Source organism: Burkholderia sp. AU31652 (assembly GCF_002223155.1).
Lineage (GTDB): Bacteria > Pseudomonadota > Gammaproteobacteria > Burkholderiales > Burkholderiaceae > Burkholderia.
In genome coordinates, this window is record NZ_NKFG01000005.1 from 566252 (window position 1) to 623210 (window position 56959).

General features: G+C 69.0%; 50 protein-coding genes (2 of these 50 cut by a window edge). 25 read left to right on the forward strand and 25 right to left on the reverse strand.

The window, feature by feature from the left end:
* A protein-coding gene (locus CFB40_RS20110; RefSeq protein WP_039354446.1) for an antibiotic biosynthesis monooxygenase family protein crosses the window boundary here: on the forward strand, positions 1 to 204 show its 3' portion. Its footprint begins 123 nt before the window's first position; the window shows 204 of its 327 coding nt (coding positions 124-327); the start codon falls outside the window, past its left edge; it ends in the stop codon at positions 202 to 204.
* A gap of 197 nt (positions 205 to 401) precedes the next feature.
* Positions 402 to 2102: a hypothetical protein gene (locus tag CFB40_RS20115; protein WP_089432171.1), complete on the forward strand. Its 1701-nt coding sequence runs from the start codon at positions 402 to 404 to the stop codon at positions 2100 to 2102.
* 325 nt (positions 2103 to 2427) lie between these two features.
* On the opposite strand, the gene CFB40_RS20120 is transcribed toward CFB40_RS20115, so the two are convergent.
* Complete coding sequence (locus CFB40_RS20120) at positions 2428 to 3360, reverse strand: LysR family transcriptional regulator (protein ID WP_089428277.1); 933 nt, start codon at positions 3358 to 3360, stop codon at positions 2428 to 2430.
* A gap of 206 nt (positions 3361 to 3566) precedes the next feature.
* Here CFB40_RS20120 and CFB40_RS20130 point away from each other — a divergent pair, with 206 nt between their 5' ends.
* The 4 genes from CFB40_RS20130 to pdeR all read left to right on the forward strand — a co-directional run bounded on the left by CFB40_RS20130 (position 3567) and on the right by pdeR (position 12061).
* Entirely contained in the window at positions 3567 to 4340 is a 774-nt protein-coding gene (locus CFB40_RS20130) for a putative hydro-lyase (protein ID WP_089428275.1), read from the forward strand.
* Between the two features lie 83 nt (positions 4341 to 4423).
* A complete protein-coding gene (locus CFB40_RS20135; protein WP_089432173.1) occupies positions 4424 to 5722 on the forward strand; it encodes an MFS transporter in 1299 nt (432 codons plus the stop codon).
* Between the two features lie 120 nt (positions 5723 to 5842).
* Complete coding sequence (locus CFB40_RS20140; protein ID WP_089432174.1) at positions 5843 to 9493, forward strand: hydantoinase B/oxoprolinase family protein; 3651 nt, start codon at positions 5843 to 5845, stop codon at positions 9491 to 9493.
* Between the two features lie 564 nt (positions 9494 to 10057).
* Positions 10058 to 12061 (forward strand): cyclic di-GMP phosphodiesterase, encoded by a 2004-nt coding sequence (pdeR, locus tag CFB40_RS20145; protein ID WP_089428273.1) that lies wholly within the window; start codon positions 10058 to 10060, stop codon positions 12059 to 12061.
* A 48-nt stretch (positions 12062 to 12109) separates the two neighbouring features.
* Here the strand turns inward: pdeR and CFB40_RS20150 are convergent, their stop codons facing one another.
* Positions 12110 to 12973, reverse strand: a complete 864-nt coding sequence (locus CFB40_RS20150; protein ID WP_089432175.1) for a crotonase/enoyl-CoA hydratase family protein — start codon at positions 12971 to 12973, stop codon at positions 12110 to 12112.
* A gap of 476 nt (positions 12974 to 13449) precedes the next feature.
* On the opposite strand from CFB40_RS20150, the gene CFB40_RS20155 reads away from it, so the two are divergent.
* Positions 13450 to 15420: an APC family permease gene (locus tag CFB40_RS20155; RefSeq protein ID WP_089432176.1), complete on the forward strand. Its 1971-nt coding sequence runs from the start codon at positions 13450 to 13452 to the stop codon at positions 15418 to 15420.
* Positions 15421 to 15556: 136 nt separating this feature from the next.
* Here CFB40_RS20155 and CFB40_RS38730 read toward each other — a convergent pair whose 3' ends face one another.
* Both CFB40_RS38730 and CFB40_RS20160 read right to left on the reverse strand, forming a co-directional pair.
* Positions 15557 to 15715: a hypothetical protein gene (locus CFB40_RS38730; RefSeq protein ID WP_179255077.1), complete on the reverse strand. Its 159-nt coding sequence runs from the start codon at positions 15713 to 15715 to the stop codon at positions 15557 to 15559.
* Positions 15716 to 15904: 189 nt separating this feature from the next.
* A complete protein-coding gene (locus CFB40_RS20160; protein WP_069250820.1) occupies positions 15905 to 16093 on the reverse strand; it encodes a hypothetical protein in 189 nt (62 codons plus the stop codon).
* Between the two features lie 288 nt (positions 16094 to 16381).
* On the opposite strand from CFB40_RS20160, the gene CFB40_RS20165 reads away from it, so the two are divergent.
* Both CFB40_RS20165 and CFB40_RS38735 read left to right on the forward strand, forming a co-directional pair.
* Positions 16382 to 18283, forward strand: coding sequence for a DUF3857 domain-containing protein (locus CFB40_RS20165; protein WP_089433256.1), 1902 nt, complete (start codon positions 16382 to 16384; stop codon positions 18281 to 18283).
* Positions 18284 to 18339: 56 nt separating this feature from the next.
* Positions 18340 to 18507 carry a hypothetical protein gene (locus CFB40_RS38735; RefSeq protein ID WP_174976067.1) on the forward strand — a complete coding sequence of 56 codons (168 nt, stop codon included), beginning with the start codon at positions 18340 to 18342 and terminating at the stop codon, positions 18505 to 18507.
* Between the two features lie 76 nt (positions 18508 to 18583).
* Here CFB40_RS38735 and CFB40_RS20170 read toward each other — a convergent pair whose 3' ends face one another.
* Positions 18584 to 19633 carry an AraC family transcriptional regulator gene (locus CFB40_RS20170; protein ID WP_089428271.1) on the reverse strand — a complete coding sequence of 350 codons (1050 nt, stop codon included), beginning with the start codon at positions 19631 to 19633 and terminating at the stop codon, positions 18584 to 18586.
* 70 nt (positions 19634 to 19703) lie between these two features.
* Here CFB40_RS20170 and CFB40_RS20175 point away from each other — a divergent pair, with 70 nt between their 5' ends.
* A complete protein-coding gene (locus CFB40_RS20175; RefSeq protein WP_089428270.1) occupies positions 19704 to 20915 on the forward strand; it encodes an MFS transporter in 1212 nt (403 codons plus the stop codon).
* 30 nt (positions 20916 to 20945) lie between these two features.
* Here the strand turns inward: CFB40_RS20175 and CFB40_RS20180 are convergent, their stop codons facing one another.
* From CFB40_RS20180 to CFB40_RS20195, 4 genes are all read right to left on the reverse strand, one after another.
* A complete protein-coding gene (locus CFB40_RS20180) occupies positions 20946 to 21791 on the reverse strand; it encodes a helix-turn-helix domain-containing protein (protein WP_089432177.1) in 846 nt (281 codons plus the stop codon).
* A gap of 48 nt (positions 21792 to 21839) precedes the next feature.
* Entirely contained in the window at positions 21840 to 22397 is a 558-nt protein-coding gene (locus CFB40_RS20185; protein WP_089432178.1) for a carboxymuconolactone decarboxylase family protein, read from the reverse strand.
* 114 nt (positions 22398 to 22511) lie between these two features.
* The gene (locus CFB40_RS20190; RefSeq protein ID WP_089432179.1) at positions 22512 to 23273 is read right to left on the reverse strand and encodes an isocitrate lyase/PEP mutase family protein; all 762 of its coding nucleotides are present in this window, start codon (positions 23271 to 23273) and stop codon (positions 22512 to 22514) included.
* Entirely contained in the window at positions 23270 to 24322 is a 1053-nt protein-coding gene (locus tag CFB40_RS20195; protein WP_089432180.1) for a saccharopine dehydrogenase family protein, read from the reverse strand. Before CFB40_RS20195 ends, CFB40_RS20190 begins: the two co-directional genes overlap by 4 nt.
* 118 nt (positions 24323 to 24440) lie before the next feature.
* Between CFB40_RS20195 and CFB40_RS20200 the strand changes: the two genes are divergently transcribed.
* Entirely contained in the window at positions 24441 to 25034 is a 594-nt protein-coding gene (locus tag CFB40_RS20200) for a TetR/AcrR family transcriptional regulator (protein ID WP_089432181.1), read from the forward strand.
* Between the two features lie 36 nt (positions 25035 to 25070).
* Here CFB40_RS20200 and CFB40_RS20205 read toward each other — a convergent pair whose 3' ends face one another.
* Positions 25071 to 25538, reverse strand: coding sequence for a MarR family winged helix-turn-helix transcriptional regulator (locus CFB40_RS20205; protein WP_089428264.1), 468 nt, complete (start codon positions 25536 to 25538; stop codon positions 25071 to 25073).
* Between the two features lie 81 nt (positions 25539 to 25619).
* Here CFB40_RS20205 and CFB40_RS20210 point away from each other — a divergent pair, with 81 nt between their 5' ends.
* Together CFB40_RS20210 and CFB40_RS20215 are read left to right on the forward strand one after the other, a co-directional pair.
* The gene (locus CFB40_RS20210) at positions 25620 to 25988 is read left to right on the forward strand and encodes a hypothetical protein (protein WP_089428263.1); all 369 of its coding nucleotides are present in this window, start codon (positions 25620 to 25622) and stop codon (positions 25986 to 25988) included.
* 88 nt (positions 25989 to 26076) lie between these two features.
* Positions 26077 to 26694 carry a glutathione S-transferase family protein gene (locus CFB40_RS20215; protein WP_069250828.1) on the forward strand — a complete coding sequence of 206 codons (618 nt, stop codon included), beginning with the start codon at positions 26077 to 26079 and terminating at the stop codon, positions 26692 to 26694.
* 128 nt (positions 26695 to 26822) lie between these two features.
* On the opposite strand, the gene CFB40_RS20220 is transcribed toward CFB40_RS20215, so the two are convergent.
* The 5 genes from CFB40_RS20220 to CFB40_RS20240 all read right to left on the reverse strand — a co-directional run bounded on the left by CFB40_RS20220 (position 26823) and on the right by CFB40_RS20240 (position 31902).
* A complete protein-coding gene (locus CFB40_RS20220; protein WP_089432182.1) occupies positions 26823 to 27545 on the reverse strand; it encodes an HAD family hydrolase in 723 nt (240 codons plus the stop codon).
* A gap of 23 nt (positions 27546 to 27568) precedes the next feature.
* On the reverse strand, positions 27569 to 28540 hold the full coding sequence (locus CFB40_RS20225) for an ornithine cyclodeaminase family protein (RefSeq protein WP_089428261.1): 972 nt from the start codon (positions 28538 to 28540) through the stop codon (positions 27569 to 27571).
* 109 nt (positions 28541 to 28649) lie between these two features.
* On the reverse strand, positions 28650 to 29780 hold the full coding sequence (locus CFB40_RS20230) for a DSD1 family PLP-dependent enzyme (protein WP_089432183.1): 1131 nt from the start codon (positions 29778 to 29780) through the stop codon (positions 28650 to 28652).
* A 133-nt stretch (positions 29781 to 29913) separates the two neighbouring features.
* Positions 29914 to 30840 carry a LysR substrate-binding domain-containing protein gene (locus tag CFB40_RS20235; RefSeq protein WP_089428259.1) on the reverse strand — a complete coding sequence of 309 codons (927 nt, stop codon included), beginning with the start codon at positions 30838 to 30840 and terminating at the stop codon, positions 29914 to 29916.
* Positions 30841 to 30987: 147 nt separating this feature from the next.
* Positions 30988 to 31902 (reverse strand): NAD(P)/FAD-dependent oxidoreductase, encoded by a 915-nt coding sequence (locus CFB40_RS20240; RefSeq protein WP_089432184.1) that lies wholly within the window; start codon positions 31900 to 31902, stop codon positions 30988 to 30990.
* A gap of 156 nt (positions 31903 to 32058) precedes the next feature.
* On the opposite strand from CFB40_RS20240, the gene CFB40_RS20245 reads away from it, so the two are divergent.
* The 4 genes from CFB40_RS20245 to CFB40_RS20260 all read left to right on the forward strand — a co-directional run bounded on the left by CFB40_RS20245 (position 32059) and on the right by CFB40_RS20260 (position 37917).
* Positions 32059 to 32499 carry an RrF2 family transcriptional regulator gene (locus CFB40_RS20245; RefSeq protein WP_089432185.1) on the forward strand — a complete coding sequence of 147 codons (441 nt, stop codon included), beginning with the start codon at positions 32059 to 32061 and terminating at the stop codon, positions 32497 to 32499.
* A gap of 251 nt (positions 32500 to 32750) precedes the next feature.
* Entirely contained in the window at positions 32751 to 33329 is a 579-nt protein-coding gene (locus tag CFB40_RS20250; protein ID WP_089432186.1) for a DUF2760 domain-containing protein, read from the forward strand.
* Positions 33326 to 35167, forward strand: coding sequence for an Hsp70 family protein (locus CFB40_RS20255; RefSeq protein ID WP_089428255.1), 1842 nt, complete (start codon positions 33326 to 33328; stop codon positions 35165 to 35167). Before CFB40_RS20250 ends, CFB40_RS20255 begins: the two co-directional genes overlap by 4 nt.
* A 5-nt stretch (positions 35168 to 35172) precedes the next feature.
* Positions 35173 to 37917, forward strand: coding sequence for an Hsp70 family protein (locus CFB40_RS20260; protein ID WP_089432187.1), 2745 nt, complete (start codon positions 35173 to 35175; stop codon positions 37915 to 37917).
* Between the two features lie 153 nt (positions 37918 to 38070).
* On the opposite strand, the gene ctlX is transcribed toward CFB40_RS20260, so the two are convergent.
* Together ctlX and CFB40_RS20270 are read right to left on the reverse strand one after the other, a co-directional pair.
* A complete protein-coding gene (ctlX, locus tag CFB40_RS20265; RefSeq protein ID WP_089432188.1) occupies positions 38071 to 39075 on the reverse strand; it encodes a citrulline utilization hydrolase CtlX in 1005 nt (334 codons plus the stop codon).
* 59 nt (positions 39076 to 39134) lie between these two features.
* Positions 39135 to 40214, reverse strand: a complete 1080-nt coding sequence (locus CFB40_RS20270) for an ornithine cyclodeaminase (protein ID WP_089432189.1) — start codon at positions 40212 to 40214, stop codon at positions 39135 to 39137.
* 294 nt (positions 40215 to 40508) lie between these two features.
* Between CFB40_RS20270 and CFB40_RS20275 the strand changes: the two genes are divergently transcribed.
* The gene (locus tag CFB40_RS20275) at positions 40509 to 40940 is read left to right on the forward strand and encodes an Lrp/AsnC family transcriptional regulator (protein ID WP_006479718.1); all 432 of its coding nucleotides are present in this window, start codon (positions 40509 to 40511) and stop codon (positions 40938 to 40940) included.
* Positions 40941 to 40985: 45 nt separating this feature from the next.
* Here the strand turns inward: CFB40_RS20275 and CFB40_RS20280 are convergent, their stop codons facing one another.
* From CFB40_RS20280 to CFB40_RS20295, 4 genes are read right to left on the reverse strand one after another with little or no spacing between them, the layout of a single operon-like run.
* Positions 40986 to 41579: a peroxidase-related enzyme gene (locus CFB40_RS20280; protein WP_089428251.1), complete on the reverse strand. Its 594-nt coding sequence runs from the start codon at positions 41577 to 41579 to the stop codon at positions 40986 to 40988.
* Positions 41576 to 42106, reverse strand: coding sequence for a CMD domain-containing protein (locus CFB40_RS20285; RefSeq protein WP_089428250.1), 531 nt, complete (start codon positions 42104 to 42106; stop codon positions 41576 to 41578). Before CFB40_RS20285 ends, CFB40_RS20280 begins: the two co-directional genes overlap by 4 nt.
* Positions 42107 to 42151: 45 nt before the next feature.
* A complete protein-coding gene (locus CFB40_RS20290; RefSeq protein ID WP_089432190.1) occupies positions 42152 to 43582 on the reverse strand; it encodes an NAD(P)-binding domain-containing protein in 1431 nt (476 codons plus the stop codon).
* Positions 43579 to 44595 (reverse strand): LysR family transcriptional regulator, encoded by a 1017-nt coding sequence (locus CFB40_RS20295; protein ID WP_089428248.1) that lies wholly within the window; start codon positions 44593 to 44595, stop codon positions 43579 to 43581. The genes CFB40_RS20290 and CFB40_RS20295 overlap by 4 nt, the downstream gene beginning before the upstream one ends.
* Before the next feature lie 354 nt (positions 44596 to 44949).
* Between CFB40_RS20295 and CFB40_RS20305 the strand changes: the two genes are divergently transcribed.
* From CFB40_RS20305 to CFB40_RS20325, 5 genes are all read left to right on the forward strand, one after another.
* Positions 44950 to 46143, forward strand: coding sequence for an ABC transporter substrate-binding protein (locus tag CFB40_RS20305; RefSeq protein WP_089428247.1), 1194 nt, complete (start codon positions 44950 to 44952; stop codon positions 46141 to 46143).
* A gap of 40 nt (positions 46144 to 46183) precedes the next feature.
* Positions 46184 to 47995, forward strand: coding sequence for an ABC transporter permease (locus CFB40_RS20310; protein WP_089428246.1), 1812 nt, complete (start codon positions 46184 to 46186; stop codon positions 47993 to 47995).
* Between the two features lie 11 nt (positions 47996 to 48006).
* A complete protein-coding gene (locus tag CFB40_RS20315; RefSeq protein WP_089428245.1) occupies positions 48007 to 48864 on the forward strand; it encodes an ABC transporter ATP-binding protein in 858 nt (285 codons plus the stop codon).
* Positions 48861 to 49625: an ABC transporter ATP-binding protein gene (locus CFB40_RS20320; protein ID WP_089432191.1), complete on the forward strand. Its 765-nt coding sequence runs from the start codon at positions 48861 to 48863 to the stop codon at positions 49623 to 49625. Before CFB40_RS20315 ends, CFB40_RS20320 begins: the two co-directional genes overlap by 4 nt.
* A 96-nt stretch (positions 49626 to 49721) precedes the next feature.
* Entirely contained in the window at positions 49722 to 50168 is a 447-nt protein-coding gene (locus tag CFB40_RS20325; RefSeq protein ID WP_089432192.1) for a hypothetical protein, read from the forward strand.
* 43 nt (positions 50169 to 50211) lie between these two features.
* Here the strand turns inward: CFB40_RS20325 and CFB40_RS20330 are convergent, their stop codons facing one another.
* Both CFB40_RS20330 and CFB40_RS20335 read right to left on the reverse strand, forming a co-directional pair.
* The gene (locus CFB40_RS20330; RefSeq protein WP_089432193.1) at positions 50212 to 51633 is read right to left on the reverse strand and encodes a sensor histidine kinase; all 1422 of its coding nucleotides are present in this window, start codon (positions 51631 to 51633) and stop codon (positions 50212 to 50214) included.
* Complete coding sequence (locus CFB40_RS20335; protein ID WP_069250848.1) at positions 51620 to 52285, reverse strand: response regulator transcription factor; 666 nt, start codon at positions 52283 to 52285, stop codon at positions 51620 to 51622. Before CFB40_RS20335 ends, CFB40_RS20330 begins: the two co-directional genes overlap by 14 nt.
* Positions 52286 to 52556: 271 nt before the next feature.
* Here CFB40_RS20335 and CFB40_RS20340 point away from each other — a divergent pair, with 271 nt between their 5' ends.
* Together CFB40_RS20340 and CFB40_RS20345 are read left to right on the forward strand one after the other, a co-directional pair.
* Positions 52557 to 53573: an ABC transporter substrate-binding protein gene (locus tag CFB40_RS20340; protein ID WP_089428241.1), complete on the forward strand. Its 1017-nt coding sequence runs from the start codon at positions 52557 to 52559 to the stop codon at positions 53571 to 53573.
* A 100-nt stretch (positions 53574 to 53673) separates the two neighbouring features.
* Entirely contained in the window at positions 53674 to 54984 is a 1311-nt protein-coding gene (locus tag CFB40_RS20345) for an MFS transporter (protein WP_089432194.1), read from the forward strand.
* A 66-nt stretch (positions 54985 to 55050) separates the two neighbouring features.
* Here the strand turns inward: CFB40_RS20345 and CFB40_RS20350 are convergent, their stop codons facing one another.
* On the reverse strand, positions 55051 to 56853 hold the full coding sequence (locus tag CFB40_RS20350) for a sensor histidine kinase (RefSeq protein ID WP_089428239.1): 1803 nt from the start codon (positions 56851 to 56853) through the stop codon (positions 55051 to 55053).
* Positions 56850 to 56959: the 3' end of a response regulator gene (locus tag CFB40_RS20355; RefSeq protein WP_089428238.1), read on the reverse strand. 535 nt of this gene lie beyond the right edge of the window; the window shows 110 of its 645 coding nt (coding positions 536-645); its start codon lies beyond the right edge, outside the window — the gene reads right to left on this strand; the stop codon is at positions 56850 to 56852. Before CFB40_RS20355 ends, CFB40_RS20350 begins: the two co-directional genes overlap by 4 nt.

Below are 56959 nucleotides of genomic sequence, written 5' to 3' on the forward strand. Positions count from 1 at the left end.
AACGCCGAATCGGGGCTGATCCAGAACGTCTACTACTGGGAGTCGGAGGCGGCGCTGCAGCAGCTGATGCAGCACCCGGCGCATCTCGAGGCAAAGACGAAACAGGCGCGCTGGCTGGACGGCTATCGCGTCGTGATTTCGAAAGTGTTGCGCGAGTATGGCGACGGCAAGCTCACGCAACCGCATGCGGGCCAATCCGCCTGATTGGCTGTCTGATTCATTTCTTTCGCATTACGGATCAATAACAACGCGCCGCACTCGGCAGCCCGCGTTTTCTCGCGGGTTTCCGCGGGATCGCGTGCAATCAATTCTTCATCAAGCATGGCTAAGGTGGCGGGGCTTCACGTCGTCAGTCTGTCCACCCACAACGTCCTCACTCGATGTCGTACGGAGCCTTGTCCATGCCGAATCTCGCCTTGTCCGCGAAGCGCCGCCGTGCGCTACGCGATCGTGCCGTTCCCGTCTTCGCACTGACGCTGATTGCCGCGAGCATCGGCGCACACGCTGCTCCGCATGACAACGACGGCGACAGCCGTTTCGCGCCGGGTTTCGTGCCGGGCTTCCTGGTCGTCAGCCGCAGCGTGTACGACAACGTGTCGAGCAACGTCCAGCCCGGCGCGATCCTGCCGCCGAACTGCGCGAAGACCACCGGCGGTTGCGGCGCGGCATCCGGCGCGCCGAACGACGGCACCTATCCGTACGTCTGGAACAACGACCGCTACGACGGCAGCTTCGGCATCACGTCGCGCATCTTCCTCGACCAGATCACGCCGGCCGGCGGTGTCGTCAGCACGCTCGAAGTGCCGAACAGCCTGCAGAAAGGCTTCGCGCACGACCAGCTGGTGACGAGCTTCAGCTCGAAGTCGGAGCTCGGCCTGCACCTGTCGCTCGACGGCCGCTATCTGACGTTCATGGGCTACGTCGCGCCGGTCAATGCGGTCGACGTGTCGAACTCGAACACGCTGCTCGCGGTCGATACGACCAACCCGGACGGGCAGAACTTTTATCGCGCGATCGCGCGCGTCGATCGCCACGGGCATTTCCGCTTCACCGAGACGAACGCGTACAGCGGCAACAACGGCCGCGCGGCGATCCTGAACAATCGCGACGGCCGCGAGATCTACTACACGTCGGGCAACGCCGGCAACGGCGCGAACCCGCAGCCGGACAACGTGATCCTCGGCGCGGGCGCGCAGCTCATCGACGGCGCGAAGCATCACGAAGCGCAGCAGGATCCGGGCGTGCCGACGCCGCTCGCGAGCTTCTCGGTCACGGAACTCGGCGCGAAGGCCGACAAGATCGGCAAGGACGACAACTTCCGCGGCATCGCGGTGCACGACAACGTCGTGTACTACACGAAGGGCAGCGGTGGCAACGGCGTGAACACGGTGTACTTCGTCGATACGACCGGCACCGCGTGCCCGTCGGGCGTCGGCGTGCCGTCACCGAAGGCCGTGCTGCCGACGGCGCCGCTCGCGTACAACGCCGCCACGCTGCAGACGGCTGGCCTGCCGAACAACATGTGCGTGCTGGCCGGTTTCCCGAGCACGCCGAACAAGACCGCGACGACGCTCGCCTATCCGTTCGGGATCTGGTTCGCCGACGCGAACACGCTGTATGTCGCGGACGAGGGCGACGGCTACACGGGCGGCGCGGACCTGTACACGCACGCCGCTGCGCAGAAGACGGCGGGCCTGCAGAAGTGGGTTTACGACGCGGGTACGAATCAGTGGAAGCTCGCGTACACGCTGCAGAACGGGTTGAACCTCGGTCAGCCGTATGCCGTCGCCGGCTATCCGGCGGGCAACAATTCGGCCACGGGCCTGCCGTGGGCACCGGCGACGGCCGGCCTGCGCAACCTGACGGGCCGCGTCGAGCGAGACGGCACGGTGACGATCTGGGCGATTACGTCGACCGTCAGCGGCAATGGCGACGTTGGTGCGGATCCGAACCGGCTGGTTGCAGTGCGTGACGTGTTGAAGAACACGAGCGCGGCGACGGCTGCGCATGAGCAATTCGCAGTGCTGCGGACTGCGAAGTTCGCGGAAGTGCTGCGGGGGATCGAGTTCGCGCCGGGGACGGATACGGGGCGGTCGCACTGAAGTAGGAGAGCCTCGGCTGATTGATGCCGGGTGACTCGGGCACGGCCGCGCGTTGGTGTGGCCGTGCCCTTCGACTTTGTCGTGGTACGGATTCAGCTGGCGCGTTGCGTTTCGCTGTCTTTCGGCTCAGCCCGAGCCGCACGCTGCCAGATCGGAAACATCGCATTCGTGTCTGATGCCTGCGCGTCGATGACGTTGCGGTGATCGACGCCCGGCATGCACGACGCATGGGGCGCGCGCGTCGCAGGCGATTGGGGGTGATTCGCGCGGCGAAGTCGAATGCGTGCCGGATACCCGGCCCCGCCATTCACCGGCTTGCACCGCATCAAAGCGCCTCAACCAGCAACCGCTTGCTTTTCTCGCAATACTCATGACAAGCCGCCCGCGCGGCAATCGACGCGCCATGCACGAACCGCGGCGCATCGGCCCGCCGCGACATCGACACGACGATCGACGGCGGCGACGGCTGCAGCGGCAACTCGACGACTTCGCCGCTTTCGATCAACGCATCGACGAACAGCACCGGAATCGCCGCCACGCCAAACCCGTCACGCACGAGCTGCACGATCACCGAGATCGACGGCGAGCCGGTGATGCGCGTGTCCGACAGCGGCACGCCGTGCGCATGCGCGAGCGTGCGGACGATATCCTCCAGCGCGCGATGCGGCGCCGTACCGCGCCCGTAGGTGAGAATCGGCTGCCGCAGCACCTGCCTGGCGAGCCCGGTGCGCGTGTTCGGCAGCAGCCCCGCGCGCGCGATCCAGCGCACCGGGTAGTTCGCGAGCGCATCGCACACGACCGACGCCTCGTCGCTGCCTTCCACGCGGATGATCAGGTCGAGCTCGCCGGCCATCAGCCGGCGCTGCAGCACGACGCTGACGTCGACGGTCAGGTCGATCTCGAGCTGCGGATAGTCGGCCGCCAGCCGCCGCATGTAGTGCGGCAGCCAGCTGTGCACGACGGTCTCGATCACGCCGAGCCGCAGCTTGCCGCGCAGCGCGCGCTCGCCGGAGGCCGCGGCCTGCAGCTCCTGCGTCGCCTCGACCACGGCCTTCGCATAGCCGAGCAGGTATTCGCCGTTCGGCGTGAGCCGGAATTCGCGGCTGTCGCGGTCGACGAGTACCGTCTGCAGTTCGTCCTCGAGCGCTTTCAGGCGCTGCGAGATCGCGGCCGGCGTCGCGTGCAGCGCGGCGGCCGTCGTGCGGAAGTTGCGCAACTTCGCGAGCGTGACGAAGGTTTCGAGAAAACGCGTGTTCATGGCGGTCGGACGGGAGGGGGAGCGCGCACTTTGCCGGTGAGGAAAAGTGAACGGAGCGGGGGAAAACCCCAAGATCCGTTAAGAAATTCTATACACGAAGCGCAAAAAAACTCGTTGGCGACAAAATTTTTTCTTTTCTACTCTTCGCTGTATCCGATGACACGGCACCGTCATCCCGACGCCACACCGATCCGCGACAGAACCTCATGACCCCTTCCGAATTCCGCCAGTCCGTGCGCCACGGCGCGTTCCGCGGCCCGACCGCCGGCCACTGCGGCCCGTACGCGCAAGCGAACCTCGCGATCCTGCCCGACGCGTTCGCGCACGATTTCCTGCGCTTCTGCCAGGCGAACCCGAAAGCCTGCCCGCTGCTGGGCGTCGGCGAACCGGGCGCGTTCCGGGTCGACGTGCTCGGCGAGGATCTCGACATCCGCACCGACGTGCCGAGCTACAACGTCTACCGCGACGGCCGCCTGACCGAACGCGTCGAATCGCTGGAGGCACTGTGGCGCGACGATTTCGTCGTGTTCGCGATCGGCTGCTCGTTCTCGTTCGAGGACATGCTGGCGCGCGAAGGCATCGGCCTGCGCCATGTGGAGGAGGGGCGCAACGTGCCGATGTACCGCACGTCGATCCCGAATCGCCGCGCGGGGATCTTCGGCGGCCAGCTCGTCGTGTCGATGCGGCCGATGCGCGGCGCCGACGCGATTCGGGCGGTGCAGATCACCAGCCGGTTTCCGGGCGTGCACGGCGCGCCGATCCATCTCGGCGATCCGCGCGAGTTGGGCATCAGCGACCTGAACGCCCCCGAATTCGGCGACGCGGTGACGATCCGCGACGGCGAGCTGCCGGTGTTCTGGGCGTGCGGCGTGACGCCGCAAACCGCGCTGATGGACGCGAAGCTGCCGATCGCGATCGCGCATACGCCCGGCCACATGCTGATGACCGACATCACGAACGCGTCGCTGGCCGTGTTCTGAGCCCGGACGACGACAACCCGACCCGCACGGCACGCCGCACGCGCGACAATCATTCGACGGCGCATAACGACAGGAGCACCACCATGGAAAGCAAGACCCTCGCGGCGCACGCCGCGGAGCCCGCGAGCCCCGAGCGTAACGGCCTGTTCTCGTGGTACGGGGACGCGCAGCCGCGCGAGCGCCGCGCGTTCTGGAGCTGCAAGGTCGGCTACATGCTCGACGGGATGGACACGCAGATGCTGTCGTTCGTGATCCCGACGCTCGTCGCGACCTGGGGCATCTCGCTCGCCGACGCGGGCTTCATCGGCACGATTACGCTGCTCGCGTCGGCGCTCGGCGGCTGGATCGCGGGCATCCTGTCCGACCGGATCGGCCGCGTGCGCACGCTGCAGCTCACGGTGCTGTGGTTCGCCGTGTTCACCGCGCTGTGCGGGCTCGCGCAGAACTACCACCAGCTGCTCGCGGCGCGCGCGCTGATGGGCTTCGGCTTCGGCGGCGAATGGACGGCCGGCGCGGTGCTGATCGGCGAAGTGATCCGCGCGCGTGATCGCGGCCGGGCGGTCGGCCTCGTGCAGTCGGGCTGGGCGATCGGCTGGGGGCTGTGCGCGCTGCTGTATGCGCTGCTGTTCTCGGTGCTGCCGGCCGAGCAGGCGTGGCGCGCGCTGTTCCTCGTTGGCCTCGCACCGGCGCTGCTGGTCGTCGCGATCCGTCGCTACGTGAAGGAGCCGGACGTCTACGAGAAGGAGAAGGCCGCGCAGGCGAAAGTGGCCGATGCGCCGCGCCTCACCGAGATCTTCGCGCCGAAGCTGATCACGACGACGCTGCGCGCGGCGCTGCTGACCACCGGCGCGCAGGGCGGCTACTACGCGATCACGACGTGGCTGCCGACCTTCCTGAAGACCGAGCGTCACCTCACGGTGATGGGCACCGGCGGCTATCTCGCGATGATCATCTTCGGCTCGTGGGTCGGCTACCTGACGAGCGCGTACCTGACCGACCGCCTGGGCCGCAAGCCGAACTTCATCCTGTTCGCGGTCGGCTCGATGGTGATCGCGTTCGCGTACACGTCGCTGAACCTGACCAACGCGTCGATGCTGTGGCTCGGCTTTCCGCTCGGCTTCTTCGCATCGGGCATCTTCTCGGGGATGGGCGCGTTCCTCACCGAACTGTTCCCGACCCGCGTGCGCGGTTCCGGCCAGGGCTTCTGCTACAACGTGGGCCGCGCGATCGGTGCGCTGTTCCCGTTCCTGATCGGCGCGCTGTCCAAGCAATACGGGCTCGGCACGAGCATCGGCATCTTCGCGGTCGCCGCGTACGGCGTGGTGATCGTCGCCGCGCTGACGCTGCCCGAGACTCGCGGCCGCGAACTCGACGCCGCGTAAGCGGCGGGGCAGCCCGCCCTTCATTTTTCTTCCCCTTTGACCGACCCCGTGACACGGCGCGCGACGCGCGCCGTGCGGCGGCGCTCATCCCTCGATTCCACGACGCATCGACCCGACATCATGACCGACCGACACCTTTCCTCCGTTCCGTCCGACGCCGCACGCTGGCAATTCTGGATCGACCGCGGCGGCACTTTCACCGACATCGTCGCGCGCCGGCCCGACGGCACGCTCGTCACGCACAAGCTGCTGTCGGAGAATCCCGAGCAGTACCGCGACGCGGCCGTGGCCGGCATTCGCCACCTGCTCGGCCTCGCGGCCGGCGAGCCGATCACGCCCGAGCGCGTCGACATGGTGAAGATGGGCACGACGGTCGCGACCAACGCGCTGCTCGAACGCAAGGGCGAACGCACGGCGCTCGCGACGACGCGCGGCTTTCGCGACGTGCTGCGCATCGCGTACCAGAACCGGCCGCGCCTGTTCGATCTCGACATCGTGCTGCCCGACGCGCTGTACGAGGCCGTCGTCGAGATCGACGAGCGCATCGGCGCGCACGGCGACATCGTCGTGCCGTTCGATGCGCAGGGCGCCGAAGCGTCACTGCGCCGCGTGTTCGACGCGGGCGTGCGCGCGCTCGCGATCGTGCTGATCCACGGCTATCGCTACACCGCGCACGAACGCGCGCTGGCGGACCTGGCGCGCCGCATCGGCTTCACGCAGGTGTCGGTGTCGCATGAGGTGTCGCCGCTGATGAAGATGGTGTCGCGCGGCGATACGACGGTGGTCGATGCATACCTGTCGCCGATCCTGCGCCGCTATGTCGAGCAGGTCGCGCACGAGATGCCGGGCGTGAACCTGCAGTTCATGCAGAGCAGCGGCGGGCTGACGCGCGCCGACGCGTTCCAGGGCAAGGACGCGATCCTGTCGGGCCCGGCCGGCGGGATCGTCGGGATGGTGCGCGCCGCGCAGGCGGCTGGCTTCGAGCGCGTGATCGGCTTCGACATGGGCGGCACGTCGACCGACGTGTCGCACTATCACGGCGAGTTCGAGCGCGTGTTCGAGACGCAGGTGGCCGGCGTGCGGATGCGCGCGCCGATGATGAGCATCCATACGGTGGCCGCGGGCGGCGGCTCGGTGCTCGGCTTCGACGGCGCGCGGCTGCGCGTCGGGCCAGAGTCGGCCGGCGCGAACCCGGGGCCGGCGGCCTATCGGCGCGGCGGTCCGCTGACGGTGACCGACTGCAACGTGATGCTCGGCAAGATCCAGCCCGATCATTTCCCGCGCGTGTTCGGCCCGCACGCGGACGAACCGCTCGACCGCGACGGCGTGGTCGCGAAGTTCGCCGCGCTCGCCGACGAGATCCACGCGGCGACCGGGCGGCGCGAGACGCCCGAGGCGCTCGCCGAAGGCTTCCTGGAAATCGCGATCGGCAGCATGGCGAACGCGATCAAGAAGATTTCCGTGCAGCGCGGCCACGACGTGTCGCGCTACGTGCTGACGACGTTCGGCGGCGCGGGCGGCCAGCACGCGTGCGGCGTCGCCGACGCGCTCGGCATGACGCAGGTGTTCGCGCATCCGCTGGCGGGCGTGCTGTCCGCATACGGGATGGGCCTCGCCGACCAGACCGCGATGCGCGAGCGCGCGGTCGAGGCCGTGTTGTCCGACGATTCGCTGCCGGCGCTGAATGCCGCGCTCGACCGGCTGGCCGACGAGGCCGTCGGCGCGCTGCTCGAACAGGGCGTGCCGCCGGAGCGGATCGCGACCGAGCGGCGCGTGCACCTGCGCTACCAGGGCACCGATTCGGCGCTCGACGTGCCGGCCGGCAGCGTCGCCGAGATGCAGCACGCGTTCGAGGCCGCCTACCGGCAGCGCTACGCGTTCCTGATGCCCGGCACGCCGCTCGTCGCCGAGCTCGCGTCGGTCGAGGCGATCGGCCGCTCCGACGCGCCGGTGGAGATCGCACCGCTCGCGCCGCGCCACGCGGGCAACGGCGACGCTGCCGCGCCGCGCGCCCATTCCGCGGTGCGCTTCCATTCCGGCGGCCAATGGCACGACGCGGCGCTCTACGTGCGCGACACGCTGCTGGCCGGCGACGCGATCGACGGCCCGGCGATCGTCGCGGAGCAGAACGGCACGACCGTCGTCGAGCCCGGCTGGCGCGCGCAGATGACCGCGCAGGGCAACCTCGTGCTGACGCGCACGACGCCGCTGCCGACGCGCCGCTCGCTCGGCACCGATGCCGACCCGGTGCGGCTCGAGATCTTCAACAACCTGTTCATGTCGATCGCCGAGCAGATGGGGCTGCGGCTGCAGAACACCGCGTACTCGGTGAACATCAAGGAGCGGCTCGACTTCTCGTGCGCGATCTTCGACGGCGACGGCAACCTGATCGCGAACGCGCCGCACATGCCCGTGCACCTCGGCTCGATGGGCGAGAGCATCCGCACGGTGATCGAGCGCAACCGCGGCCGCATGCGCGACGGCGACGTGTTCATGCTGAACGACCCGTATCACGGCGGCACGCACCTGCCGGACGTGACGGTCATCACGCCGGTGTTCGCGGACGGCTCGGACGCGCCGCTGTTCTACGTCGGCTCGCGCGGCCACCACGCGGACATCGGCGGCACGACGCCGGGCTCGATGCCGCCCGATTCGACCCACATCGACGAGGAGGGCGTGCTGATCGACAACTGGCAGCTCGTGTCGGCCGGCACGCTGCGCGATGCGCAAACCCGCGCGCTGCTCGCATCGGGCCGCTACCCGGCGCGCAACGTCGAGCAGAACATGGCCGACCTGCGCGCGCAGGTCGCCGCGAACCAGAAGGGCGTCGACGAGTTGCGCCGGATGGTCGCGCAGTTCGGCCGCGACGTCGTGCTCGCGTTCATGGGGCACGTGCAGGACAACGCGGAAGAAGCCGTGCGGCGCGTGATCGGCGCGCTGCAGGACGGCGCGTACCGCTACCCGCTCGACAACGGCGCGGAGATTCGCGTCGCGATCCGCGTCGACCGGGCGGCGCGGCGCGCGGAAATCGATTTCACGGGCACGTCCGCGCAGCTCGACAACAACTTCAACGCGCCGAAGGCCGTGTGCATGGCCGCCGTGCTGTACGTGTTCCGCACGCTGGTCGGCGACGACATCCCGCTGAACGCCGGCTGCCTGAAGCCGCTCACGGTGATCGTGCCCGCCCGCTCGATGCTGAACCCCGAGTATCCGGCGGCGGTCGTGTCGGGCAACGTCGAGACGTCGTCGGCCATCACCAACGCGCTGTACGGCGCGCTCGGCTGCGTCGCGTCGAGCCAGGGAACGATGAACAACTTCACATTCGGCAACGATCGCTACCAGTACTACGAGACGATTGCGGGCGGCAGTGGCGCCGGCGACGGGTTCGCGGGCGTCGGCGCGGTGCAGACGCACATGACGAACTCGCGGCTCACCGATCCGGAGGTGCTCGAATGGCGCTACCCGGTGCGGCTCGACTCGCACCGGATCCGCGCCGGGTCGGGCGGCGGCGGGCGCTGGCGCGGCGGCGACGGCGCGGTGCGGCGGATTCGCTTCCTCGAGCCGATGACCGCGTCGATCCTGTCGAACAACCGGATCCACGCACCGTTCGGCGCGGCGGGCGGCGAGGCCGGCGCGCTCGGCCGCAACACGATCGAGCGCGCGGACGGCACGGTCGAGGCGCTCGACCATATCGGCCGCGCGCAGATGGCGCCGGGTGATGTATTCGTCGTCGAAACGCCGGGCGGCGGCGGATACGGCGCGGCGGGCTGAGCCGGGCAGCTGGTGCCGGCGTGCCGCGCCGGTGCTCGAACGGCATTGCAACGGACTGTGGAATAAAGCTGCGCATTGACGCACCAAAGGAATCAAATTCGACGGAAAGTCGGGTCGCCGGAGGGCGATCCGACCCTGTCGCCACGCGCGGGCCAAAGCATTGCCGCCGAATCCTGAAATCAGCCGCAAACGCCCGCCTGGCGGGGCGCTCGGCCCGACTCGCCGAACCCGTTGCGCACCGCCGCGACCGCGATTGAGCCGCCTGCCCATCATGAAAGATCCGGCTTGCCAATCGAGTCCCAATTCCTTGACACTCTGCTCTAAATGTGAGTGCCAATCCTGATCGTCATTTGATAAGATGGCTCTCATCATTCGTTAGGCAGCACCTGCGCGCATGACGCGCGAACGCCGGGTCGCATTAGCGGGAAACAAGTACGGGACGAGGCCCATCATCACGGCACTCACGGCCGCCTTGCCGGACGCGCATCACGCGCGCCCCGGCACGGCGGCCGGCCGGCTCGCCTCCGTCTACACTGTGCGTTTTTTCTGGATCGGGGCGTCTCCATGGATGACGAAAACGATAGCGCGGTGCTCGAGGCGCACGTCGGTACGCGCAGCCCCTGCTGGCGTCTCGGCAGTGACAGCAACGCACTCGAACTGGCGGCCGTCCGCGGCCTGACCAACGTCGCCGTCGCGCTGACGGTCGAACAGGCCGCGTGCATCCGCGCGCTGACCGGTGTCACGTCGCACCTGGTGCTCGACATCGCACTGTTCGGCGAACCGGTCAAGCTCCATCTCGTCGGCCGGAAGGTCGACACGACCAACTGGGCCGGCACGGCGTCCGCCTATTCGGATGCCGAGTCCGTCGCGGGCGATCTCGCGCACGGGCTCGCGTTCGCCGAGCAGGTCGTGTCCGAAGTGAATTCGCTCGTGGTGATCCTCGACCGCAACGGGATGGTGCAGCGCTTCAACCGTCTGTGCGAGGAAGTGACGGGCAAGCGCGAGGTCGACGTGATCGGCCGCAGCGCGTTCGAGCTGTTCATGACCCCCGAGCAGGGCGCGCAGTCGCGCAGCAACATCACGGGATTTTTCGCGAGCAACCATTCGTTCGCGGTCGAGCGCTACATCAACACGGTCAATGGGCCGCGCCTGTTCCAGTTCCGCAACAAGTTCGTGCAGAGCGGCAGCGGCGTCGACGAGCAGTTCCTGATCTGCTCGGGCATCGACATCACCGAGGAGCGCAGCGCGCAGCAGCGGCTCATCGAGCTCGCGAACACCGACGTGCTGACCGGCCTGCCGAATCGCCATGCGATCAGCGAGCGCATCCACGCGGCGATCGCCGCCGAGACCGCCGCGACGCGCGGGCAGGTCGGCATCCTGTTCCTCGATCTCGACAACTTCAAGCGCGTCAACGATCACTACGGGCACATCACCGGCGACCGGCTGCTGCAGGACGTGTCGGCGATCATCAGCGGCTGCCTGCCGTCCGGCGCGACGCTCGCGCGGCTCGGCGGCGACGAATTCCTCGTGCTGTTCGAGCACGGCACGCGGCCGCTGCTCGAAGCGACCGCGCAGATCATTCTCGAACGGCTGCGCACGCCGATTCATCTCGGGCTGATGGAGGTCTACACGAGCTGCTCGATCGGCATCGCGATGCATCCGCAGCACGGCGATTCGCTCGAGACGCTGATCCGCAGCGCGGATACCGCGATGTACGTCGCGAAGGAAGAGGGCAAGCATACGTATCGCGTGTTCTCGCTGGAGATGAACCAGAAGGTCGCGAAGTACATGTGGCTCGACACGAACCTGCGCAAGGCGCTCGAAGAGGAGCAGTTCGTGCTGCATTACCAGCCGGTCGTCGATATCGCGACCGGCGACGTGCACGGCGTCGAGGCGCTGATCCGCTGGCAGTCGCCCGATCGCGGGCTCGTCGCGCCGGTCGAGTTCATCCGCTTCGCGGAGGAGTCGGGCCTGATCGCGCCGCTCGGGCGCTGGGTGATGCGTACCGCGGCCGCGCAGGCCGCCGCCTGGAAGGCGAAGGGGCTCGGCATCCGGATCGCGGTGAACGTGTCCGCGCGGCAGCTGCAGGACATGAACATCGTGCACCAGCTGGCGTCGATCCTCGACGCCGCGGGGCTCAAGCCCGGCCTGCTCGACATCGAGCTGACCGAGAGCTGCTTCATCGAGGACGAGGATGCGGCCAACGGGCTGATGCGACAGTTCCGCCAGCTCGGCGCGGAGATCCATCTCGACGATTTCGGCACCGGCTATTCGTCGCTGTCGCAGTTGTCGCGCCTGCCGCTCGACGCGATCAAGCTCGACCGCAGCTTCATCACGGGCATCGACCGCAATCCGCGCTCGCAGGCGCTGGTGCGCTCGGTCGTGTCGCTCGCGAAGGCGCTGAATTTCGCGGTGGTCGCCGAAGGCGTCGAAACGCATGCGGAAGCCGAATTCCTCAAGCAGCTCGACGTCGATCATGCGCAGGGCTACTACTACGCCCGCCCGATGCCGGCCCAGGCGTTCGAGGCGTGGCTCGCGGAGACGAGGAAGCTCAGGCTGATCGCCTGAGCTTCGTTCACGAACGGGCGCCGCCGGCCAGCGGCGGCGCCCGCCGCATTACACCGTGCGCAGCTTCGACACGCGCCGGTTCTGCAGCATCACGAGGCGTTCCATGTACGCGAGGTCCTTCGGCTCGATCGTGAACGCCGCATGCACCCACGCTTCCGTGATGTCCATCAGCTCGGAGCGCGTCAGCTGGAACACCCGCTCGCGTGCGCGCAGCATCGCGCGCACGCCGTTCAGCTTCGGCTTGGTCACGTCGATGAAGGTGCGCGTCGCGAGATACGCGTCACCCGCGTCGAACGTCTGGTCGACCAGCCCGCGATCCTCGTACCACTCGGCGGCGTGCGCTTCACCGGTCGAGATCAGTTGCTCCGCAATACCCCGATCGGCCTTGCGCGCGACGAGCGAATAGCCGCCCATGCCCGGGAACAGGTTGAACGCGATCTCGGGAAACCCGAGCTTCACGCCCTTCTGCGCGAGCACGTAGTGATGCGCGAGCGCGGCCTCGAAGCCGCCGCCGAGCGCGCTGCCCTCGACCATCGCGATCGAGATCGCCCCGGTGCCGAAGCCCGTGTAGATCTCGTACACGCCATCGATGCACGAGCGCGCATAGGCCATCAGCAGGTCGCGCTTGCCGCTGCGGATCGCGTCGACGAAAAAGCTCAGGTCGCCGCCGACGTTGAACAGCTCGGGAACGAGCGAGCCCGTCACCCAGAAGTCGAACGGCAGGCCCGAATCGCGTGCGACGCGCGCGAGATGGATGATGTCGGTAACGAGTTGCTGGTTGAAGCACGGCCGCGGCTCCGATCGCAGCATCATCCACATGACATTACGTCCCTCTTCATAAAAGGCAGTCAGTTGCGTGAGTTCGCCGGCTTCATAAAACGGGCGGCACGCGGGATGGGATTGGAGTTGCATGGTATGTCCTCGTGAGATGTGGTTTTTGAAGACCGTCGCGCTCGGTGCCGAGTGGGAGGCGAGTGTCCTGCAGGGCGCCGGGCGCGAGGCATCGCCATTGTTGCGCGCGCACAAAAGTCGAATTGCGAGGAACCACGCACGACCGGGACGCGGGTGCCGGTCGCATCGGTGCGGGTGGGGAAGGGGGCGGCGCGCACGGCCGGCCGGTATCGGGCCAAGGTGGGCGGCGCGTCGGGCGGAGCCGGCAGGCATGTGAAGGCGGCCGGAACGGTAGCCGGGCAGGTTCGCCGTGTCGCGCGGATGCGTGTAAACGGCCGATCCGGCGCGTGGCCACCGGCGTTGTCCGCTTACATGCTGAAAGCGGTGCCGGGCCGCCGTGCGGCCCCTATGGAAGATGCGGACTGGCGCCGCGCCCGTGCGTCGATTAGCTTTAAAGGATCACGCCGCGCATGTCACCGGGCGTGCGGGAGGGGACCATGACCACGTTCCAGAAAGTGTGGCAGTTGCTCGTCGGAAAGCCGCTCGACCCGCTCGATCCGCGCACGCGGCATGCGATCGCCGTGACGCCGCTGCTGGCCTGGGTCGGGCTCGGCGCCGACGGCCTGTCGTCGTCGTGCTACGGCCCGGAGGAGGCGTTTCTCGCGCTCGGCCAGCACCATGCGCTCGCGCTGTTCCTCGCACTCGCGACGGCGGCGACCGTGTTCATCATCGCGCTCGGCTACAACCAGGTGATCGAGCTGTTCCCGACGGGCGGCGGCGGCTACCGCGTCGCGACGTCGCTGCTCGGCTCGAAGCCGGGGCTCGTGTCGGGCGCCGCGTTGCTGGTCGACTACGTGCTGACCGTCGCGACGTCGCTCGCGAGCGGGGTCGACGCGTTCTTCAGCCTGCTGCCGGTCAGCGCGCAGGCGTTCAAGCTCACGACCGAGATCGTGCTGATCGTGCTGATGACGGGGCTCAACTTCCGCGGGATGCGCGAATCGATCATGGTGCTGCTGCCGATCTTCATCGGCTTCGTGATCCTGCACTTCGCGCTGATCGTCTATGGGGTCGCCGTGCACGGCAGCAACCTCGCGATGATCGTGCCCGATGCCGTGCACGAGGCGCACGGCATGTCGCAGTCGCTCGGCGTATTCGTGATGCTCGCGCTGCTGATGCGCGCGTTCTCGCTCGGCGGCGGCACCTACACGGGCCTCGAGGCCGTGTCGAACAACGTGAACATGCTCGCTGACCCGCGCGTGCCGAACGGCAAGGTGACCATGTGGTACATGTCGACGTCGCTCGCGTTCACGGCCGGCGGCATCATCCTGCTGTACATGCTGTGGCACGCCCGGCCCGTCGAAGGCCAGACGCTCAACGCGGTCGTGTTCGGCAGCGTGATCGACCATCTCGGGCTCGGCTCGGCCTTCGCGCGCCACGCATTGCTCGCGGCCGTGCTCGCGTTCGAAGCCGGGCTGCTGATGGTCGGCGCGCAGACCGGCTTCCTCGACGGGCCGGCCGTGCTGTCGAACATGGCGTCGGATTCGTGGGTGCCGCGCCATTTCCGCGACCTGTCGGGGCGCCTCGTGCGGCAGAACGGCATCATCGTCGTCGGGCTGTCGAGCCTGCTGATCCTCCTGTGGACGCACGGCAGCGTCGACGTGCTCGTCGTGCTGTACAGCATCAACGTGTTCCTCACGTTCAGCCTGTCGCTGCTCGGGCTGTGCACGTACTGGTGGCATCATCGCAGCCAGCAGGGCTGGTTCAAGCATTTCTTCCTGTCGGCACTCGGGCTGAGCGTGACGGCGACCGTGCTCGTCATCACGCTGATCGAGAAGTTCACGGCGGGCGGCTGGCTCACGGTGCTCGTGACGAGCGCGGTGATCGCGCTGTGCTTCATGATCAACCGCCACTACGCCTATACGCGCGCGCAGCTCGCGAAGGAGGACGAATTGTTCTCGGGCAAGCCGCCCGAAGTCGACGAGGCCACCGCGCCGGGCAAGCCCGACCCGTCTCAGCCGACGGCCGTGCTGCTGGTCGGCAAGCATCGCGGCGCGAGCATGCACGCGCTGCTGTGGGTCAACCGGCTGTTTCCCGGGCACTTCCGCAACGTGATCTTCCTCGCGGTCGGCGAAGTCGACGCGAAGGCGTATGACGGTCACGAACACCTCGAGCGGCTGCGGCACACGATCACCGAAGCGCTCGATTACTATGTCGCGCACTGCCGCCGCAACGGCATCGCGGCCGACTACCGGATCGCGTTCGGCACGAATCCCGTCGTCGAGTTCATGAACCTGGCTTCGTCGACGCTCGACGAATACCCGAATGCCGTGTGCTTCGCGAGCAAGCTGATCTTCCGGCGCGTGAATTTCCTCACGGCCTGGCTGCACAACCAGACGCCCGTGGAGCTGCAGGCGCGCCTGCACGTCGAGGGCAAGCAGATGGTGCTGTTGCCGATGAACGTCGGGTAGCGGCGGGCGGCAGGACCGCACGCGGTTTTTTGTCGTGCCCGCTGCGGGTCGAACCTCCGCCGGCGGTCTTGCGTCGTACGCTCGAACGACGCGCGCATGACGGCCGGCCTTCCGTGCGGCGCACTGCGTCGGCGCGTTACGGATGACGATGCGTATGCGAACGCGGCCGCCGTGCGCGCTTGCGCTGCAACTGGCCGCGAATCCGATTACGGCTGCGCCCTTCCGCGAAGAACAGCGCGGCAAGCATGACGACCGCAAGCAGGACGAGGGTCGAGACGAGGTCGTGTTCCACCATGTCGCCTCCGATCGGGAGGAGGTTGCGCGCCAGGTGAGCGCCGTGGTTGGGGTCAGCCTGCGGGGATGAAGCCGCCGGCGCGCGGGCGTTCGTGTCCGACCTCACGGATCGGATGAGCGGGCTTGCGCGGCATTTGATCGGATGAATGAAGGCCGCGCCGCGCATCCCGCCGTGCGCGGCGGATCGCCGTCACGTCAGCATCGGCACGGCTTCGACCAGCAGGATACCGATGAGCGCGCCGATCGCGGCGCCGATCAGTTTCGGATGCCACCGCCCGAGATGCAGCTTCGTCAGCAGCGCGCCGAACAGGATCACGCCCAGCAGCGTGAATAGCACCACGAGGAAGCCGGTTTCGAAATCGCTGTTGATCACGGCCATGATGCCTCCTTGCCCATGTTGGGCACGCCGCGTTCGTCGAGACGGCGCTTGTCCTGGCGAGATCGCGCACGCAATGTGACCTGATTTGATTATAGGTTGCGCCAGCCGTCAATTGCGCGTGTGTGCGGCGCCTCGCGGCGCGACCGTGCCGCATCGCCGCGCGTCGCTTGACGCTCGCCGATGCGTCACCCACACTGGGCTGCAAGGCGGCGTGCGACAGGCGCGCGTGAGCGCGGCGCGGATCGTCCGTGCCGGTGTGTTGCCGCCATGTTCCGAAACGAGCGCGACGTGGTGCGTTTTCTTTCCCGACCGACCGGTTTTGCGTTTGCGTGCGTCGTCGCATTCGGCGTCGTCGCGGCCGTGCGGCCGGCTGCGGCCGATACGGTCGATGCTGGCGACACAGCGCCCGTCACGATCGTCAGCGACGTCCACGAATTCGTGATCCAGCACGACGGCTCGCTCGACGAGCACGACGATTCGACGCTGCGCGCGAACGACGCGAACGGCATCGATGCCATCGCCCAGCGCTACGTGTGGTTCGACAAGAATCTCGAGAAGGTGGACCTGCTCGCGGCCGAGACGATCGACCGCGACGGCGTCGCGCATCCGGTCGGCGCGGATAGCATCCGCGACGTGCAGGAACCGCGCTCGGCCGGCGCGCCGACGTTCCAGGACGGGCTGCTGCGCACCGTCGTGTTTCCCGGCGTCGAAGCCGGGTCGAGCACGCGCGTGGCGTTCCGCAAGACCCGCACGAAGCCGGTCAACCGCGGCTACTTCGGCTATACCGTGGAGCCGTCGCGCGAGCCGGTCGACCGCCAGCGGCTGATCTTCGACGTGCCGGCCGACATGCCGCTGTACGCGGATGCGCACGGCTACGTCGCGCTGCCGCCGGTCACCGCGAACGGCCGCACGCGCTACGAATTCGACTACCGGCACGGCCCGTACGACCGCATCGAAAGCGGCGCGGTCGGCTACGCGACCTACGGCGACCGGCTCGTCGTCTCGACGCTGCCCGACTACGCGGCGTTCGCCGCGCGCTATCGCAACGCGGCCGTCGATCCGGGCGCGGACGATCCGGCCGTCGCGCAGCTGGCGCGCACGCTCACCACGGGTGTCGCCGATCCGCACGACCAGGCGCGCATCCTGTACGACTGGGTGCAGGCGAACATCCGCTACGTCGGGCTGTTTCTCGGCGAAACGGCCGCCGCCCCGCATCGCGTCACCGACATCCTGCGCAACCGCTACGGCGACTGCAAGGATCATGTCGCGCTGTTCGGCGCGCTGCTCGCGGCGGTCGGCATCCGCAGCGAGCCGGTGCTGCTCAATCTCGGGTCCGTCTACACGCTGCCGTCGGTGCCCGGTTACGGCGGCGGGGCGATCAATCACGCGATCACGTGGCTGCCCGATCTCGCGCGCTATGCGGACACGACGACGGCCGGCATCGCATTCGGCTATCTGCCGCCGATCGTGATGGACCGTCCCACGCTGCTCGTCGACACGGGCGTGCTGTCGCGTACGCCGGCCACGCAGCCGCGCGGCCGCATCGCGCGGGTCGAGATCGACGCCGCGGGGCCGGGCGCCGCGCGTTTTCACGCGCACACCGAGGACGACGGCTGGACGGCCGAACTCGAACGCAACCTGTTTCGCCGCGCGACGCCCGATGGCGTCGCGCAGCTGGCGAACAACCGTCTGCGGCAAAGCGGGCTGCGCGGCCGCGCGCAGCTGTCGACCAGCGACCGGCGCGTGACCGACGGGCCATTCGACGTGACGATGTCGGGCACGCTCGATCATTTCGTGTGGCCCGACGGCACGACCGCGTTGCCCGCGCTGTCGAGCCTGACGGGCGGCATCGCGACGCAGGTCGAGAACTGGCTCGCCGAGCCCGTGCGCACGCAGCCGTGGGGCTGCATCGGCGGGACGTTCGACGAGACCGGCCAGATCGCGCTGCCGGCCGACGTCGCGGTGACCGACCTGCCGGCCGATACGGCCGTGCACGACCGCTTCGTCGACTTCACGTCGCATTACGTCTTCGACGCGGCCGCGCGCGTCGTGCAGGTCACGCGGCGCATGACGGCGGACTTTGGCCGTCAGGTGTGTACGGCGGACGAATTCACCGCGCTGCGTGCGTCGCTCGAGCGCATCGAACGCGACACGCAGGCGCAGATCGTCGTGCGGGCGAAAGGGCGTTGAACGGGCAGGGAAGGTGAACGCATCGATGCGCTCGGTCGATGCGCAGGAGGAACATCATGACGGAACGGGATCACGAGATCGCCGATCTCTCGAAGGAATTGCTGGGCCGGATCGTGCAAGGCACCGTGGCGAGCGGCGCGGTCGTGGACGTGGAGCAGTGCGCGGCGCTTGCCGTGCAGTGCGCGACGGCGCTGATCGACAAGCTGGAAGCGCGCAGCGACTGAACGCTGCCATTACGCGTGACGTCGATGGCGACGACGCCTGGTGGCGCGGCCGGCATCATGCGCGCCGCGTCACACACTACGCTTCGACGCGCACCTCGCCGTCCGCGCGCACGGCGCCGGGCGGCTTGCCCACCACGCGCTTGAACGCGCGGCTGAACGCGGCGAGCGAGCCGTAGCCGAGCCGGTACGCGACGGCCTCGATCGTCTCGTGGTCGCGCGTGATCCATTGCGCGGCGAGCCGCATCCGCAGCTCGGTCAGGTAGCGCACCGGCGTCATCCCGGTGGCCGCGAGAAAGCGTTCGGCGAACACCGAACGCGACACGCCCGCTTCGGTCGCGAGTTCCGCCACGCTCCAGTTGCGGCCCGGGTCGCGATGCAGCGCGACGATCGCGCGGCCGAGCTTCGGTTCGCGCAGCGCCTGCACCCAGCCCGTCGCATCACCGCATCCGCATTCGACCCAGCCGCGCACGATGAACGCCGCGACCACATCCGCGAGCCGCGCGAGGATACCCGCGAAACCCGCGCGCGCCGAGCACGCTTCGCGCTCCATGGCATCGAGCATCGGGCGGATTTCCGGGTAGCGCGCGAGCAGCGTGCCGACGTGCATGAACTCGGGCATCGTGCCGACCAGCGGCTGCATGCCGCCGAGATCGAGCTCCATGCACGCGCTGAAGATCAGCGCATCGCCGGCGCCCGGCTCGGTCGTCGCGCAACGGGCGGGCGACACGCCGGCCGATGCCACCGACGCGACCGTATCGCAGATTTTCGCGACCTCGAAGCCGTTGATCTCGCGGCACGGTGCATCGGGGTCGGACACCAGCGCGTGCATGCCGCCGTGCGGCAGCAGGATCGCGTCGCCGGCTTCGAGCCGCATCGTGGCGCCCGACGCGTCGCGCAGCAGCACGGGCCCGCGCCCGACGAAATGGAACTGCGCGCGGCCCGTCACGTGGCCGAAATTCAGCCCGAACGGCCGTGCGACCTGGATGCGGCGGTACTGGACGCCGCTCAGGCGCATCCCCAGCAGCAGCTCGCTGACGAGGTCGTGCACGTCGGGAATCGGGGGCAGAAGGGGCTCGGACATTTCGAGATTCGGACGAACGATCAACAAGAACGGATTGTATGTCATAGACCGTCCTGACGTGGTTCCTTACGATACGCCCTCATCAGTACTTTCCCTAACCGACACGGAACCACGCATGAATCCCGGAACCTCCACGGCCGCCTCGACGGCGGCCCCCCGCGAACCGGCCTGGGGCGCGGTATTCGCGATGACGCTCGGCGTGTTCGGGCTCGTCACGGCCGAATTCCTGCCGGCGAGCCTGCTGACGCCGATGGCCGACAGCCTCGGCGTGACCGAAGGCGTGGCCGGGCAGGCCGTCACGGCCACCGCGACGGTCGCGCTCGTCACGAGCCTGCTGATCTCGGCGCTGACGCGCACGATCGACCGGCGGCGCGTGCTGCTCGTGTTCTCGGTGCTGCTCGTCGCGTCGAACCTGGCGGTCGCGTTCGCGCCCAACCTGGCAATGCTGCTGGTCGGCCGCGTCGTGCTCGGCATCGCGCTCGGCGGCTTCTGGACGATGGCCACCGCCACCGCGATGCGGCTCGTGCCGACGGCGATGGTGCCGCGTGCGCTGTCGATCATCTTCAGCGGCGTGGCGGTCGCGACGATCGCGTCCGCGCCGATGGGCAGCTACTTCGGTCACCTGATCGGCTGGCGCAACGTGTTCCTGATCGCGGCTGCGCTTGGCGGCATTGCGTTCGTGTCGCAGATCCTCACGCTGCCGTCGATGCCGCCGAGCGGCACGACGCGGCTGCGCACGCTGATCGACGTGCTGCGCCGGCCGACCGTCGGCCTCGGCATGTTCGCGACGATCCTCGTGTTCACCGGGCACTTCGCGTTCTTCACGTACCTGCGGCCGTTCCTCGAACAGGTCGCGGGCGTCGGCGTGAACGGGTTGTCGGCGATCCTGCTCGGCTACGGCATCGCGAACTTCGTCGGCACGTCGCTTGCCGGCCGCGTGCTCGAACACCGGTTGCGGCCGATGCTGATCGGCATGCCCGCGCTGATGGTCGTGCTCGGCGTCGCGCTCGTTGCACTCGGCCGCGCGCCGATGATCGACGCGGTGCTCGTCGCGTTGTGGGGGATGGCGTTCGGCGGCGTGCCCGTCGCCTGGTCGACGTGGGTCACGCGCACCGTGCCCGATGAGGCCGAGAGCGCGGGCGGGCTGATCGTCGCGGCGATCCAGCTCGCGATCGCGACGGGCGCGGCGGCCGGCGGCGTCGTGTTCGACGCGAACGGCGCGGCCGGCGTGTTCGTTGCCGCGGCCGTCGTGCTGGCCGTCGCGGTCGCGACGATCGTGACCGGCGTGCCCAAGCGTGTCGGCGTGGTGTCCGCGCTGGCGGAATGAGTTGCACCGGCGGGCCGCCCGGCCCGCCGCTCAGCGCACCGGGGCGTGCGTGTCGAGCAACTGCCGGTGGCGCGCTTCGGTCGCGTCGTCGGCGGGGAACATGCATTCCATGCGCAACTCCTGCGCGGCGGCGCTTTGCGGCGTCCCGACCGTCGTGACCAGCGAGAAGTAACGCAGCACGACGCCTTCATGCACGAAGCCGATCGGGATGACCGGCAGTGATGGTGCGGCGGCCGGCGCCGGCGGCGTTTTCCAGTCGCGCGGCGCATCGGGGCTCGCGAGCAGGTCGTCGAGCAGCTGCCGCGTCTCGTCGTCGATCACGCGGCCGACCGCTTCGCGCTGCACGCGTTGCAGCAGGCTGCGCGACACCGTCTCCCAGTCGGCCAGGAACGGCCGCATGCCGTGCGGATCGAACATCAGGCGCAGCAGGTTGCGCGGGCCGTCGCGCGCGGCCATGTCGATGAAGCAGCCAAAGAAGCGCGGCGTCGCGTCGTTGGTCATCAGCACGTTCCAGCGGCGATCCATCACGATCGCCGGAAACGGATCGTGCTGGCGCACGACGCGTTCGAGCGCGCCGATCACGCCCTGCATCTCCTGTGCATCCCACGGCGCTTCCGAATACACCGGTGCATACCCGGCCGCGAGCAGCAGCGCGTTGCGCTCGCGCAGCGGCACGTCCAGCGTTTGCGCGAGCGTCAGCAGCGTGTCGCGGCCCGGCACGCTGCGCCCGCTTTCGATGAAACTGATCTGGCGCTGCGAGATGCCCGCGTCGAGCGACAGGTCGAGCTGGCTCACGCCGCGCACGTCGCGCCAGTAGCGCAGCAACTGGCCGAGTTCGTGCGGCGGCGCGTGCGGTTCGCGGCGGCTGGCGTTCATCGTGCCTCCCTGGGCGTTCCGTGAGCGACGCGATCGACTATATCGGACTCACGCGGCGTTCGCCTGCCATGCGAATGCGTCGAACGGCGCTTCGAGCGCGGGCTGCGTCACGCTGCCGACGTAGTTCGTGATCGTCGACGCAGCGACCACCGCGATCACTTCCAGCAACTGTTCGGCGCTGAAGCCGGCGTCGAGGAACGCCTGCCGGTCGGCCTCGGGCAGGCGGCCGCGGGTGTCGATCAGCTTGCGTGCGGTGGCCGACAGCGCGGCCAGGGTCGGGTCGCCGGGCAGGGCGCCGTGGCGGATCGCGTCGACGTCGGCGTGGGTCACACCCTGTTTCAGCGCCAGTGCGGTATGGAACGCGACCGGCCATTCGCTCGCGTTCGTGACCGCGTTGGTGAGCAGGAGCGTCTGGATCTGCGGCTCGGTGAGGCTGCTCGCGTGCACGCGCTCGAACAGGCCGATGAAGCCGTTGATCAGCACCGGCGACGCGGCCATGGCCGCGGCGATGTTCGGGACGATGCCGAAGGTTTGCTGGAGCTGCAGGAGGACGGGCTTTGAGGCGGCTGGTGCCGAGTCGATGGTGTGAAGCGGGTAGGCGGACATGATGTCTCCGGGGGAGGAGCGCCGCCGGAATGGCGGCGCGACACCCGAAGCGTAGGAGCGGCCGTGTCGTGCGCCAATTACATGCGATGTAATCATCCGATGCGCGCGAAGCTGTCAGCCGCCTTGCCTGACCATCTCCGCCAGCGTCTTCATCGCCTGCAGGTACGGATACGGCCCGTGGCTGATGCGGGCCACGCCGTATTCCGCGAATTCGGCGAGCGTCGGCGTCTCCGTGACGCGCATCACGTTCACCGGCAGCGGCGACGCGGGCGTCAGCGCGCGAATGAGCGCAGGCGAGCCCAGCCCCGGCACGAACAGCCCATCGGCACCGGCCGCGGCATACGCGCGAGCGCGGGCCAGCGTGGCGTCGAGCAGGCGTTCGTCGTGCGTGTCGGCCGGCGCCGTGAAGAACACGTCGGTGCGCGCGTTGATGAAATAGTCGGTGCCCGCGCGATCCGCGGCCTGCCGGGCTGCCGCGAGACGAGCCGCGGCTGCGTCGACGTCACGCAATTCGCCCGTCGCCGGGAAGCTGTCCTCGAGGTTGCAGCCGATCGCGCCGGCCTTGATGCTGAGCGCGATCGTTTCGGCGACATCTTCCGGCCGCTCGCCGTACCCGCTTTCGAGATCGACGGTGACGGGCAGGTTGGTCGCGCGCGTGATCCGCTCGAGCACGTCCATCATCAGCGCGCGCGGCATCTGCTCGCCGTCGCCGAAACCGTTGGCCGCCGCGACCGACCAGCTGCCGGTCGCCAGTGCGACGGCGCCCGCATCGGCCGCCGTGCGCGCGCTGCCGGCGTCCCACACGTTGAACAGCGCCAGCGGCTGGCCCGCACGGTGAAGCGAACGGAAATATGCGCCTTTCTCATTGCTGCTCATGCTTGCGTCTCCTGGTTGAAAACCGGATCGGTCGTCGTGCCGAACGATACTGCCACCGAATCGAGCGCCGCGAGGAAATCGCGTGCGTCGAACAGCTCGCCGAGACTGCGCACGCCGCCCGACACCCCGGTGTCGCCCGCGATCAGGCGCACGGCTGCCTCGACGATGATCGGTGCGCTGACCGCGTAGATGTCCTGCCCGGACGCCGTCGCGCGGTGCGTCGTGCCGCCCTGCACGACGATCGCGTCCATCGCGAACTGCTGCGCCGAGCGGCCCAACGCGTCGGTCGGCTCGGGCGGCGGCGTGGCGGCATCGCGCACGTCGCGTAGCGCGACGGTGGCGAGCCACGATTCGATCGTATCGATGCGCAGGTGACGCGACAGTGTCATCACTTCCGAAAACGGCAGCAGCGTCACGTCGACGCGGCCGATCGGCGGCGGAAACGGCCATGCGCGTTCGCGTGCGGTCGACGGCACCGGCGTCGGCTTCCCGTCCTTCTGCACGAGCCGCACCGCGCGATTGCGTTCGCCCGTCACGCGCGTGCCGCGCGTCGGGTGCCAGCGGTCGAGCCCGGTTGCGATATCGACGCGTTCGATCGGCTGGTGCTGCTCCACGACAGCCGTGACGAGCAGGTCGGCCAGGCCGCCGTAGAACGCCGCAGCCGGCACGAGGGTCACGCCCGCGGCGCGCGCCCGCGCATCGCAGTGTTCGGCCAGCGCCAGCACCGACGGCTGCTCGGCGGTCAGGTCGAGATAGGGGATGCCGGCCCGCAGCGCGGCATCGGCCAGCGGCAATGCGGTATCGAGGTACGGGCCCGCGCAGTTGATCACCGCAGCCGCGCCGCGCAATGCGGCGTCGAGCGCGGCCGGATCGTCGATCGTGGCGACGCGTGCGAGCGCGAGCGCCGTATCGCCGCCGTCCTCCGCGAGCCGCGCGGCGTCGCGCCCGATGCGGATCGCGCGCAGGCCGCGCCGGGCCAGTTCGGCGACGACGAACCGCCCGGTATGACCCGTGGCGCCATAGACTGCAACCGTCATTCGATCATCCATGATCAACTCCGATACAGAACGGTCTGTTTTATAGTACAGACCTGTAGCGTCGTCAAGCGTGCGGTGCTATGATCGGCTCACTGTTGCGGGAGTGGGCGGCCAGCCAGGCCGGGTCGGGATGAAAAAGGAAACAGGCACACCAGGGAGCGCGCCCGATACGCGCGAACGCATTCTGCAGACGGCGAGCGAGCTGTTCTACCGGGAGGGCACACGCGCGGTCGGCGTGGACCTGATCGTCGCGCAGGCAGGCGTGGCGAAGACGAGCCTCTATCGTTACTTCACGACGAAGGACGACCTGATCGAAGCATTCCTGCTGCGCGAGGACGCCGATTTCTGGGCGCATTGGGATGCGGTGGCCGCGCAGTACCGACGCACGCCGCGCGAGGAACTGGACGCGCAGCTGCAATGGATCGGCGAGCGCATTGCGCGCCCCGGCTATCGCGGCTGCCCGCAGATCAACATCGCCGCCGAATACGCGGACGGCAACCATCCGGCCCGCAAGGTGGCCGTCGCACACAAGCAGGAATTGCGGCGCCGGCTGGCCGAGCTGGCGGATGCGATGGGCGTCGACGAGCCGGAGACCTTCGCGCTGCGGCTTGCGACCGTGATCGACGGCGCGCTGAGCAGCGGGCAGGCGCTGCATGCGCATGGGCCCGTGGCGTTCCTGCAGGAATTCGCGCAACTGCTGTTGCCGAAGAAGGGCCGCAAGTAAGCCGCGTGGCCGCGGCGATCGGCGCGCCGGTTCGGTTCAGTCGCGCGCGGCCGGATCGACCGACAGCGCGCGCAACTGGCCGCGCAACTGATCGACTTCCCCCGGCGCGAACGGCCGCTCGATCTCGGCATGCGTCTGCTGCCACAGCGGAAACGCCGCGGCCAGCAGGTCCTGGCCGGCCGGCGTCAGTTCGAGCAGGCGGCTGCGCCGGTCGTCCGGATCCTGGATGATCGTGACCAGGCCGCGCCGCTCGAGCGGCTTGAGCGCGGCCGTGAGCGTGGTGCGGTCCATCGCGAGCAGCGACGCGACCGATTTCATCGGCGCCGGCTGGGGCCGGTTCAGCGACATCAGCAGCGAAAACTGGCCGTTGGTGAGATCCAGCGGGCGCAGCACATCGTCGAAGATCCGCGCAAGATTGCGCGCCGCGCGCTGCATGTGCAGGCACAGGCAGCAATCGCGCACCATCAGCGTCGTTTCGAAGGGGAGCTTTTCTTTTCGTGCCATGTTGCAATTGTGTTGATATCAACCTATCTTGTCAAGGTCGAGGCGCGGCAGCCCGTCGCGTCCGTCACCGGAGGGGACAGCATGAGTGCTCAACAGCAGTTGTATCTCGCGGTATTTCTCGGGACGAAGGAGAGCCCGGCGATGAAGGCGTGGATGGCGCTGCCGGACGAGGAGCGGCGCACGCGCGAGCGCGACGGCATCGCCGCATGGCATGCGTGGGTCGACCGGCATCGCGACGCGATCGTCGAGATGGGCGGCCCGCTCGGCAAGACGAAGACCATCGATGCCGCCGGTGTCAAGGACACGGCGAACGCGATGAGCGGCTTCACCGTCGTGCGGGCGGCCTCGCACGAAGCCGCGGCCGCGCTGTTCGAAGGCCATCCGCATTTCACGCTGTTCCCGGGCGTGGCGATCGACGTGATGCCGGTGCTGGCGATTCCCGGCGCGTGAACGACGCGCGAGGCCCGGCGCCGTGTATCGGCGATGCGCCGTGGCCGGCAGGTGGACGTTTTCCCGACATTCTGGATGGAGACTGGCGATGAAGCTTTACGGATTTGCCGGCACCCGCTCGCAACGCGCGCTGTGGGGGCTGAAGGAACTGGATGCCGATTTCGAGTTCATCTCGGTGAACCTGCTCCAGGGCGAACACAAGCGGCCCGAATTCCTGCGCCTCAATCCGGCCGGCAAGGTGCCCGTGCTGGTGGACGGCGACCTCGTGATTCCCGAATCGGCCGCGATCGTACTGTATCTCGCGGACAAGTACCCGGAGAAGGCACTGCTGCCGGTCGATCCGGCGCTGCGGGCCGAAGCTTACCGGTGGGTCATGTTCGCGGTGACGGAGCTCGAGCAGCCGCTGTGGCGGATCACGCGGCACTCGTTCATCTATCCACCGGAGAAGCGCTCGCCGGCCGACATCGAACTGGCGCGCGAGGATTTCAGGACGATGGCCGCGATCCTCGACAAGCATCTCGAAGGCCGCGAGTTCATCGTCGGCGACACGCTGACGGTGGCCGATTGCGTGACGGCTTACCTGATTGACTGGGCGGGCGAGTGCAACCTGATCGAACCGTTTCCGCAGTTGCGTGCGTATCTCGAACGGTTGTATGCGCGGCCGAAGGCGCCGCAGCGGATCGCGGACGCGCGCAAGGCGGCGTGAACGGGCGGCGGCCGGTCATGCGTTGCATCGGCACGGCCGACCGTTACGTTGGTGCGGTCGGCGAGCGGCAGTCTTGCCGCGTTTCATGATGATGAAGCGTGCGTCGCGAACGCGGCGCACGCAGGTGCTCACGCCACGTCGTCAGGCCCGCCGAGCATGCGGCACAGCATCGACAGGTCGCTGAGCGTGACGTGCGGCGTCGCGGCCTGCTGCTGCACACGCTCCGCTTCCGGATGCGTATCGCGCACTACCCACGCCGCCTGAAGCCCCGCGTTCAATGCGCCGACGATATCGAGGTGGTAATCGTCGCCGACATGCAGCAGTTCCGCCGGCCGCACATCGAGCGTTTCTGCCGCCGCATGAAATATCCCGGGCTCCGGCTTCGCGACGCCGAACGCTTGCGCGCTGAGCGTCGCACGAAAGAATTCGCCGCCGCCGGTCAGCCGCAGATCCGCGTTGCCGTTGGTCACCGCGATCAACGGAAACCGCGCACTCAACCACGTGAGCGCCGGCAACGCATCTTCGTAGAATTCAACCCGGTTGCGTGCGGCATAGAACGCTGCGTACGCACGGTCGGTGAGCGCGACATCTTCGTTCGCGCGCTCCAGTGCAAGCCGGATCGAGCCGATTCTCATCGCGCGGAAGTCACCGGCAAGATCGGGGCACAATCGTTCGTATTCCTCACGCAAGTCGCTGAGCGCCTGCTGCGTGGGCAGCACCCGCTCGGTACCGGGCGCGTGCTCGATCAACCACGTGCGAAGCTCCCCTTCGGCCCGTACGACGGATGGCCCGAACGGCCACAGGGTGTCGTCCAGGTCGAACGAGAGCGCGGAAACTTGGGTGAGACGCATGGAGGTTGACGGAGGGGTTTCGTTTACCAGGGCCACGGAATGGAGATTCCGGTGCCGTTTTCGAGGGCCTGCCGATACAGGAAGCGTGCGACGGTCAGGTCCTGCAGCGCGAGCCCGGTCATGTCGAAGACGGTGATCTCGTGCGGCGCGCGGTCGACCGTCGCGGTTCCCGCGAGGATGTCACCGATTTCCGTGCGTGGCAAATCGGGCGCCCACTGGCACTCGCCGATGCTGCGCGCCTGGTCGTGATCGTCCACGAAAATCCGCGCGCGGTCCAGCACGCCTGCCGGCAGTTCGCGCTTGCCGGCGGTATCGGCGCCCACGCAGGTCAGGTGGGTGCCCGGCTGCACCGCATCCGCGTCGAACAGCGCGCCGCCGCCGGGCGTTGCCGTGATCACCACGTCGCTATTGGCCACCGCGTCGTTCCGGTCGCGCGCCACGCCGATCGTGCATCGTTCCCGGAAGGCCGATTCGAACACCGGGTCGGGCTCGCCGCTGACGTTCACGTACTGCACGGTGCACCGTTGCGGCAGCAGCCCGAGTGCGTAGTCGAGCTGGACGCGCGCCTGCACGCCGGTGCCGAACACGCAGATTCGCGCGCTGTCGCGACGCGCGAGCAGTTGCAGACCGAGGCCGCCGGCGGCGCCGGTTCGCGCGGTGGTGATCGCATTGCCGTCCATGATGCACAGCGGGCGGCCCGTGGCCGGGTCGAACAGCGCGACGGTGGCCTGATGCGGTTCGCCGCCGAGCCCGCGGTTGCCGGGCCAGAATCCGGCCGCCTTGAAACCGAGCAGGTCCTGATTCGCGACATCGCCCGACTTGATGCCGAACACGCCGCCGGTGTGCAGTTTCTCACGCACCACCGGGAACACGCGTCCGGCCCGCTGACTGTGCAGCACGAAGGCTTCGCGAACGGCCGCCGTCACTTGCGCGGCCTGGAGGGCGGGCGCGACGGTATCGCGGTCGAGAAGCAGGAGTCGGTCGTCGGTCGGCATGTTCGGGCAAGCGCTTTCGGCGCCAGGCAAATCAGGGTGGTTTAAATTTTGTCCAGATTTGGACAAATAGTCAATTAATCGACGGGGCGGCGCGGGTGCGCGGTTTTGCTCACCACCCGTAGAAGCGCGGCCACGTCTGCGCGCCGCCGTCTTCGCCGATCGCCTGATATTCGGGATGTTGCGCACCGGTGGCGCACGCGTGATTCGGCAGGATGCGCAGGCGGGTGCCGATCGGAAACCGTTGCGCGATGCCGGCGTCGGGCGTGCCTGCCCGCGACACGATCCCGTGCTCCTGGTTGGCGGCGCTCATCACGTAGTCGCCGAGCACGTCGCCTTGTTCGGTGCAAACCTGCCCGTAGCCGAAGTCGTGCGCCTGGCGCTGCGTGCCGCGGTCGCGGCTCATCGCCATCCAGCCGGCGTCGACGATCGCCCAGCCTTTCTCTTCCTGGTGCCCGATGACGGTGGTCAGCACCGACAGCGCGATGTCGGACAGGTCGCACACGCCGATGTTGTGCATCACGAGGTCGAACATTACGTACACGCCGGCGCGCACTTCGGTCACGCCTTCGAGGTGTTCCGCCGCGAGGGCGGTGGGGGTCGAGCCGATGCTCACGACCGGGCAGGGCAGCCCGGCGGCCCGGAGGCGCTCCGCCGCCCGCACGGTGCGGCTGCGTTCCTGCTCGGCGATCGCCACCAGCGCGTCGGGCGTGTTGTATTCGTAGCTGGAGCCCGCGTGCGCGAGCACCCCGCCGAGCACCATCCCGCCGTCGACCAGCGCGCGGCCCACGTCGATCAGCAGGTCGGCGTCGGGCGGAATCCCCGAGCGGTGACCATCGACGTCGACCTCGATCCACACGTCGAAGCGCTCGTCGTGCGCGCGCCCGAATTCGGCGATCGCGTGCGCGGCCGGCAGGCTGTCGGCGACTAGCTTCAGGTCGCAGCCCTGCCGGCGCAGCGCGAGCGCCTGGCCGAGTTTCGCGGGCACCATGCCGACCGCGTAGACGATGTCCCGGATACCGTGCGCGAAAAACTGTTCGGCTTCCTTGAGCGTCGACACCGTGATGCCCTGCGCGCCGGCCGCGATCTGGGCATCGACGACGTGCGTGCATTTGGTGGTCTTGACGTGCGGCCGGAACCTGACGCCGAGTGCGTCCAGATGCGCCTGCATGCGGCCGATGTTGTGTTGCATGCGGCCGACGTCGATCAGGGCGGTCGGGGTGTTGAGGGTTTGAAGGTCCACGATGCGTTGCCTCGGAGGGTTGCCGATGTGGACACTGTAGGGCCGTCGATGAGTCTCGGGTTTAACGCATCGCTAATCCGGCATTAAAGGCTGTTTAATCGAATCGAAAGAATCGCATGGACCGTGGCGCGGCTCACGCGTCGCCGCGCCACGGCGGCGGGCTGAGAAACCGCGTCGCGGCTTCGAGAAACACCCGTTGCCGTGCGGAGCGGCCGGTGCGCGACGGCAGCAGCGCCGTCACGGGGGCGGGCGGCAGGTGCCAGTCGGGCAGTAACCGGACGAGCTTGCCGTTCGCCAGCAGCGGCGCGACGTCCCACTCGGAGCGCTCGACGATCCCGAGCCCGGCCAGCGCCCAATCCGTGATGACGGTGCCGTCGTTCGACGACAGCGCGCCGGTCACGCGGATCACGGCGGACCGGCGCGGTTCGCCCTTGACGTCGCCGCCTTGCGAGAAGCGCCAGCGCGGGATGTCCTCGTCGTTCTCGCGCAGGCACAGGCAGTCGTAGCGGGCCAGGTCGGACGGATGGTTCAGTTCCTTGATGCGGCGCGCATAGGCGGGGCTCGCGCACAGAAAGCGGTCATTGGGCGCGAGCGGATACCCGATCCACGACGACGACTTGAGGCTGCCGACGTGAACGACCACGTCGGCGCCCGGCGCGCTGGTCAACGGGCTCTCCGACAGGTGGAGCGCGATGTCGAGCTTCGGATGCGCGCGCTGCACGTCGCGCACGATCCGCGCGACGTACTTGCGGCCGAAGCCGAGCGGGGCGACGACGCGCAGCGTGCCGCGCACGTCGCCGTGGTCGCCCGAGATGCTGACCGGCAGCGCCTCCACGCGCTCGAGGATGTCGACGGCTTCCTGGTACAGCCGTTGCCCTTCGTCGGTCAGCGCGATCCCTTTCGGCTGCCGCACGGCGAGCCGTGCGTTCAGTCGCGCTTCCATCCGCTGCAGCCGAATCGTGATCGCGGGCGGCGTGAGATCGAGCAGCCGCGCGGCCGCGGCCAGCGAGCGCGACGTGCCGATCGCGCGGACGAGTCGAAGGTCGTCGAGGTCGAGCATTTCGTTTCTCTTAATGCTGGGTGTGCCGAGCATTAAACCGCACATCGCGACGCGAATCCATCGATGCTGCTGTGGATCGCGTCGGTCGCGCATCGAATCGGATTGCCTGGCTGCTTCGAATGACACGGCCCGCGGCGCCACGCACCGTTACCGGCCGAGCCCGACAATCAGCGACCGGTGCGCGGCGACCCCGGCCATCACCCCCGACGCCGATGCGAACGTTGCGTTGGTCATCGGCGTCGACGCGTCGCCGGCCGCGAACACGCCGGCGACGCTCGTCTGCTTCATTGCATCGACGCGCACGACCGGGCCGAGCGGCCCGTCGTCGAATGCACAGCCGAGCTGCTGCGCGAGATCGCTCGCCATCGCCGTGTGCGCGCCGACGAACAGCGCATCGATCGGCACGACCTGCCCGTCGGCGAGCCGCAACGCATCGATCCGCGGCGCATCGCCGAGGATTTCCACGACCGGCGACCGCTCGATGCGCACGCCGCGCGCATCGAGCAACGCGGCTTCTTCTTCGTTCGCTTCGGCCACGCCCTGCGTGAACCACGTCGTCGGGCCCCAGTCCGGAATCACGATCGCCTGATGCACCGACAGCGGATGCGTGGCGAGCACGCCGAGCCGCTGGCCGCTCACCTCGTATCCGTGGCAGTACGGACAATGCAGCACGCTGACACCCCAACGTTCCGCAAGCCCGGGCAGCGCGGGCAGTTCGTCGCGGATACCGGTCGCGAGGATCAACCGGTCGGCACTCGCCCGGCTGCCGTCGGCGAGCGTCAGGTGGAAGCGGCCGTCCGCATCGCGCTCGGCCGTGCGCACGTCGCCTGCGATCCGCTGCACGGTGGGGTACGCGGCGAGCTGCGCGGCGGCTTCGTCGACGATCTGCGCGGGCGGCTTGCCGTCCTGCCCGAAAAAACCGTGCGCGTGCGCGGCAAAGCGGTTGCGCGGCCGGCCGGCATCGATCACGAGCACGCGGCGGCGCGCCCGCGCAAGCTGCATCGCGGCCGACAGCCCTGCAAAGCTGCCGCCGATCACGATCACTTCATGATGGCCATGCATGCACCGACTCCTTTCCTGAACCTGCGTGAATGACGGACGTGCTCCGATGGTGGTCGTCTCAACTCAACCCAACTCAAGAAACACGAGAAGTTGCATGATAGGGCGATGGTATCATTCACGCAACTTCAAAAGTTTCGAGAGAGGGGAGCACCGCTCGTGAGAACCGATAGCCGCTTGTCGCGGATGCTGCATGCGCTGATCCACCTGGATCAGGCCGACGGCCCGATGACGTCCGACGCGATCGCGACGATGTTGTGCACGAACCCGGTCGTCGTGCGGCGCCTGCTCGGCGGCTTGCGCGACTGCGGCTACGTGCAGTCGGAGAAGGGGCATGGCGGCGGCTGGGTGCTGAGCGTTGCGCTCGACGACATTACGCTGCTCGACGTCTATCGCGCGGTGGGCGAGCCGCCGCTGTTCTCCGATCTGGTGACCGACGACGAGGCCGAATGCCTGGTCGAGCAGGCCGTCAATGCGCACCTGTCGGCCACGCTGAAGGAGGCCGAGACGACGCTGCTCGCCCGCTTCGGCGAAGTCACGCTCGGCATGCTGTCGCGCGATTTCGACGCGAAGCACGCGAATCGGCGCAAGCCGCGCTGACGCACCGCAGCATCGCCATCGGGCGTCGCCAACGCGCGCGCCGACGCGGCCGAAAACACCGCGCCGCGATGTTCTGTCCCCCAACTTCTGCCCGGTTCGCCCGCCACAGGGCAAAATACGGGTTTTCCGCACCCGCGAGGGCGCGACCGAATCACGCGCCGGGCGGCGCCAGTGCGCCATCCGCACGCTGCCGCCGGGCGCCCAGGCAAGAAACGCTCGCCCTGTCGCGAGCCCACAGGAGTCCAGACCCCATGCCCGAATCCAACCTGTCCTTCTTCGGCCGGCTGTCGCTGGCCGTCGGCACGTTCTTCTCCGTGCTCGGCAACCGCGAGTTCGCGGCCGGCGTGCTGCGCGTGCGCGATGGCGCCCCGGCCCCGGTCGCCGCACCGGCTCCGGCCCCGGCGCCTGCCGCCGCGCCCGTGAAGGCGCCGGCGCCCGAGCTGCGCGAGGCGAGCCCGCAGGCTGCATTGCAACTGCTCGGCCTGCTGCAGCGCGATGCGCGCTTCATCGACTTCGTCGAGGAAGACATCGCCGGCTACGCGGACGCCGACATCGGCGCGGCCGCACGCCTCGTGCACGACGGCTGCCGTGCCGCGCTGCGCGAACACTTCACGATCGTGCCGGTGCGCGACGAAGCCGAAGGCAGCCGCGTGACGCTACCGGCCGGTTTCGACGCGACGGCCGTGCGCGTGACGGGCAACGTGGTCGGCGCCGCGCCGTTCACGGGCACGGTCAGCCATCGCGGCTGGCGGGTGGCCGACGTGCGCCTGCCGAAGCTGACGGGCAGCCACGACGCATCGGTCGTCGCACCGGCGGAGGTGGAACTGTGAGCGATCCGCGCTATTCGATCGGTATCGATCTCGGGACGACCCATTGCGCGCTGTCGTATGTCGACAGCGCCGCGAGCGACGGCGAAACCATCACGCAGCAGGTGCTGCCGATCGCGCAGCTCACCGCGCCCGGCGCGCTGGAGTCGCGCGACCTGCTGCCGTCGTTCCTTTACCTGCCGCATGAAAGCGAACTCACGCAAGGCGACCTGACGCTGCCGTGGACGGCCTCGCGCGCTTTCGCGGTCGGCGAAATGGCGCGCACGCGCGGCGCCGGCACGCCGATCCGCCTCGTGTCGAGCGCGAAGAGCTGGCTGTGCCACCCGGGCGTCGACCGCCGCGCGGCGATCCTGCCGAGCGATGCGCCGCCGGAAGTGGCGCGCGTGTCGCCGCTGGAAAGCTCGATCCGCTACCTGACGCACCTGCGCGAAGCGTGGGACCACGCGCATCCCGACGCGCCGTTCGCCGACCAGGACGTGACGGTGACGATCCCCGCGTCGTTCGACCCGGCCGCGCGCGAACTGACGGCCGAGGCCGCCCGCGCCGCCGGCTACTCGCGGATGACGCTGCTCGAGGAGCCGCAGGCCGCGCTGTACAGCTGGATCCAGAAGAGCCAGGGCGGCTGGCGCAAGCAGGTGCAGGTCGGCGACCTGATCCTGTGCGTCGACGTCGGCGGCGGCACGACCGACCTGTCGCTGATCGCGGTGGTCGAGCGCGACGGCAATCTCGAACTGCATCGCGTGGCGGTCGGCGAGCACATCCTGCTCGGCGGCGACAACATGGACCTCGCGCTCGCGCACGTCGTCGCGCGCAAGCTCGCGCAGCAGGGCACGCAGGCCGATCCGTGGCAACTGCGCGCGCTCACGTACGCATGCCGTTCCGCGAAGGAAACGCTGCTGTCCGACCCGACGACCGACGCGGTGCCGCTCGTCGTGCCGAGCCGCGGCTCGAAGCTGATCGGCGGGTCGATCCGCACGGAGCTGACGCGCGCGGAACTCACGCAGACGATCCTCGAAGGCTTCTTCCCGCAAGTCGACGCGGCCGCGCGCCCGGTGAGCCGCGCCCGTGTCGGCCTGACGCAGCTCGGCCTGCCGTATGCGCAGGACGCGGGCATCACGCGCCATCTCGCGGCGTTCCTCGGCCGCCAGGTCGCGGCGCTCGACTCGCTCGAAGGCGTGCAGCGCACGCTGCCGCAGGGCGCGACGTTCCTGCATCCGACCGCCGTGCTGTTCAACGGCGGCGTGTTCAAGTCGACGCTGCTCACGCAGCGCGTGCTCGATACGCTCAACAGCTGGCTCGCCGCCGAAGGTGCGCCGCCCGCGCGCCTGCTCGAAGGCGCGGATCTCGATCTCGCGGTCGCGCGCGGCGCCGCGTACTACGGCTACGTGAAGCGTGGCCGTGGCGTGCGCATTCGCGGCGGCACGGCGCGTGCGTACTACGTCGCGATCGAATCGGCGATGCCGGCCGTGCCGGGGCTCGAACCGCCGGTGCAGGCGCTGTGCGTCGCGCCGTTCGGGATGGAGGAAGGCTCGGACGCGGCGCTGCCGCCGCAGGAGTTCGGCCTCGTCGTCGGCGAACCGGTGCAGTTCCGCTTCTTCGGTTCGTCGGTGCGCCGCCAGGACCAGGTCGGCACGCTGCTCGACTACTGGTCGCCGGAAGAGCTGCAGGAGCTGGAGGAAATCCAGGCGACGCTGCCCGCCGAAGGGCGCACCGTCGGCGAGGTCGTGCCCGTGAAGCTGCATGCGCGCGTGACCGAAGCCGGCACGCTCGAACTCGAGGCGATCCCGAGCGGCACGGACGAGCGCTGGAAGGTCGAGTTCGACGTGCGCGGCGCCGCCTGAGCGCGATGAAGCGCTATACGGTCGGGATCGACCTCGGCACGAGCAATACGGTCGTCGCATACGTCGAGGCCGGTTCCGACGCGATCCGCGTGTTCGACGTCGAGCAGCTGGTCGGCCCCGGCGCGGTGGCCGCGCAGCCGCTGCTGCCGTCGGTGCGCTATCACCCGGCGGCGGGCGAGCTGCCGCCGGACACGCTGCGGCTGCCGTGGGCGGCCCACGCGAAAGCGAGCGTGGCCGGTGCGACGCCGGCCGTGATCGGCCGCTACGCGCGCACGCTCGGCGCGCAGGTGCCGGGCCGGCTCGTCACGAGCGCGAAGAGCTGGCTGTCGCACGCGTCGGTCGACCGGCTCGCGGCGATCCTGCCGTGGGGCGCGGCCGACGGCGTCGACAAGGTGTCGCCGGTCGACGCGAGCGCGAGCTATCTCGCGCACGTGCGTGACGCATGGGATGCCCGTTTTCCCGACGCACCGCTCGCGAAGCAGGACGTGATCCTGACGGTGCCTGCGTCGTTCGACGACGGCGCGCGCGCGCTGACGGTCGAGGCCGCGCGGCGTGCGAAGCTGCCCGCGCTGCGGCTGCTGGAAGAGCCGCAGGCCGCGTTCTACGACTGGCTGTACGGGCAGCGCGACACGCTGCGCGACACGTTTGCCGCCGCGCGCCGCGTGCTGATCTGCGACGTCGGCGGCGGCACGACCGACCTCACGCTGGTGGATGTCGCGCCGGGCGACGACGGTGAGCCAACGTTCACGCGCGTCGGCGTCGGCAACCACCTGATGCTCGGCGGCGACAACATGGACCTCGCGCTCGCGCGCCTGGTCGAGTCGCGGCTGACCGAGCCCGGCACGCGGCTGTCGGCCGCGAGCCTGTCGCAGCTCGTCGAGCGTTGCCGTGCCGCGAAGGAGCGGCTGCTCGGCGATGATGCCCCCGAATCCGTCAACGTCACGCTGCTCGGCGCGGGCAGCAAGCTCGTCGGCGGCGCGCGCTCGGCCGAGCTGACGCGGCAGGAAGTCGAGCAGATCGTCGTCGACGGGTTCTTTCCGCAGGTCGAAGCCGGCGAGTTGCCGCGCCGCGCGCGCGCCGCGATCGTCGAATTCGGGCTGCCCTATGCGAGCGACGCGGCCGTCACGCGGCACGTCGCCGCGTTCCTGAATCGTCATGCGGAAGGCCCGCTGCCCGACACGCTGCTGCTCAACGGCGGCGTGTTCCGCGCGGGCGCGCTCGCCGGCCGTCTCGCGCAGACGCTCGGCGCGTGGCGCGGTGCGCCGCTCGACGTGCTGCACAACGCGCATCCGGACGTCGCGGTCGCACGCGGTGCGGTGGCCTACGGGCTCGCACGCGCCGGGCATGTGCCGCGCATCGGCGGCGGTTCCGCGCGCAGCTATTTCCTCGTGCTCGACGATGGTGCCGAAGGCGCGGCCGCGCGTGGCGTCTGCCTGCTGCCGCGCGGCACGGAGGAGGGCCACGAGATCCGGCTCGACGATCGCACGTTCGCGCTGCAACTCGGGCAGCCGGTGCGTTTCCACCTCGTGTCGACGGTGGCCGACACCGCGTACCGGCCCGGCGATCTCGTCGATTTCGACGGCGGCGATTTCGTGCGGCTGCCGCCGATCGCGACGGTCGTCGACGCAAAAGTGGGCGGCGATGCGCGCGAAACACCGGTGAAGCTCACCGCGTCGCTGACGGAAGTCGGCACGCTCGAAATGCACTGCATCGCGACCGACGACGCGGCGCGCCGCTGGCGGCTCGAATTCCAGCTGCGCGGCGATGCGCCCGTGCAGGGCGACGACGCTGCGCTCGCGCGGCATCCTCGGCTCGACCAGGCGCTCGAACTGATCGAGCGCTCGTTCGGCAGCAAGGCCGCCGGCGTCACGCCGAAAGACACGCGACGGCTGCGCGCGCAGCTTGAGCAGGTGCTTGGTGCGCGGGAAGAGTGGGACGTTGCGCTCGCGCGTGAATTGTTCGATGCGTTGCTCGCGCGCGCACGGCGCCGCCGGCGCTCGGCCGATCACGAACGTGCGTGGCTGAACCTCGCCGGCTATTGCCTGCGCCCGGGCTTCGGGCATCCGCTCGATGCATGGCGCATCGAGCAGCTGTGGCCGTTGTTCGACGACGGGATTCAGTATGTGACCGACGCTCAGGTGTGGTCCGAGTGGTGGACGCTGTGGCGGCGCGTGGCCGGCGGCCTCGACGACGATGCGCAGACGCAGGTGCGCGACGCGATCGCCTTCCTCGAACCGACCGACGACAAGCGGCGCAAGCTGCCGTTCGACCCGGGCAAGGTCGGGCCGGCCGATATGACGCGGTTGTCCGCGTCGCTCGAACGGCTGCCCGTCGAACGCAAGGTCGAGCTGGCCGAGCGGTTGATCGCGCAATTGCAGAAGCCGGCGGAGCGCACGCTGTGCGCGTGGGCGCTCGGACGCATCGGTGCGCGCCGGCCGTTCTACGGCAGCGCGCACAGTGTCGTGCCGGCGGAAGTCGCCACCGGCTGGCTCGATGCGCTGTTCGCGCTCGACTGGAAGCAGGTTGAACCGGCTGCGTTCGCGGCTGCACAGATTGCGCGGATGACCGGAGACCGTTCGCGCGACCTGTCGGACGACACCCGCGAGGCCGTGATCAAGCGCCTGTCGGCCGCAAATGCGTCGGCGGCGTGGATCGACATGGTGCGCGAGGCGATCGCGTTCGACGAAGCCGACACGGTGCGTGTGTTCGGCGAAACGCTGCCGGCGGGGTTGAAGCTGCTGGCGGGGTGAGCAGCGCGGTGTGCTCCGGCATCATTCGGACGCCGGAGCATTGCGCGGCGTTGCCGATGCGGGCTGACGCTCACCGATTCAACGTCCTTCGAATACGCAAACGGCTGCCGTTGCATTGCATCGGCAGCCGTTTGTGCGTTGTGAGCGCGCCGATCACATCTGTGGCGTCGTCTCGCATGGCGATGCGGCCGATTCCACGGCCATCACGTTCGGCGCCACCGCCCGCCGCGCCAGATGAATCCCTGCCAGCATGCAGCGCACCGAGCCGCCGGCCAGTTCGATCGTCGGCACGTCGAGCGGCAGCAGCCGTGCCGAACGCTCGATCGTCGCGCGCTGCACCGGCGTGAGGCAGTCGTACGCGCGCCGCGACAGCGCGAGCACACGCCCTTCCTTGCCCGACAATTCCAGCGTATTGCCCGCGAAATTCGCGATCTGCGAGGCATCGAGCGCGATCACCGTGCGGCCCGTTTCGGCGAGACGCTGTGCGATCTCGTCACGACGACGGCGGTCGGCAATGAGTTCGAGGCCGACCATCGCGAACTCGGTCGCGACGCTCATCATCACGTTCGTGTGATAGATCGGCCGCCCGTCGGCATCGGCCGTATCGAAGCAGATCGGCTCGAAATTGAAGTGCGTGCAGAAGCGTTCGAGCGCGACCGGATCGGCGCGGCGCGAACGCGCGGTGTACGCGATCCGAGCGACGTGGTCGAGCACCATCGCGCCGGTGCCTTCGAGGAACACGTCGTCGTATTCGAGGCCCGAGTAGTCGATCACGTCCTGCACGCGGTACTCGGCCTTCAGCATCTCGATCACGTCCGCGCGCCGCTCACGGCGCCGGTTCGCGCTGAACATCGGAAAGAGCGCGACGTGGCCGCCCGGATGCGTCGAGAACCAGTTGTTCGGGAACACGGAGTCGGGCGTGTCGCGCTCGCCGTGGTCGTCGAACACGTGCACGCGCACGCCCGCATCGGCGAGCGTCCGCGCGGCGGCCGTGACTTCGTCGCGCGCGGCGGCCGACACGGATGCCGCGCCGTGCGCGCCGTCGCCGCCGGCCGTGCGCTGGAACGCGTTGTCGGCCGTGGTCTGCGGGTTCGGCAGGAAGCGGTGCGGCCGGATCATCACGACGGCGGCCGGCGCCTGGATCGATACGAGATTCATGGAAGGCAGGAGCGAAAGGCAAGGGGCCGGGCGGCGCACGGGCCGCCCGGGGATGACCGTCAGCGCGCGAACGCGGCGACGGCTTCGGTCACGTATGCCGCGTGGCCCTGCGCGATCGCGGCCGGGTCGTCGATCAGCGCGAACAGGTTCTTCGGGTCGACGGCCGGCGGAATCAGCGCGATCTCGACGCCCGCGTTGTGCTGCTGCGCGAGCGCATACAGGTAGCGCAACGCCGAGTAATCCTCGAGCGCGAAGCCGACCGAGTCGAACACCGTGACTTCGTCCGCGCGTTCGCGGCCGGTCGTCTCGCCCTGCAGCACGCGCCACAGCTCGGTGACGGGGAAGTCGGCCGGCATCTGCTGGATCTCGCCCTCGATGCGCGACTGCGGCTCGAATTCGACGAACACGCGGCCCGCATGCAGCACGCCGGCCTCGAGTTCGGTCTTGCCCGGGCAATCGCCGCCCACCGCGTTCAGGTGCATGCCGGGCTCGATCATGTCGGCCGTGACGATCGTCGCGTACGCCTTGTCGGCGGTGACGGTCGTCACGATGTCGGCGCCGCGCACGGCGTCGGCGGTCGACGCGGCGCGCACCACGCGCAACGCGGGGTAGGCGGCGAGGTTCTGCACGAGCTTGTCGGTCGCATGAGGATCGACGTCGAACACGCGGATTTCGTCGATACCGAGCAGCGTGTGGAACGCGATCGCCTGGAATTCGCTCTGCGCGCCGTTGCCGATCAGCGCCATCGTGCGCGAATCGGGGCGGGCGAGTACCTGGGCGGCGAGCACCGACGTGGCGGCCGTGCGCAGCGCGGTGGTCAGCGTGAGTTCGGCGAGCAGCAGCGGGTAGCCGGTATCGACTTCGGCGAGCGCGCCGAACGCCATCACCGTGTGCATCCCGCGCGCGGCGTTGACGGGGTGGCCGTTCACGTACTTGAACGCGAACAGCGACGCGTTCGCGACGGGCATCAGTTCGATCACGCCGTCGCGCGAGTGGCACGCGACGCGCGGCGACTTGTCGAAGTCGGCCCAGTGCAGGTAATCGGCGCGCAGCGTGTCGACGAGCTCGCGGAGGAACGTCGTGACGCCGGTTTGGGCGATCAGTCGGGCGGTGGCGGGAACGTCGAGGAAGCGGGTCATACGTCTGTCTCCATATTCGTGGCCGGTACGGGTGCCCGGCGTTCTGATCGACCGGGCGGGGCTTCGGCGCGCATCCGGGCTTCCTGGAACAGCAGCGGCGCGGCGGGTCGGCCGGTCGATAGAGCCATTATTTCCGCGAGTCGAGCCAACAAAAAGACGGCAAAAGTGGCAGATTTATCGATAGACTTGGCAAATTGCTGGCCAGATATGGCAATTTGACTAAATCGCACTGGTCGGAATGCAAAGGCTCCGGCACGCTGGCGGCCGGTTCACGTTCAACAGGAAGGCCCGTTCATGATCACGCTCGACGACGTCGACCGGCAGCTCATCGCGCTGCTGCGCGACAACGCGCGACTGCCCGTCGTCGCGCTGGCGAAGGAATTGCGCGTCGCGCGCGCGACCGTGCAGAACCGGCTGACGCGGCTGGAGAAGAACGGCGTGATCGTCGGCTATACGGTGCGGCTCAAGCCGGCGGCCGAACGGCACCGGATCCGCGCGCTGATGTCGATCGCCGTGCAAGGCAATCGCGGCGCGGAAGTGGTGAAGGTGCTGCGCGGGCATCCGAACGTCGCGTCGATCCACAGCACCAACGGGCGCTGGGATCTCGTCGCCGAGCTGCATGCCGATTCGCTCGAGCACTTCGATCGCGTGCTCGGCGCGATCCGGCTGATCGACGGGATCGCGAATACCGAGACGAGTATTTTGCTGTCGACGCACAAGGCGTGACGCGGGCAGGCGGCGCCTGCGTCAGCGCTCAGGTTTGCTCAGGCGTCAGGCGCTGGTCGCCGATTCCGGAAATACCGGCTCACCTAGCGTCAGCATCAACCGGTTCGCCCACGCGAAGATCGCGACCGCGTGCGACAGGTCGAGAATCTCCTCATGTGTCAGCCCTTCGGCTTCCAGCGCGGCGATATCGCCCGCGTCGACCGTATCGGGCCGCTCCGTCAGCGCGATCGCATAGCGAATGATCGCGCGTTCGCGCGCCGTCGTGCCGGCCGTCGCCGGAGCGTCGAACACCTGCTCGATCGCGTCGGTGCGCTTCGCGAGCTGGGTAAAGCGCTGCGCATGCACGGACGCGCAGTACACGCAGCCGTTCACGCGCGACACGGCCGTGCTCGCCAGTTCGCGCTCCGCGCGCGACAGTCCGCCGGGGCCGTACATGATCGCGTTGAATACGCCCGAGCGTTGCCGCAGGATCTCGGGAAGATGGACGAGCAGCAGGTAATAGTCGGACGTCTTCGCTTGCGGGTGACTCGCTTCGAGCACGGCCAGCTGGTCGGGTGTCGCGGCATCGAGCGAGACGGTGTCGAGCCAGGCACGCCAGCCGAGCGTGTCGGACGTGAAGCCGTGCGTGGTCGTCGTCATGCGGCCTCCGCTGCGGCACGTGCCTGTAGCGCCTGCGCGGCCACCGCGACGCGCAACTGATACGCGACGAACGCGACGAGCTGCGACAGCGCGACGATCGCGGGCGTCGTGAGTCCGGCCGACTTCAGCGCGTCGAGATCGGACGGACGTGCATCGACCGGCGCGCGCGTCAGCAGGCGTGCATGCGCGACGATCGCGCCGATGCGGCGGGGCAAGGTGTCGAATGCATCAGCGTCCGCACGTGCGATATCGTCGAGCGTGCCGCCTGCGTCGATCAGTCGTGCGCGATAGGTGTCGGCCAGCACGCGAGCGTTCGATTTTTCTGCGACATACCGCGCCGCGTGCAGTCGTTCGATCAACGAAAGATCGGGCAACGCGGGATCGAACAGCGCCGCTTCGCTCAGCCGCGTATGGAGCAGCACCTTGTCGCGTGCGCGACGCAGCGCGGCGACGGCGTCGCCATCGCGCAGGCCGGCCACCGCATCGATCGTGTCCGGCGCATCGGCCGGCGTGATGGATTCAGTCATCGTTTCGGGTTCCCTTCGTCGTCAATGTGATCGATGATCGCGCGCTCATGCGTCGGCGTCGCGCCATTCGTCGCCTTGCAGTTCGGCGTTCGCGTACGCGACGAGCGCGTCGTAGTGGCGATCGCGGTCCGCGTCGAACAGCCGGCTCGCGATCCCGCGCGCGAGCCGCCTGGCGCCCGCGCTGATGGCCGGGATATCGCCGGACAGCTTGCCGTGGCTCAGGCTCGCTGCATGGTTGAAGCAGTGAATTCGCGTGATGGCCGCACATGCGCCGGGCTCGCGCTCCTGGAACGCGAACGCGGGGCCGAGGTCGGGCGATTCGGCGAGCTCGTCGATCCACGTGCCCGGCTCCGGTCGATAGCGATCCTTCCAGCGCCGCACCTGCGCGCCGAACGACGCGAATTCCGCGCGCGTCGTCCAGTCCGAATGAAAACCGGTCGCGAAGATCAGGAAGTCGACCGTGTAGCGTCCGCGCGGCGTCGTCACGTCGAGGCCGTCCGCATGTTCCGCGAGCGTCTCGATCGGGCTGCCCGCATGAAAGTGCGCCTGTTCGTGACGCGACACGCGCAGCACGCTGTCGCGCGGCGGCGGCGTCTGCGACGTCAGCGCGTAGTGCATGAAGCGCCATTTCGTCGCGTCGTCGAGATCGGCGTAGCCATGCACGAGCCCCGGGCTGCCGATGCCCGTCAGCTTGTTGATGCGCGGAATGTCCGTGCGGCGGAAGAACAGGTCGACGCGCGCGGCGCCGGCTTCGAGCGCGGTGCCCGCATTGTCGAACGCGGACGCGCCCGCGCCGACCACGCCGATGCGCTTGCCCGCGAGCGCCGCGAAATCGATCGGCTCGGACGAATGGGCCCAGCGCGTGCGCGGCGCGCGTTGCGCGACGGGCGGTACGTACGGGCCGCCGAGCCCGTCGCGGCCGGTGGCGAGCACCACGTGCCGCGCGAGCAGCGTCTGCGCTTCGCCGTTGCCGCGCACGTCGAGCGCGAGCAGGCCGTCGTCGCGCGGGCGCAGCGCGACGAGCGTGGTGTCGTTGCGCACCTGCAGGTCGAGCACGCGCCGGTACCAGCGCAGGTAGTCCATCCATTGCGTGCGCGGAATCTTGTAGAGCGCGTCCCACGCGTCGCGGCCGTATTGCGCTTCGAACCACGCGCGGAACGTCAGCGCGGGCAGGCCGAGCGCGGGGCCCGCGAGCTGCTTCGGCGAGCGCAGCGTGTCCATCCGCGCGAACGTGACCCACGGGCCTTCGTAGCCGGCCGGCGCGCGGTCGATCACGCACTGGTTGTCGATGCCGAGCAGGCGCAGTTCGGCGGACGCCGCGAGCCCGGCCATGCCGCCGCCGACGATCGCGACGTCGAGCACGCGTGTGCCGTCGGCCTCGCGCGGCGGCACCCACGACGGTGCGGGCAGGTCGAGCCAGCGCAGGTCTTGCGCGAGCCGGGCTTCGAGTGCCTGCAATGGATCGGTCGTTGTCATGCGGCCTCCGGGCGGGTCCGGCGTGCACGCGTCGTGCGGGTTGCCCCACGCGGCGCGCGCTCGGCGCGCAGCCGGTCGCCGCGCAGCAGCGCGTCGTGCGCGGCGGCATCGTGGAAGATCACGTCGTCGAGCAGCGCGCGCGTCGTACGGTGCAACGCGTCGAGCAGCGCATCGACCGCTGACGTGCGTGCCTTGCCGGCGGGCGTCGCGACGCCGAACGCGAACGGGATGTCGACGTCGAGCGGGCGCGCGACGACGCCCTCCACCGGCAGTGCCACGCCTGTGGCCGGATCGACGATGCCGATCCCGATACCTGCACGCGCGGCCATCACCGCATTCAGCGACGCATTGGTTTCGATGAACACGCGTGCATCGACCCGCGCGGCCGCGAATGCCGCATCGATCCGCTGGCGCAACCGGTGGCGGTTCGCGACCGTCACGATGCGGCGGCGCGCGAGGTCGCGCAGCGCGATGCGCGGCTGCGCCGCGAGCGGGTCGCCGGCCGGCAGCACGGCCACGCACGGCGTCTGCGCGATCCAGTGCACGTCGAGCCCCGCGTGCGCCATCGGCAGCGTGACGACGCCGACATCGGCCGTGCCGGCCAGCACCTCGTGCACGACATGCTCGGCCGATTCGCTGCGCAACTGGTAGTGGGGCGCCTGCGCGCCGTCGGGCAGCACGGCGAGCGCGGCCGGCACGAGCGTGGCCGCGAGCGAAGGTGTGGCCGCGATGCGCACGGGCTCGGCGCTTTCATCGCCGAGTGCCCGGGCGCGCGCCTCGATCGCGCGCAGGCCGACCAGCGAGCGTTCGACTTCCTCGTAGAGCAGGAATGCGCGCCGCGTCGGCGTGACGCGCGGGCCGTGCCGGTCGAACAGCGCGTAGCCGAGATCGGCTTCGAGCTCCTGGATCTGCCGCGTGACGGCCGGCTGCGAACGGCCGAGCAGTTCGCCCGCGCCGGTCACGCTGCCGGCCGACATGACCGCGGAAAAGGCTTCGAGTTGATGCAGCTCCATGACACCTTCCGATGATGCGATTTGCGCATTGTAGAAGTGTGAGCATGCGTAATTCATATAATGATTTTTGCTATCGACAGCGCGAAAACTGCGAAGGGCACGATCGTTGCGACGGCCGGTGGTGCGTGCCCGAGCGTGGGTTGCGATCGGCGCCGTGAACGAAACGCCAATCGAATCAACGCGATGCGTTGCATGCCGATACATCGCGCGAGGCGGGGAGTGCGGATGGCCGCTCGCCAGCATCACTCCTTCGCGCCGCGCACGATATCGATATGCGCAAAACTTCGTTGGATCGTCCTGAACCGGGTGGTTACATGCCCTCACTCTTTTCGACTGACTGAAGCTGGGGGACGCATGAACGTTTCGGGGAACGACGCACGCGGCGCATGGCGGCGCGTGCTGGGCACGGTGGCGGCGCTCGCTGCCGCATGGGGCTTGTCGACGGGCGGCGCGCTCGCGGCGGGCGTGTCGGGCGAGCCGGTGGTGATCGGCGTGAGCGGCCCGCTCACGGGCCAGGACGCGCAGTACGGCGAACAATGGAAGCGCGGCTTCGATCTCGCGCTCGACGAGATCAACGGCAGCGGCGGCATTCACGGCCGGCCGCTCGCGGTCGACTTCCAGGACAGCCGCAGCGACCCGCGCCAGGCGGTGGCGATCGCGCAGAAGTTCGTCGCCGATCCGCGCATCGCGATCGAGCTGGGCGACTTCTCCAGCGCGACGTCGATGGCCGCATCGCCGATCTACCAGCGCGGGCAGCTGATCCAGTTCGGCTTCACGAACTCGCATCCGGACTTCACGAAGGGCGGCGACTATCTGTGGAGCACCGCGCTGAGCCAGGCCGAGGAGCAGCCGCTGCTCGCGCGCTACGCGGTGAAGGAGCTCGGCTTCAAGCGGATCGCGGTGCTGTACCTGAACACCGACTGGGGCCGCACCAGCAAGGACATCTTCGCGAAGGCGGTGGCCGGGCTCGGCGCGCAGGTCGTCGCGGCCGAAGGCTATCAGCCGACGGAGAAGGATTTCCGCTCGACGCTCGTGCGCATCGGCGAATCGAAGCCCGATTCGATCGTGCTGATCTCTTACTACGCGGACGGTGCGCAGATCGTGCGCCAGGCGCGCACATCGGGGCTCACGCTGCCGATCGCGGCGGTTGGTTCGGTGTACTCGCCGAAGTTCCTCGAACTGGGCGGCACGGCCGTCGACGGCGTCTATACCGAATCGAACTTCTTCCCGGCCGAACCGCGCCCCGAGGTGCAGGCGTTCGTGCAGCGCTATCGCGCGAAATTCCACGCCGATCCCGATTCGTTCGTCGCGCGTGCATACGATGCGCTGATCCTGTCGGCGGAAGTGCTGCGCCGCTACGGCACGACGCGCCAGGCCGCGCACGACGGCTTCGCGAAAATCAGCGACGTGCCGAGCGTGATCTTCGGCAAGGTGCGCTTCGATCCGCAGACGCGCCGCGTCGCGGGCGCACGGACCGTGTATCTGGTCGTGAAGCAGGGGCAGTGGGCGCTGTGGGACGGCGCGAAACCGCAGCTCGCCGCGCGTTGACCCCGGCGCTGAACAGCATGCACGTAACGGACGCATCGTGATGGCTTCCTGGCTCGACTACACGCTCAACGGCCTCATCGTCGGCAACATCTACGCGCTGCTCGCGGTCGGGCTCGCGCTGATCTTCGGCGTGTCGCACCTGATCAACTTCGCGCACGGCTCGGTCTACATGGTCGGCGCGTTCATCGGCTGGCTGTGCCTGACGCGCTTCGGGCTGCCGCTGCCGGTCGCACTGGCGGCGGTCGTCGTCGGGTGCGGCACGCTCGGCATCGCGATCGAGCGGATCGGGCTGCGGCCGCTGCGTCACGCGGCACGCATCGCGCCGCTGCTCGCGACGATCGGCATCAGCTTCATCCTCGACCAGCTCGCGCAGCTCGCGTTCGGCGCCGACCCGCGCGCGGTGCCGACGCCGCTGCCCGACTGGCACGTGCGGATCGCCGGCGCGACGCTCGGCTCGCTCGACCTGCTGATCGCGGGCATCGGTATCGCGGCGGCCGCGCTGCTGTACGGCTTCCTGCGCTTCACACGGCTCGGCTGGGCGGTGCGCGCGACCGCGCAGGATCGCGACGCGGCGCTGCAGATGGGGGTCGACGTCGACCGCGTGAACCAGACCGTGTTCGCGATCGCGTGCGCGCTCGGCGGCGTGAGCGGGCTGCTGGTCGGCATGTACTACAACAGCATCGATCCGGCGATGGGCTTCCAGGCCACGCTGAAGGGCGTGGTCGCGCTGCTGATCGGCGGGCTCGGCAACGTGCCGGGCGCGATCGCCGGCAGCCTGCTGCTCGGTCTCGTCGAAAGCTACGGCGTCGCGCTGTTCGGCACCAGCTATCGCGACCTGTTCGCGTTCGGGCTGTTGATCGTGTTCCTCGTGTGGCGGCCGAACGGGCTGTTCAGCGCGAACCGCGCGCTGCCGCCCGAGCCGATGACGGGCACCTTCCTCGCGGCCGCGAAGGCCGTGCGCGTGCCGCGTCCGGTACTCGTCGCGCTGATCGTGGCGGCGGCCGTGCTGCCGTGGCTCGGCGCGTCGCCGTACGTGCTGCAGACGCTGACCAACGCGTGGCTGTACGGGCTGCTCGCGTTGAGTCTCACGCTGGTGGCGGGCACGGTCGGGCAGATCTCGCTTGGCCACGCGGCGCTGCTCGTGATCGGCGCGTATGCGTCGGCGCTGCTGTCGTCGGATCTCGGCTGGTCGCCGGCCGTGACGATTCCGTGCGCGGGCGTGATCACCGCCGTGCTCGGCACGCTGCTCGTGTATCCGGCGTTCCGGCTGCGCGGGCACTACGTGTCGATCGCGACGCTCGGCATCGGCGAAGTGGTGAGCCTCGTGATCCTGAACTGGGACGGCCTCACGCGCGGCCCGCTCGGCATCACCGGCATCGCGCCGCTGCCGTGGGCGACGACCGCGCGTGCCGCGTACTGGTTCACGTTCGCGGTGCTCGTCGTGTTCGCGCTCGTGCAGGTGCGGCTGCTGCGCTCGCATCTCGGCCGCACGCTGCGCGCGGTGCGCGAGGACGACGTCGCCGCGCGTGCGCACGGCATCGCACCGAACCGCTACAAGGCAATCGCGTTCGCGGTCGGCGGCGTTGCGGCCGGCGTGAGCGGCGGGATCGCCGCGCACCTGTACAGCTACATCAATCACCAGACCTTCGATTCGCAGGTGTCGATCCTCGCGCTGACGATGGTGATCCTCGGCGGGCTCGGCAACGTGCTCGGCGGCATCGCCGGCGCGATCGCGCTGATCGGGCTGCCCGAGCTGTTCCGCTGGGCGGCCGACTACCGGATGCTGATCTACGGCCTCGTGCTGTTGCTGCTCGTCCGGTTCCGGCCGCAGGGCCTGCTCGGCACGGTGTGAGGAGGAACGCGATGACCAACCATCAACCCCTGCTCGACGTGCAGGGCCTGACGCGCCGCTTCGACGGCGTGACCGCGCTCGACGGCGCGAGCCTGTCACTCGCCGAAGGCGAACTGCTGAGCGTGATCGGGCCGAACGGCGCGGGCAAGTCGACGCTGTTCAACCTGATCGCGGGCGCCGACCGGCCCGATGCCGGCCGCGTGACGTTCGACGGCCGCGACATCACGGGCACCGCGCCCGAACGCCTCGCGACGCTCGGCATCGCGCGCACGTTCCAGCACGGTCGCGTGTTCGGCAACCTGAGCGTGCTCGACAACGTGCTGATCGGTGCGCATGCGCGGCTGCGCGCGGCCCGGCCGGGCTGGCCCGCGCTGGGTGCGGCGGCCGAGGTGCTGCGCGCGCTCGTGCGGCCCGCATCGGTGCGGCGCGAGGAAGCCGCGCTGCGCGACGAGGCACGCGCGATCGTCGCCGGGTTCGGCGAGCGGTTGACGCCGCGCATCGATCATCCGGCGCACAGCCTGTCGTATGCGAACCGACGGCGCGTGGAGATCGGCCGCGCGCTCGCGCTGCATCCGCGCCTGCTGCTGCTTGACGAGCCGACGGCCGGGATGAACGAGACGGAGACGGCCGAGATGCTGCAACTGATCCAGTCGCTGAAGGCGCGCGGCCTGACGATCCTGCTGATCGAGCACAAGCTCGAACTCGTGATGCGCGTATCCGACCGCGTGATGGTGCTCGACAACGGCGTGAAGATCGCCGAAGGCGCGCCGCGCGACGTGCGGCACGATCCACGCGTGATCGAGGCGTACCTCGGCCGCCGGCATGCGGGCGGCGCGCCGGCCGACCGCACGGCACAGGCGGCCGCATGACGGCCCTTTCTTCCGGACCCGACACGACCATGACCGACGCGCTGCTGAAACTCGAACACCTGGACACGTTCTACGGGCCGGTGCAGGTGCATTTCGACGTGAACTTCGAAGTGGGCCGCGGGCAGATCGTCAGCCTGCTCGGCGGCAACGCGAGCGGCAAGTCGACGACGATGAAGCTGATTCTCGGGCTGATGCGGCCGCGCCGCGGCGTCGTGCGCTTCGACGGCGACGACGTGACGGCGCTCGCGACGCCGCAGCGCGTGCGGCGCGGGATCGCGGCCGTGCCCGAGGCGCGGCGGCTGTTCGGCGACATGAGCGTGCGCGAGAACCTGCTGATGGGCGCGTACACGCGTGGCGACCGTGCGGCGGTGGCGGAGGACTACGAGCGCGTGCTCGACCTGTTTCCGCGTGTGCGCGAGCGGCTGACGCAGCGCGCGGGCACGCTGTCGGGCGGCGAGCAGCAGATGCTCGCGATGGCACGGGCGCTGATGGCGCGGCCGAAGCTGATCTGCATGGACGAGCCGACGATGGGGCTGTCGCCGCTGTACGTCGACAAGGTGCTCGAACTGATCGACGCGATCAACCGGCAGGGCGTGACCGTGTTCATGGTCGAGCAGAACGCGAGCCTCGCGCTGGAGATCGCGCACTACGGGTATGTGCTGCAGACGGGGCGCGTCGTGCTCGAAGGGGCCGCGAAGGCGCTGCTCGACGACGAGCGTGTGCGCGATGCGTATCTCGGCGGGGAGGCGGTGGCGGCGTAGCGGGCGGGGTGGCGGGGCAAAAAAACGGCGATGCGCGCCGGATTGTCAGGTAGATTGGCGCTCAGTCGCCATCACCGCCACCGGGAGCGCCGCACCATGTTGACTTATTCCGTTCAGAAAGTCGGCTACGCATTCGAGCAACTGGATCCGCAGGGCGCGACGGATTATCCGTCGTTCACGCAGGCGTTCGACGCGTTCCCGTGGGCGGCGCAGCATGCCGAATGGGACGACAAGCAGGACGGCCCGTTGCCGGCCCTCGTGCTGCAGCATGCCGACGATCAGCGGGAGTTGTGGGTGACCGCGCTGCGCGATGCGCATGCGGACGGCTTCCAGCTGAATGCCGTCTCGATGCGGATGAAAAAGGGGCTGTTCGGGATCGGCAAGGGCAAGCTGGAGCAGCATGTCGATACGATCGACGTCGACACGCGCGCGGATGTCGATACGTTGTGCCGGCTGTTCTGCGATCGTCAGTACGACGAGCTGGACCGGCTGGTCGCGCGGCATGCGGAGCGCAACCGCTTCGATGACGACAGCGACGATTGAGTACATGTCGCGCGCGTGCATGAACCGGCCCGGGTCCGTCGGTTCATGCCTTCTTTTCGCCGCTTCCCGCCGCGCGCGGAAACGTCAGCACCACCGCAAACCCGCCCGCCTCGGGAAATGCAAACCCGACACGCCCGCCGTGCGCCTTCATCACTTCCTGCACGATCGCGAGCCCGAGGCCCGACCCCGTGCGCCGCTCGCTGCCGTCCGGTGCGATCCGCACGAACGGTTGCAGCGCCGCGTCCCAGTGCTCGCGCGGAATCCCGCGGCCGTTGTCGGTGACGGTCAGCGTCACCGCATCGTCCGCGTTGCCCTGCGTCGCGACCGACACGACGATGTCGTCCGCATGCCCATGCAGCAGCGCGTTGTGCAGTACGTTCGACAGCGCTTCCTGCAGGCTGATCGCGTCGCCGTCGATCCACGCGAGCGGCGCGTCGCTCGCGAACGCGACGGCGACATCGCGCTCGCCCGCGAGCGGAATCGCGCGGCCGAGCACGTCCTTCGCGAGCGCGACGAGTTCGACGGGTTGCAGCGGCACGGCCTCGGTGCGATGAATCACCATCGCATGATTGAGCAGCTGGCCGGTGAGCCGGCCGACGTCCGACGAGGTCGCACGCAGCGCATCGAGCCGCGCTGCGTGACGCGCGGGATCGGATTCGCCGTCGAGCAGCTCGATCTGCGCGTCGAGCCGCGCGAGCGGCGTGCGCATCTGGTGCGCGGCATCGGCGATGAAGCGCTGCATCGCGTTGATCCGCTCGGCGAGACGGTGCATCAGCCCGTTGATCGACCCGATGATCGCGTCGATCTCGCTCGGCGTGTCGACGGCCACTGGCCGCAGGTCGGCCGGGTCGCGCGAGGCGATGATCGTGCCGATCTGCGCGAGCGGACGCAGGCCGCGCCGGATCGCGAGGCCGCTCGCGCCGATCGCGAGCACGCTCATCAGCAGGATCAGCGTCCACACCTTGATGCTCATGTCGTTCGTGAGCTGCTGGCGCGCGTTGGTGGTTTGCGCGACCGTCACGAGCGCCCAGCCCGGCGTGCTCTCCTCGGGCATGTACCGTGCGATGGTCGCGGTGCGGATCCGGTGCCCCTGGTACAGGCCGTTCGCGAACGCGGGGCCCTGTTTCGCAGCGGCGAGCGTCGCGGGGCTCGCGAGATCGTTGTAGCCGGCCACGACGATGCCGCGCGAATCGACGACCTTGTAGTAGACGAGGTCGTAGCGCGACAGCGTCGACAGCGCGGCCACCGGCGGATTCAGTGCGAGCACGCCGCCCTGCACGTAGAGGTTTTCCGCGACCTGGATCGATGCGCCCGCAAGCAACTGGTCGTACGCGCGTTCGGCCGCGACGCCCGCGTAGTAGCGCGCGATCGCCGCGAGCGCGAGCGCGCCGGTCGCGACGACGAGCGCGATGAAGAGCAGCGTGCGCCCGAACAGCGTCTTCGGGAACCAGTCAGTGCGCCGCAATCTGATACCCCATCCCGCGCGCGGTGCGGATTTCGACCGAGCTGCCCTGCAGCTTCTTGCGCACGCGGGTCACGTATTGCTCGACCGCGTTCGTGGTCGGCTCGTTGCCGAAGCTGAACAGCTGGTTCAGCAGTTCATCCTTCGAGAAGATCCGCTGCGGGCGGCTGGCAAGGATCTCGAGCAGCGCGAATTCCTGGCGCGACAGCGACAGCGGCTGGCCGTCGAGTTCCGCGAGACGGCTGCTGCGGTCGATCACGAGGCCGCCGAGCGTCAGCACGTCGTTCGCGTGGCCGCTGTTGCGGCGCAGGAGCGCCTGCACGCGCGCATCGAGCTCGCGGTAGTCGAACGGCTTCACCAGGTAGTCGTCGGCGCCGAGGCCGAGGCCACTTACGCGGTCGTCGATCGCCGAGCGCGCGGTGACGAGCAGCACGGGTGTCGTGCTGCCCGATGCGCGCAGGTGGCGCAGCACCGTGAAGCCGTCCATGCCGGGCAGGTTCGCGTCGAGCACGACGAGGTCGAAGCGCTCGACGCGCAGCAGCCCGTGCGCGGTCGCGCCGTCGGTTTCGAGATCGACGGCGTGGCCGAGCCGCGCCAGGCGGCTGCGGATCGCCGCGCCGATTTCGGCATCGTCCTCCACGACGAGAATGCGCATGGTGCCGTTTCGCAGGTGGGTGGGTTAGGGGTTTTCCCGGGGCCGGGATGTCAGCATTTTCTCAGACTCGGTCGATAACCTGTGTCGAGCCGGACGTTGCAAGGACGGCCATTAATACCAGAACCACAGGAGACGGCAACATGCAGCAGCAAACGGGTGCGACGAACGCGCGGTGCAGCGCGTCGCCGGCCGGTGCTCGCCGGTGCGGCGACGCGGGCCCCAGCCGCCTGGCGATTGCCGCTCGTGCCGCTCGTGCAGGGAAGGCCGGCGCATGACGACGTCGCCGCGCCGCCGCGCGTTGATCGCCGCCGGCCTCGGCGTGCTCGCCGCGCCTGCGCTCGTGCGCGCGAAGCCGCGCACAGTGCGGATTTCCAAAGGCTATGGCGTGCTGTACCTGCCGCTGCTCGTGATGGAGAAGCAGCGGCTGTTCGAGCGGCACGCGGCGCGCCACGGTGTGCGCGACGTCGCGGTCGACTGGGTGCTGCTCGACGGCGGCAATTCCGTCAACGACGCGATGATGGCCGGCACGCTCGATTTCGCCGGCGCCGGCGCACCGGGTTTCATCGAGCTGTGGGCGCGGGCGCGCGGCATTCCGAACGTCGAGGTGATCGGCATCAGCGGGCTGTCGACCACGTCGCTGTCGCTGAACGCGAACCGGCCGGGGCTCGTGTCGCTGCGCGACTTCACGCCGGCCGACCGGATCGCGGTGCCGGGCATCCGCACGTCGTTGTCGGCGGTGGTGCTGCAGATGGTCGCGAGCCGGCAGCTCGGCCCGACGCATTTCGCGCAGCTCGATTCGATCACCGTGAACCTGCCGCATCCGCAGGCGATGCAGGCGCTGATCCGCCGCGAGAACGGCGTCACCGCGCACTTCACGTCGCCGCCGTTCTCGACGCTCGAGCTGCGGCAGCCGGGCATCCACCGCGTCGTGAATTCGGTCGACGTGCTCGGCCCGCTGACGCTCGACGTCGTGTTCGCGCCGAAGCGCCTCGCCGATACGGAGCCGGCGCTGGCCAGCGCGTTTCTCGGCGCGCTCGACGAAGCGAACCGCCTGATCGCGCAGGACCCGCGCGCGGCGGCCGCGCTCTATGCGGCGTCGTCGGGTGTCGGCGTGTCGCACGACGACGTGATCCGGATGCTCGCCGCGCCGGACACGCGCTTCTCGGTGCTGCCGAACCAGCTGATGGACTACGTCGAATTCCTGTACCTCGCCGGCACGATCAAGGCGAAGCCGCGGGCGTGGCACGAGATGTTCGCGCCGATGCTCGACGACTATCGATCGGGTTGATGCCGCCGCGCCCTTTCATCGAAATACCTCGCGCCCGCGCGCTTGTCGCGCGCAGCGCCGATTCAACCGCTATGCAACCGCTTCACGCAAGGAGCCTCAAGTGAACGCCACCGAAACCCTGGACCCCGCGTCCGCCGAAGAGCAGCGCATCATGTCGAAGATGGCGCGGCGCCTGCTGCCCATCCTCGTCGTGATGTTCCTGATCGCGTTCATCGACCGGCAGAACGTCGGCTTCGCGAAGCTGCAGATGGTGCACAGCCTCGGGATGACGGAGGCCGCGTTCGGGCTCGCGTCGTCGCTGTTCTTCATCGGCTACCTGCTGTTCGAGGTGCCGAGCACGCTCGCGCTGCATCGCTACGGCGCACGCGTGTGGCTCGCGCGGATCATGCTGACGTGGGGGCTCATCACCGTGCTGATGGGCTTCACGACGTCGATGCCCGCATTCTGCGGGCTGCGCTTCGTGCTCGGTATCGCCGAGGCCGGTTTCTATCCGGGCGTGATCTACTACCTGACGCTGTGGTTCCCGCAGAGCTACCGCGCGAAGGTGCTCGGCATCTTCACGCTCGGCAGCGCGCTCGCGAACATGCTCGGCTCGCTGGTCGGCGGCGTGCTGCTGAGCCTGAACGGCGTGTGGGGGCTGGCGGGCTGGCAGTGGGTGTTCGTGGCGACGGGTATTCCGGCGGTGATCGTCGCGGTCGTCGTGTTCCGCGTGCTGCCCGCGTCGGTGCGCGACGCACGTTTCCTCGACGACCGCGAGAAGCAGATCGTCGAGGCCGCGCTCGAACGCGAGAAGCCGGCGAAGGCCGAGCATGGGCAGCCGTGGAAGGCGCTGCTCGATCCGCGCGTGATGCTGTTCGCGGCGACCTACATGCTGATGTCGACGTCGCTGTACGGCGTCACGTACTGGCTGCCGACGCTCGTGAAATCGTTCGGCGTGTCGAGCAGCATGAACGGCTTCCTGAGCATGCTGCCGTGGGCGCTCGCGGTGCTGCTGCTGCTGTGGCTGCCGGCGAAGCTGCGCCGCGCGAAGAGCATCCTGCGCACGATCGCGATCGTCGCGGCGCTCGGTGCGCTCGGCTTCCTGCTGAGCCTCGTGCTGCCGTCGACGCCGCTGCGCTTCATCGCGCTGGTGCTCGGTGGCGCATGCATCCCGCTGCTGTATCCGTGCTTCTGGTCGATGCCGCCGCGTTACTTCACCGGCGCGCGGGCGGCGGCGAGCGTCGCGGCGATCAACTCGATCGGCAACCTCGGCGGCTTCTTCAGCCAGAACCTGATGCCGTTTGCCGGCAAGGTGACGGGCACCGCGTTCGGCCCGATGATCGTGCCGATCGTGTGTCTCGCACTGCTCGGGATCGGCGCGCTGGTCGCGTGGACGCGCTCGGAGCGGGGGATGGTGGCGGCGCGCGCGTGAGGGTACGCGGCGTTGTCGCATCATCAACGGGTTCCCGACGAACGCACCACCGCCGTCGCCGGGAACCTACCCCCGCGGCGCCCCAACCCCACCATGCGCGACCGTCACCTGCGCAGGCGCCAGCGGAATCTCCACCTCGACCGTCGTCCCTTCGCCGAGCGTCGTCGCGATCCGCAGCGTGCCGCCGACGAGATACGCGCGCTCGCGTAACCCGACCAGCCCGAACGATCCCGACTTGCGCGGCACGCCGGGATCGAAACCCGCGCCGTCGTCGCGAATCGTCAGCTCGATCGCATTGCTCGCATGCACGAGTTCGACTGTCGCATGCGACGCGGCCGCGTGCCGCGCGACGTTCGCGAGCGCTTCCTGCGCGATGCGAAACACCGCCGTCGCGTAAGGCTCGTCGAGCTGCAGCTCGGGAGGCTCGACGTGCAGCGTGCACTCGATACCGTGACGGTGCCGGAAATCCTCCACGAGCCACTGCATCGCCGCGGCGAAGCCGAGATCGTCGAGCATCAGCGGGCGCAGGTCCGACGCGATGCGGCGCGTCGCGGCCACCGCGCCGCGCGCCAGCGCGTGCATCGCCGCGATCTTGCGCGCCAGCTGCGCATCGTCCTGCGGCACGCGGTCGATCAGCCATTCGAGATCGTTCTTCAGCGTCGCGAGCGTCTGCGCGAGTTCGTCGTGCAGCTCGCGTGCGATGCGGCGCTGCTCGGCTTCGCGTGCGCTCGCGCTGATCGCGGCGATCTCGCGCAGCTCCTCGCGCGACGCCTGCAGCGCCCGCTCGGCACGCACGCGGTCCTCGACTTCGCGTCGCAGGTCGCGGTTCGACGCGCTCAGTTGCGCGGTGCGCGCGGCGACGCGTTGTTCGAGCCGTTCGTTCGCGTCGTTCAGCTGCGCGCTCTTCTGCGCGACGAGCAGATGCTGGTAGCGCGCGCCGGCCAGCGCGCGCACCGTCTGCGCATGCAGCCGGCCGTTCTCGAACAGCATCGCGAACAGCACGACGCCGGACGCGACGAGGCCGTACGCGCGCCCCGCGTAGAAGCCGAGGTCGTAGCGCCCGTGATTCAGCATCGACGACAGCGCGATGTCGAACAGCCACGCGACGAGCACCGTCATCACCCACAGGTCGAGCACGGAATGGCGCCGCCGCCGCCGCCACATCAGCATCAGCGCGACCAGGTTCAGCCCCCAGACGATCGTGATCGCGTTCGTCATCGTCGCGGCCATCCGGTTGCCGTTCATGATGCGCGGCAGCAGGTCGTGGCCGGCCGTCGCGAGCAGCGCGAGCGCGACCGTCGCGCCGACCGCGGCCGCGATGCACAGCACGACGGGAATCGCCGCGCGGCGCTGCGGGGCCGGAATCGGGCCCGGCGCACGCGACTTCGCGCGCAGCAGCGCGTAAGTGGCGACCGCCAGCGGAAAGCCGCCGTGCCAGAACAGGTACAGCCAGGCGGTGGTCTGGTCGCCGCCGCCGAGCAGGCCGGTCGGTGCGAACAGTCCGGGAAAGGTCAGCATGTGGGTGCCGGCCATGAAACCCGTGAACAGGTAGCCGCCCGCGAGCACGAGCAGCGGCCGCTGGCGCAGGATCGCGTACTGGCCGAGCAGCAGGCCGGCGGTCACCATGTCGTTGACGACGATCGCCGACTGGTACACGGGAATGAACGCCCAGCCCGGCGCAAGCGGCCTGCCCGCGAACGGTGCAAGCGCGGCGAAGATCACGGCGGAGATGAGGACGGTCGCGAGCGCGAGCCGCCGTTCGCGCCGGCCCGGCGGCAGCGACGACATGAACAGGCGCGACGCGTCCGGGTCGTCGTCGTCCGCGGGCGAGGGCCGGGATGAGGGCGGGAAGCGGAAGGCGGCGGTCATGCGTCGCCGCCGGGGTCGAGTTCGTGGCGCACCGCGTAGCGGACCAGCGCGGCTTCGTGCGGCAGCTCCATCTTCTCGAGGATCCGGGTCTTGTAGGTGCTGACCG

Excerpts from the sequence above, each read along its gene's own strand:
- CFB40_RS20280 (WP_089428251.1), bottom strand. The coding sequence starts at position 41,579 with ATGACGACGACCACGCACGGCTTCACGTCCGACACGCTCGGCTGGCGT.
- CFB40_RS20225 (WP_089428261.1), bottom strand. The coding sequence starts at position 28,540 with ATGCCGACCGACGACCGACTCCTGCTTCTCGACCGCGATACCGTCGCG.
- CFB40_RS20270 (WP_089432189.1), bottom strand. The coding sequence starts at position 40,214 with ATGACCCGCTTCCTCGACGTTCCCGCCACCGCCCGACTGATCGCCCAA.
- CFB40_RS20305 (WP_089428247.1), top strand. The coding sequence starts at position 44,950 with ATGAACGTTTCGGGGAACGACGCACGCGGCGCATGGCGGCGCGTGCTG.
- pdeR (WP_089428273.1), top strand. The coding sequence starts at position 10,058 with ATGGATGACGAAAACGATAGCGCGGTGCTCGAGGCGCACGTCGGTACG.
- CFB40_RS20185 (WP_089432178.1), bottom strand. The coding sequence starts at position 22,397 with ATGTCCGCCTACCCGCTTCACACCATCGACTCGGCACCAGCCGCCTCA.
- CFB40_RS20210 (WP_089428263.1), top strand. The coding sequence starts at position 25,620 with ATGAGTGCTCAACAGCAGTTGTATCTCGCGGTATTTCTCGGGACGAAG.
- CFB40_RS20295 (WP_089428248.1), bottom strand. The coding sequence starts at position 44,595 with ATGGAGCTGCATCAACTCGAAGCCTTTTCCGCGGTCATGTCGGCCGGC.
- CFB40_RS20220 (WP_089432182.1), bottom strand. The coding sequence starts at position 27,545 with ATGCGTCTCACCCAAGTTTCCGCGCTCTCGTTCGACCTGGACGACACC.
- CFB40_RS20130 (WP_089428275.1), top strand. The coding sequence starts at position 3,567 with ATGACCCCTTCCGAATTCCGCCAGTCCGTGCGCCACGGCGCGTTCCGC.
- CFB40_RS38730 (WP_179255077.1), bottom strand. The coding sequence starts at position 15,715 with ATGGTGGAACACGACCTCGTCTCGACCCTCGTCCTGCTTGCGGTCGTC.
- CFB40_RS20350 (WP_089428239.1), bottom strand. The coding sequence starts at position 56,853 with ATGACCGCCGCCTTCCGCTTCCCGCCCTCATCCCGGCCCTCGCCCGCG.
- CFB40_RS20260 (WP_089432187.1), top strand. The coding sequence starts at position 35,173 with ATGAAGCGCTATACGGTCGGGATCGACCTCGGCACGAGCAATACGGTC.
- CFB40_RS20160 (WP_069250820.1), bottom strand. The coding sequence starts at position 16,093 with ATGGCCGTGATCAACAGCGATTTCGAAACCGGCTTCCTCGTGGTGCTA.
- CFB40_RS38735 (WP_174976067.1), top strand. The coding sequence starts at position 18,340 with ATGACGGAACGGGATCACGAGATCGCCGATCTCTCGAAGGAATTGCTG.
- CFB40_RS20235 (WP_089428259.1), bottom strand. The coding sequence starts at position 30,840 with ATGCTCGACCTCGACGACCTTCGACTCGTCCGCGCGATCGGCACGTCG.
- CFB40_RS20340 (WP_089428241.1), top strand. The coding sequence starts at position 52,557 with ATGACGACGTCGCCGCGCCGCCGCGCGTTGATCGCCGCCGGCCTCGGC.
- CFB40_RS20180 (WP_089432177.1), bottom strand. The coding sequence starts at position 21,791 with ATGAACGCCAGCCGCCGCGAACCGCACGCGCCGCCGCACGAACTCGGC.
- CFB40_RS20310 (WP_089428246.1), top strand. The coding sequence starts at position 46,184 with ATGGCTTCCTGGCTCGACTACACGCTCAACGGCCTCATCGTCGGCAAC.
- CFB40_RS20290 (WP_089432190.1), bottom strand. The coding sequence starts at position 43,582 with ATGACAACGACCGATCCATTGCAGGCACTCGAAGCCCGGCTCGCGCAA.
- CFB40_RS20195 (WP_089432180.1), bottom strand. The coding sequence starts at position 24,322 with ATGGATGATCGAATGACGGTTGCAGTCTATGGCGCCACGGGTCATACC.
- CFB40_RS20115 (WP_089432171.1), top strand. The coding sequence starts at position 402 with ATGCCGAATCTCGCCTTGTCCGCGAAGCGCCGCCGTGCGCTACGCGAT.
- CFB40_RS20335 (WP_069250848.1), bottom strand. The coding sequence starts at position 52,285 with ATGCGCATTCTCGTCGTGGAGGACGATGCCGAAATCGGCGCGGCGATC.
- CFB40_RS20275 (WP_006479718.1), top strand. The coding sequence starts at position 40,509 with ATGATCACGCTCGACGACGTCGACCGGCAGCTCATCGCGCTGCTGCGC.
- CFB40_RS20175 (WP_089428270.1), top strand. The coding sequence starts at position 19,704 with ATGAATCCCGGAACCTCCACGGCCGCCTCGACGGCGGCCCCCCGCGAA.
- CFB40_RS20205 (WP_089428264.1), bottom strand. The coding sequence starts at position 25,538 with ATGGCACGAAAAGAAAAGCTCCCCTTCGAAACGACGCTGATGGTGCGC.
- CFB40_RS20285 (WP_089428250.1), bottom strand. The coding sequence starts at position 42,106 with ATGACTGAATCCATCACGCCGGCCGATGCGCCGGACACGATCGATGCG.
- CFB40_RS20140 (WP_089432174.1), top strand. The coding sequence starts at position 5,843 with ATGACCGACCGACACCTTTCCTCCGTTCCGTCCGACGCCGCACGCTGG.
- CFB40_RS20250 (WP_089432186.1), top strand. The coding sequence starts at position 32,751 with ATGCCCGAATCCAACCTGTCCTTCTTCGGCCGGCTGTCGCTGGCCGTC.
- CFB40_RS20155 (WP_089432176.1), top strand. The coding sequence starts at position 13,450 with ATGACCACGTTCCAGAAAGTGTGGCAGTTGCTCGTCGGAAAGCCGCTC.
- CFB40_RS20170 (WP_089428271.1), bottom strand. The coding sequence starts at position 19,633 with ATGACATACAATCCGTTCTTGTTGATCGTTCGTCCGAATCTCGAAATG.
- CFB40_RS20320 (WP_089432191.1), top strand. The coding sequence starts at position 48,861 with ATGACGGCCCTTTCTTCCGGACCCGACACGACCATGACCGACGCGCTG.
- CFB40_RS20325 (WP_089432192.1), top strand. The coding sequence starts at position 49,722 with ATGTTGACTTATTCCGTTCAGAAAGTCGGCTACGCATTCGAGCAACTG.
- ctlX (WP_089432188.1), bottom strand. The coding sequence starts at position 39,075 with ATGAATCTCGTATCGATCCAGGCGCCGGCCGCCGTCGTGATGATCCGG.
- CFB40_RS20190 (WP_089432179.1), bottom strand. The coding sequence starts at position 23,273 with ATGAGCAGCAATGAGAAAGGCGCATATTTCCGTTCGCTTCACCGTGCG.
- CFB40_RS20215 (WP_069250828.1), top strand. The coding sequence starts at position 26,077 with ATGAAGCTTTACGGATTTGCCGGCACCCGCTCGCAACGCGCGCTGTGG.
- CFB40_RS20200 (WP_089432181.1), top strand. The coding sequence starts at position 24,441 with ATGAAAAAGGAAACAGGCACACCAGGGAGCGCGCCCGATACGCGCGAA.
- CFB40_RS20150 (WP_089432175.1), bottom strand. The coding sequence starts at position 12,973 with ATGCAACTCCAATCCCATCCCGCGTGCCGCCCGTTTTATGAAGCCGGC.
- CFB40_RS20315 (WP_089428245.1), top strand. The coding sequence starts at position 48,007 with ATGACCAACCATCAACCCCTGCTCGACGTGCAGGGCCTGACGCGCCGC.
- CFB40_RS20240 (WP_089432184.1), bottom strand. The coding sequence starts at position 31,902 with ATGCATGGCCATCATGAAGTGATCGTGATCGGCGGCAGCTTTGCAGGG.
- CFB40_RS20135 (WP_089432173.1), top strand. The coding sequence starts at position 4,424 with ATGGAAAGCAAGACCCTCGCGGCGCACGCCGCGGAGCCCGCGAGCCCC.
- CFB40_RS20120 (WP_089428277.1), bottom strand. The coding sequence starts at position 3,360 with ATGAACACGCGTTTTCTCGAAACCTTCGTCACGCTCGCGAAGTTGCGC.